We start from the raw sequence: 56,168 nt of genomic DNA on the forward strand, positions 1-56,168 counted from the left end.
CGACGCGCGACTATCTGAAGACCGCCCGCTTCAAGCTCGGCTGCGCCACGATCTCGGCCGCCGCCTCGCGGGCCGTGCAATTGCGCATCATCAATCCCTGAAGCGCGTCGCGCGTCTTTTGAGACGGGCAAAGGATGCTGTAACTTCGAATCCTCGCATCGTGCTTTCCGAAAATCGTTTCCGATTTTCGGGCCGGTGCGCCAGGTCGTCGTTTGGCGCATGTCGTTGTCGCAAAACCGCGGCACAGTTTTGCGCGACATGCTCTGCCCCCCTCATCTGAGGGGGCCCATCTGAGGGAATTTCCGATCCGGCCCGTCTGAACCATTCTGCTCTCCACGAACTTGCAAACGCTGGAGGGCAAGATGTTTGTAATCATTCAGGCTCACGAATATCAGAAATACGCTGCCGTACTTGATCAGATGTTTCGCCTGCGCAAGCAGGTTTTCGCCGATACGCTCGGCTGGGACGTTCCCGTCGTCGGCCCTTACGAGCGCGACAGCTACGATGCGCTCGCTCCCGCCTATCTCGTCTGGTGCAACGACAGCCGCACCCGTCTTTATGGCGGCATGCGCCTGATGCCGACGACCGGCCCGACCCTTCTCTACGATGTCTTCCGCGAGACTTTTCCGGATGCCGCCAATCTCATTGCGCCGGGCATCTGGGAGGGCACGCGCATGTGCATCGATGAGGAGGCGATCGCCAGGGATTTCCCGAATATCGACGCCGGCCGCGCCTTCTCGATGATGCTGCTGGCGCTTTGCGAATGCGCGCTCGATCACGGCATCCACACGATGATTTCCAACTACGAGCCCTATCTCAAGCGCGTCTACAAACGTGCCGGCGCCGAAGTGGAAGAACTCGGCCGCGCAGACGGTTACGGCAAGTATCCCGTCTGCTGCGGCGCCTTCGAGGTGTCGGACCGCGTGCTGTGCAAGATGCGCGCCGCCCTCGGCCTGACCCTACCCCTTTATATCAGACACGTGCCGGCCCGCTCGGTCGTGACCCAATTCCTGGAGATGGCAGCATGAACCGCCTCGCTGAAACCGCAATACAGAAAGATATCGGCGCCTTGGAGCGCCACGTGCTCGCCTCCCGCGACATTGCCACGCAGATAGGGGATCCCTTCCTCTCCTATCTCCTCTCGATGGCGCTGTTCACGATCTACGAAAAGAAGGCTCACCACGAGAACGAGGCGCTGAAGAGCAGCTTCAGCTGAGGGCGCGACCCCCTCCGCACGCCCGAAGACCAGCATGTCTCCCGGCGCCTCGCGCGCAGCCGCAAAACCGTCCCCGTTTTGCGGCTGCGCGCCCAGTCATGTCATGGGGAAGTCCTATCACCAAGCAATCCAGTCACGTCATCAGCGAAGCGATCGTCGAGATCAGCGCGTCGTGCATGTAGGGCTTCGGCAGGAAGGCGGTGTTGGCCGGCAGCGCCATGGGGTCCAGCCGCACCATGCCCGAGGTGATGATGATGCCGATATTCGGCCGCATCGCCCTCACCCGCTTGGCAAGCTGGATCCCGTCCATCGAACCTGCCATGTTGACGTCGGTGAACAGGATATCGACATCCTGCCTGCCCTTCAGCACCACCAACGCCTCATCGGCATTTGCCGCCTCCAGCGCCACATGGCCGACATCTTCAAGCACATCGAGGACAGTGAACCGGATCAGCGGCTCGTCCTCGACGATAAGCACCACGGCACTGTTCAACGCCACCATCTGCGACCGCCCTCTTCATCGAATCCAATCTCTGTAATTGCCGCCCGCGCGAGAAGGTTCCAGTACCGGCGCCCACGAAATATGCACCGTCCACAGATGCTTGCGCTCTGCGCTTGTGGCTCCCTGCAATTTGCGTTAGAGCGAACCGATGCTGTGGGAACCATTGCCCCGGCATCCAGGCGCCGGCCTCCGGCGCCAAGGCGCCCACCACCGGCGTCAAGGGCCTGTAGCTCAATGGTTAGAGCCGGCGGCTCATAACCGCTTGGTTGGGGGTTCGAGTCCCTCCGGGCCCACCATTTTTCCCAAAGATCGGCTGACAACTTGGTTAGCCACCCACTGTTTACGCCACGTTTCATCACCGAGGCTGGCTATCAGATTTTCCTCACGCTGCGAATGATGGGGCACGTGCCGAAAAAAGCTGTGACCAGATTTGCGACCCACTTCATGTTGCCGGTTCCGCTACAGTAATTTTCACCATCTTACGACGAGGCGAGCATGTCAGAAATTCTTACGTCCATCAGAGAATTAGGTACTTGGCTTGGAAGTGAATTCTGGTCCGCACTGGTGGGGGCAATTGTGGGCGGCCTAATCGCACTGTTCATTCAAAAGCAGGAACAAAACGCGGCGCGCAGGGAACGTAAAGATGATCGAAGGATGGAAGCAAAAAGCCATGGATATTCGCTTCTTTTTAAAGTGATCTCTATCCACTCATCGCTCACTAATATCAAAAAAACTATCGATGATCGGCTCGCGCTAGCAAAGCGCGAGAAGATAGAATTGATATCCGCTGTTCTTCTTCCGATAGCAAACCTTCCAACCCCCGTCGAATTTTCACCAGCTGAGATGGCGATGCTATTGTCCTTGAAGAACGACGATGCGTTCAACGCAGTTGTGTCGTTAGACAAGATCCACAATTCGATTATCCCAATCTGGACAATATACGACGCCAAGAGAGCGGCGATCCCGACGCAGAGTGAGAACCACGTTTTCGATAAAACTCAAGGCAGAGGGAAATTCGACATAATGCAGGGCAGCCACTTCGAAGCATCGGTATATGAGATCGAAACTTTAGCAAATGAACTCGTCAGGCGGGCGGAAGTAGACTTTTTGGACGCCGACAAAGCAATGAAGATGCTCGTCCCACTGCTGAACGATCGGCTGAAACTTGGTGTGGGCGTCACAAACAAACGATGATACGCGCATGATCAGTCCGATCGTCGAGCCACCTGCCTTTCGACAGAAGTTGTGCTACTTATTAATGGATGTCGTGGTTCTCGGGAGGGGTAGCAATTCATGGTCGTGCACAGGGATATGACTAGCGACGAATGGAAGTGGCTTGTGCGCCTCTGCCAACACGAAGCGGATAGCATTCCGAAGGAAATCGAAGCGCGGTTTACCGAGCTTGGTCTGTTCGGGCCGAATGGTCTTTCGGACAATGCCAGGAATCTGGTTCAAAATGAACTGCTGGCAGAGCGGCGGAACAGACTGCAAGGGCTTCACTGAGTGATAACCTTGGACGCCAAGCAGGCGTCCAAAGCGGTGATGTTCATTGCGGCACGGCCCAAGCCGGAAAACCGACTATCTCGGCGGCGGCGTTTCCTAGAGTGGCTATTTGGAGAGCCAATGGGCTCCCCAACAGGTTTTCCGGGTTAGGCTTAGCCCTCGGGTGAAGCTGGCGAAGGTTTGTCAACAAATAACGAAATCTTGATCGACAAGCACAGTTATCGGAATGCCTCATCGACCCTAGTTGTCAGGAATACAAGGACACTCTTTGGGCAATGCTGGATGGTCACATGTTTCAAACTCGCAAACTATTGGCAGCCATGACAGCCGTCTTCGTCATCTCCATGTCGGCATCGTCCTGCACCACGAGCTCACATGACTCGGTGCAAACGGGCTCGGTCGGGTATACCTCTCACAGCGCTGATTTTGCCCTCCGGCCCGCCTGCCGCAATGGATTCGGCAACGATCGTCCGTGCAGCTATTAGCGCTGGAAATGCGGACGCCAGTGCCGTGATAGCTCCATTGGTCGGTGCCGCATCTTTCGGCACGGCATGCTTGTCAGACGGAAAAGTGGAGCCGCCGGCTGCAGGCAGTTGGCTGTAATTGCCCAACAATCTCCGCTTGCTCGGTCCATGGGAAGCCAGTCGTGGATTGGGCCATAGGGGCGATGTGGGGCGAAACATAGGCTACCGCCACGACAGCATCAGACTGACTTCGTCCAACGACATGGTGCTCAGGACTCTTCCTAATAACTACAAGAACGCCCGTCGCTAGGTCTGAACCCGCCCCCGCAGGCCGGGTTGAGCGGGCGACTCTCGTGATAGTAACCGTCGCCGATCGAAGAGGTCTGGTCGAGGCTTCCGGACGACGTGCAGGCCGACGTGATCGTTGCAAGGCTGATCAGCGTTCCGGTCGCGATAAAGGCGAAAAATCGGTTCATCTGAGCGTCTCCTTCGGAAGGGCGTGATTTCAGCCCAAGAGGGCAATCTACCACGCGATGACGGGTGTTTGTGAGGATTTAGAGCGGTTGGCCGCCTCGGCGGCCCCGCCTAACGCCAATGTGATCGCCTTTCACCTGCCTCCGAGCCATGCACTGTCGCATAACTGTCATGTAAAATTGCCCATTGCGATGGCAGCTTGGGCAAAATATATGCTGCCGGCTAACAAAAAAAAGAATGAGTGAACTGCCATGAGTGCCCTGCATAAACTTTTCAACCGCAATCTCCTGACCCGTTTCGTGACCGGTCTCGGTGCGGTTCCCCAGCGTTTTCGCGACGCGCGCGAAGAGCGCAAGCCTGCGATCCATCCGTCGTTTATGGATGATTTCGGCGCATAAAGCGCGCCGCGAAGCCGTCTGCGGCTTCTGATCAAGAAATAGGCAATTCCTTCCGGAACTAGGACCAGTCGACAGGCCGGCCTTCGGCGCCTGCGAAACCGTGGAACTGCAGACCAAGCCGGTGAAAACCGTGCCCAGGATGGAGAGGGTGTGCCGTGGTCGGCCCCCTCTGCCCTGCCGGGCATCTCCCCCACAGGTGGGGAGATCGGCAAGTGGCTAGGCCTTCCTACCTCTCTTCCGTTGCGTCGTTCTGCGACGCCAATTGTCTGGGGAAACCCGTGCGCCCAGCCAATCTCCCCACCCGTGGGGGTCCGAAGGACGGGTCGAGACCCGCGGCTCGACCCCGGGCCCGGCAGGGCAGAGGGGGCTGACACGGCACACTCTCCGTTACTCGCCAGCACAGGACGCGTTCTCTTTCACTCCCTGTTGAGCCGAATGTTGCAGCCGACCGCTGAACGGATTTTGAGTTCCACCCACGCATCCCGCACATTTTTCTCCCGATGCGCCTCCGCCCTTCCTTTCCGCCGCAATAGCTTCACAATCAACCGACAGAAAGTGGTTCCGGGAAACGACAACTAGGGAATGAAACATGGCGCCGATTCTCTCCAAAACTATTCTGATGACTGCCCTTCTGGCTCTGCCGCTTGGCAGCGCAGCGCCCGCATTGGCGCAGGAAGCAAAGCCGCGCGAGGCGGTGATCTCGGTGACGGGCGATGGCGAATCGGCCATCGCTCCCGATATGGCTGTCGTCAATCTCGCGGTCGTCAAGCAGGCGAAAACCGCCCGCGAAGCGCTCGACGAGAACAACAAGGCGATGAACGAGGTGCTTAAGGCGCTGAAGGACGGCGGCATCGCCGAGCGCGATCTACAAACCTCAGGCTTTTCCATCCAGCCGCAATATAACTATCCGCAGCCGGTCGATGGCCAGCAACAGCAGCCGCAGCTGATCGGCTACCAGACCATCAATTCGGTCACCGTCAGGCTGCGCGATCTCGCCAAACTCGGCCAGGTGATCGACCAGTCCGTCACCCTCGGTATCAACCAGGGCGGCGACATCCAGTTCACCAACGACAAGCCGGAAGCAGCCCTCGAACAGGCGCGCAAGAATGCCGTCGCCGAGGCCGTCAAGAAGGCGAAGACGCTGAGCGAAGCCGCTGGCGTCAAGCTCGGCCGGATCATCGAGATCAACGAGAACGTCCCTCGCCCGATGCCGCAGCCCGCCTATCGCGCCACGATGATGAAGGAAGCTTCCGACGCTGCCGTTCCCGTCCAGGGCGGCGAGAACAGTTACAATGTCAGCGTCACCGTGACCTTCGCCATCGATCAGTAAGCATGACAGCGCCGCGTGTCCTTCAGACGCGCGGCGCTGTCAAAGAATTACACAAAAAGAAAACCGCCCTTGCCGATCCGGGAGACTGGCAAAGGCGGTCGGTATTCTAGTCGATATCAGCGACGCAGAGCGGGGCAGCCGCGGACGTTGCCGAAGCTTATCTGGTCGGGGCCGCGACGTGTCCAGCCCTGGACGATGACGCGGCGCGGCGTGACGTCGACGACGCGGGCGCGGCGGAAGCCGAAATCGCGGGCCATATCTTCAGCGAGACGCGGATCGCAACCGCGCGGCCGGCGATCGTAGCCCAGAGGCGGACGGTCGTAGCCGGGCGGCGGACGGCGGTAATCCCGCGGCTGATCACGATCCTGATCGCCGATAATGATATTCAACTGCGCGGCGGCAGGCGCCATCGTGCCGGCAAGGGTGCCGGCTGTCAGCATGGCGGCAAGACCCGCCTTTGCCAAAAACTGCATCATCTAAAAACCTTTCGTTTGAAAGTCGGTGCGGCCGAGCCGCCCGCCTATTACTCCGCATTCCGCCGAAGCGTCATTTGGGAATCACCCATACGGGCTAGAGAAGAGACAAGTGAAAGTGTCGCCGTCAAGGCAAAAGCGGCCGGCAAGCGCCGTGTCGGTGCTTGCCGGCTCAGTCCTCAGCGCCGGATCAGCGGGCAGCCGCGGACATTTGCGAAGGTGATCCTGTCCCAGCCGCGACGCTCACGCCCCGCAACGACGACGACGCGCGGCGACATGCGGGTGATGCGGGCATCGCGCAGGCCGAAGTCGCGCGCCTTGCGCACCGCATGCATCGGCGAGCAACCGCGGATCGGACGATGGTATTGCGCTTCGGCGACGAGGTTCGTCTGCGGCCCTGCGGCTGCCGCGGTGGAAGCCGTGACCGGAATGGAGCAGAGGGCGAGCAATGCGGCAAGCGAGGCTTTGGCGAGCAAATGCGTCATGGGGTGTCTCCGTCGATTTGTTCTTTGTCTTTACGCATGTCGTTATCGCGCGACATGCTCGAACTCTCCCTTCAGGGATTGTTTCGACAGTAGACGCCTGCAAACTGAATGGCATTCGAACCGCGCATTCAGTTCTCATTCAGAAGGATTAATCCTTTCAGGCACTGAGATGCAGGACGATTTCGCGCCGGTGCGGCCGGTCGCGATGTTCGAACAGATAAAGGCCCTGCCAGGTGCCGAGCATCAGCCGCGCCCTCGCGACGGGGATGCCGATCGAAACCTGAGTGAGCGCCGCCTTGATATGCGCCGGCATGTCGTCCGGCCCCTCGGCCCTATGAACGACCCAGCCCATCGCGGGATCGGAGGCCGACGGCACGAGGCGGCGGAAGAAGGCGAGAAGATCGGTTTGTACGTCGGGATCGGCATTTTCCTGGATCAGCAGCGAACAGGAAGTGTGCCGCACGAAGACGGTGAGAAGCCCCTCCTCCTGCCCGGCCGCTCTGACGAAAGCCTCCGCCTGGTCGGTGAATTCGTAAAGTCCCTGCCCGCGTGTGGCTAGTGTAAGGACCGTCTGCGGCAAGGCGCTCTCCCGTCTCGGAGTGATATCCCCGCGAGTTGGCGCGTCATGGCGGCCAAGTCAATGCCTCGAAAAGCGGGAGCGCCGGCATCAGAGCCTGAGCAGCGTCTCGAAGCCGCCATAGATCATCCGCTTGCCATCGAACGGCATCTGCCATTGGTCGCCTTTGAGCCTGGGATCGGCCATCACCTTGGCATTGATATCGTCGCGCTCCTGCCGCGACCGATAGACAATCCAGGAAAACACCACCACCTCGTCCTCTTTGGCTTGCACGGCGCGAGGAAAGGAGGTCAGCGTGCCATAGGGCACGTCGTCGCCGATGCATTCGACATATTCGAGCGCGCCATATTCCTTCCAGATCGACCCGGCGAAGGCCGAGAATTCCTTATAGGCTTCGATATTCTCCTTCGGCACCGCCACGATGAAACCATCGACATAGGACATTGCACGCCTCCTCCATCTATCTCACGCTGACGGGAGAAATAGGAGACCAGTCGGGTAGTTCCAGACCGACCGACCGTTCACCCGATCGAAAGCGGGCTGGCAACACGGCTGTATCGAAATTTACTGATTTATTCTCCACTTATATAATGAACGCCTAAAATTTGACAGTATTGCTCCGCGATCTAATGTTACCTGACAGCACCCGCCTACGCGGCGTGTGCCCGCGTTCAGGCGTCGACATCAATACAGCTCTTGGAGGATGTATTCATGATCAAACTTGCTTCTATCGGAACAGCCGTCGCCCTTGGTATCGGAGCATTTACCTTCGCGTCTCACGCGAATGCGCTGACGATGAACGAATGCAGCGCCAAATACAAAGCGGCACAAGCGGCCAACAGCCTGAATGGAATGAAGTGGAACGATTTCCGTAAGGCGCAGTGCGGAACCGATGCCGCGGCAGCACCTGCGGCCACAGCACCTGCTGCGGGCGATGCCAAGAACGAAGAGCCGACGATGGCCAATACGGACAATGCATCCGAACCGCCGGCAACCACGACCAAGGCTCCGAAGGGCGTGGTCTTCCCCACCAAGGTCTCGGCGAAATACGCAAGCGAGACCCCGGGTAAGGCGAGAATGCATACCTGTCTCGAGCAATACAAAACCGACAAGGCCAATGACAGCCTGGGCGGCCTCACCTGGATCAAGAAGGGCGGCGGCTATTACAGCATCTGCAACAGCAAACTCAAGTCCTGACGTCTTTTCGCTCGGCTATCACAGGCGTCGCCACGCGGCGGCGCCGATCACGATCTACACGGAGGATGCGATGAGTCTCTTTGATAATTTGGGCGGCATGCTGAGCAAGGCGATCAGCAACCATCCGGGCGGCCTCGGCGGACTGATGTCCGATGCCTTTTCCCAATTCGGCGGCCTGGACGGCGTGGTGACGAAACTGAACGACGCCGGCCTCGGGTCGCGTGTCAATTCCTGGCTCGGGCGTGGCGAAAACCAGCCGATCACCCCAGACGAAATCCGTTCCGCACTCTCGAACGAATATCTCGTCTCGCTTGCGCAGAAGCTTGGCGTGCCGACGGACCAGGTGGCGAATATCCTCGCGCAACACCTGCCGGCCGCGGTCGATCAGGCAAGCCCTGACGGCACGATCCGGACGCCCTGAGTCTCAACACGCCATAGCGGCCTTCCCTTGGCACGCTTCGGCCCGATCAGGGCCCATTGACCAGCTTGAGGATGAGCTGCTGGATATTTCCGCCGTCGCCGAGTTCGATCTTGTCGAAGTCGCGGCCGCTCTGGCGTTGCCTCATGGAAATCTCGCCGAGGCGGCGCGTCAGCTCGATCCGGATCTTCTTGCAGTCGGGATCATCGGCGACGGTGAGGCCGATGCTCATCGCCTCGATTTCCCAGACCATCGCCTTGATGGTGTCGCCATGCACCCGCTCATGGGCGTACACGCCCGTAATGAAGGCATCCCAGCTGCTTCTAACGGCAGGCGCCAGCGCTGCCGATGGCTTCGGCAGCGTATAGGTGATGATGAGCTTCGGCCGGTTGGTGATGATGACGCAGGCATTGCCCTGCGGTTCGTATTTCCGGGTCCATGTCAGCTTGAACGTCGTATGCGCGATCGCCCGGCTCGCGCCGGCTTCAGGCCCCCGCGCCCCGATCGATTCGTAGAGTTCGGCGCCGGTCGTTCCCGATATCGAATAGGGCCGCACCTCTTCCACAGCCTGCCAATCGGCCAGCGCCACGACCGGCGCCGATGCGAACACGGTCGCGAGCACACAGGATAGAAAAACTTTCGTCACGCGCGGTCCCCGCCGAATAATGTTTCGGGCGAACCTAACGGCGGCCGCCGCTGCTTTCAACGCACCAGCCATGCATCAGCCCTGCAGCGTCTTGACCTTGGTCAGGTCGGGGAAGAGCCGCACCCACAGGAGCACGACGATAACAGTGCCGAGCCCGCCGACGATGCCGGTGGCGACGGGACCGAGGGCTGCCGCCATCATGCCGGATTCGAATTCGCCGAGCTGGTTGGAGGTGCCGATGAACAGCGAGTTGACGGCGCTGACGCGGCCCCGCATCTCGTCCGGCGTCAGAAGCTGCACCAGCGAGCTGCGCACGACGACGCTGACCGTATCGGACGCGCCGACGACGAGCAGTGCGGCGACGGAAAGCGCGATATTGGTGGAGAGTGCAAAGACGATGGTGGCGACGCCGAATACCGCAACGGCGGCAAGCATTTTGCGCCCAACATTGCTTTCGAGCGGCCGGCGGGCCAGCACGATCGACATGGCGAGCGCGCCGACCGCCGGTGCGGCGCGCAAGAAGCCCAGTCCCCAGGGGCCGGCATGCAGGATATCGCTGGCAAACATCGGCAGCAGCGCGGTTGCGCCACCGAGCAGCACTGCGAAGAGATCGAGCGAGATGGTGCCGAGCATCACCGGCCGGCTGCGGATGAAGGAGACGCCGGCAAAGACCGAGGCAAGCGTCACCGGCTCGCGCTTGGCAGGCGCCCATTGCATGCGGATCGAGATGACGTTGACGCTCGCGACGGCAAAGAGCAGCGCCGACACGGCAAAGGGCGCGACCGGGTTCAGCCCGTAAAGCAGGCCGCCGAGTGACGGGCCGATGATCAGCGCCGTCTGCATCAGCGAAGTGGAGGTTGCGACCGCCTTTTGCAGCATCGAGGCCGGCACGATATTCGGCAGCAGCGCCGCCATGGTCGGCCGCTCGAAGGCGACGACGGCGCCGAGCACCGTGACCGCGACAAGAATGCCGGCTGGCGTCAGCCATTGCTGCCAGGTGGCAACCGCCAGCACCAGCGCCGTCACCGACTCGATCACCTGGCAGACGAGGCCGATGCGCCGCCGGTCGAACCGGTCGGCGACATGGCCGACGACGAAGGTCAGCAGCGCCATCGGCAGGAACTGGCAGAGGCCGACGAGGCCGAGCGCAAACGCGCTATGCGTCTGGTCATAGATCATCCAGCCCATGGCAATGCCGATGGACTGGAATGCAAGCGAGGAAAACACGCGGGAGGCAGCGAAGTTCAGATAGCCTGGGTGGCGAAGAACGCTCCGCGGGCCTTGGGATATGTCCATTGCGATGTCACCGGCCGGCCGCGGCTGCGCCAGCCTTCTTGGGAGTTCTGGGAAGGTCGGAACGGTGTTCTGCCCCGATACGCTGTTTGTCAATCGGAATGCGCTGGCGCGACCCGGTTACGCCATACGGGGCGTCGCATGACGCAAGCTTGATCCCGGGCGCTCTAGCGCGGCTCCCTGTGGATGCTGAGATAGGCGGGATCGAATTCGGCGATTTCCTGCAGGCGCTCCCAATCGACGATGGTGATCGTCCGGTTTTCCCAGGTAAACACCCCCTCGCGCCGCAGCGCCTGCAGCGTCTTGTTCAGATGGACGACGGAAATGCCGAGCACGTCGGCCATCTCGATCTGCGTCAACGGAAACTGGAAGCTGGCGCCCCGCGTCCGCTCGACGACCTGCAAGCGCACGAAAAGCTCGCAGACGAGGTGGGCGATCTGAGCCCGTTTCGAGCGCCGGCCCATGGCGACGATCCATTCCCGGTGAATGGCGCCATCGATCAGCGTATCGAGCCAGAGCAGCCGGGTCAGATGCGGCATGCGCTCGGTGATCGCCCGGAGATCGCCATGATCGGCGAAGGCGACATGACAGGCCGAGAGCGCAACGATGCCGTGATCCATTTTCTTGAGGGGAAAGGCGTGCAGGTCGACGAAGTCGCCGGCGACATGCAGCGCGGTGATCTGGCGGCTGCCATCGGCCATCACCTTGTAGCGCGCGGCGAAACCATCGAGCAGCAGCGTGCTGTAGGGCGGCCGGCTGCCTTCGGCGACAATATCCTCTCCGGCAGCAAAGTGCCGGTCCTTGACCAGGATCGACCTGAGACGGTTTTCCTCCTCGGTCGACAGCACATCGCGGCTTCCAAGGTTGAGCAGCAGGGCTTCAATCACGAGCTCGTCCGTCGAGTTCGAAAGAGGGGATCATGACGATGCGACCTGTATTTTCTATAGGAATCAATGCCTGGCCTCGGGAACAATTGTCTTCATCTGTAATTTCCCCCTGTGACGCACAGGAAAGAACATGGCTCGCTATTTTTTCGATCTGCATAATGGCGAAGGTCCCACACGCGACGAGCACGGCACCGAGCTCAGATCGCGCGAGGACATTTCGAAAGAGGTGACCCGCATCCTGCTGGATGTGGCCCGTGACGAACTGCCTGCGGGTGATCGCGCCGTCATCGCCGTCACCGTTCGCAACGAAAGCGGCGACCCGGTGACGGTTGCCAGTCTCGTCTTCAACAATGAATGGCTCGACGTCTTGCGGTAGCGGCAACGGTTTCAGGGTTGCCGCAGGTCTCCCGCACCAATCCCACTCGGTCGCCGCGACGCTTAGGCTCTTTTTTTATGCATGTCGTTCGCCCGGAACCGCTGCACACCTCCGGGCGACATGCATTAAGACCCGCCTCCACCGCTGGCAATTAAATTTGACATAGTCGCGCCATTGCTCTGACAAACATCGCAAGCAGCATTCCGGCCTCGGCTATTTCGCGATTTCCTCGAGAATCAACCGGATTTCCGCTAGCGGCCGCCGGCTTTCGTCGAAGAGTTCCACCGACAGCATGTTCAGAGGTTCCGACGGCAGGCCTTCGGCGGCCATTTCGGCGAGCACGCGCCGCGCCTCCGCTTTGGCGGCCTCGATGGAGGCGAATTCATATCCGGTCTCAGTCGCCCCGACACCATCACGATCGAGGAGCTCAAAGTAGAATTTAGGCACGACACATCCCCTGCTAGAACAAGCTAACGATCCCGCGGGCAACATGTTCCGACTGCCGTGATCAGAAGGTGCCGGCTTCCGGTGAAGCCATTTCCTCGATGCCGTCGACCCGGTCGGGATAGAAGGCGAGATGGCCCTTGATATTGCTGACCGCGGCATTCGGCGCCTCGTACGTCCAGACGGCATTCTTCGACCGATCGCCGCCCGCAATGATACTGTAATAGGCGGCATCGCCCTTATAGGGGCAATGGCTGGTATGGTCGGTGCGCTGCAGCAGCGCCATGTCCACATCCTTGCGCGGAATATACTGCACCGGCGGATAGGAGGCTTCGCGAAGCGTCAGCGCATCGTGGCTATCGGCAATCACCTTGCCGTCAAGCGTGACGACGACGCGGGAGGGATTGTGTTCTACGGTGATCGGATGATCCGGCCCCGGGATCTTGATCGATTTGTCTGACATAGGGTTCGCCTCCAGGAAATGTCGATGCCGTGGAGATAGGGTGGGCATGCGGTTCGTCCAAGGCCTGAAACGCCGGCATCTAGAATTCGAAAAGCGGTGATCTCAGGCTCAGCATCACCGTTTTCGGCGCCGCCGGCCAGTGACGTGTCAGTGCATCCGCGAGCGTTTCGATCAGCGTGCCGATATCCTCGGCCGCGGAGGCATGCAGGGCCTCGGCAACGATCAGCACCGAGTGCGTCGTCTGCCGCACCGCCGAAAGCCCGCTCTGCCGGTTCGTCCAGCGCCGAGCATGCGCCCTCTCCGCACTGTCTGCGAAAATCACTTCGTTCGGTTCCGGATGTTCGATTTCGCCGCCGAAGGTAAGATAGGTCTCGTGGCCCCCGGCTCGCCGGACCTCGAGATCATCAGTGATCTTCTCGGTGTCGAAGACGGCAATCGGAATGGCGAAGGCGAGCGAAATCGCATTGCAGAGATCGATCAGCGGATGCAGGCGCGGCAGGCCATGCTCCTGGCGGAAGCGGCGCAGCAGCGCTTCGGAGGCCGAGCGATATTGCGTCGGCTTCAGCCCCATTCGGGAAAAACCGCGCCGCCACGCCTGAATTTCAGGAAACTCGCCTTCCGGCGCTGCGGCCAGCCGGGCCTCGGCAATCGCGCCGAAGCTGGCGATCGCCGCCTCGACATCAGCATCCGCATGGATACTTTCCACATGAAGCGCACCGGCGCGAAGCTCCGGAAAGTCCTGCCAGATGGAATCGGAATGACGGAATTGCATGGCCTATCTCCCTCCGGATATTTTCAGCGCCACCCGGCTGTCGGCAAGGGCAAGCCCGAGCACGGCCGCCAGCACGCAGGCGATGCCGGCGATCTGGTTGAGCCCGATCGGCTCGCCGAGGAAGAGGAAAGCCAGCATGACGGCGGAAACCGGCGCGAGCGCCGTGAAGAGCGCGGCTTCCGTGCCGCTTACCCTTGCCGCACCGGCATACCAGAGCAGGAAGCCGCCGACGGTCGGCACCAGCGCATAATAAACGACGGCAACGACAGCGCCTGCGGAAATCCCCGGCGCGAAAGGCGCTTCGAACATCGCGGGTATGGCGGCGATGATGAGGCCGATACCGGCCATCAGCGTCGACTGGACAAGCGGCGCGATCTCCGCCCTCAGCCTTTTGTTCAGCAGGATGAACAGCCCCTCGCAGACGACGGCGCAGAAGATCAGCGCATTGCCGGAGAATGATCCGCCTGAAGCATCCGGGCTGAAGGCGATCGAACACACGCCTGCCGTCGCCAGCGCCACGGCAACAAGCAGAGCAGGCTTCGGCCGCTCGCCAAGCAGCAGGATGGAAATACCAGCCGACACCACCGGCAGCGTGCCGATGATCACGCCGGCATCGGCCGCCGAGGTCAGGCTGAGGCCGGAAATCAGCAGCGTCGTATAACCGACGCTGCCGGCGCCAGCCTGAATGGCGAGGATCAGACAATCTTCCTTAGAGAGTTTCGGCAGCCGCGCGCCGGTCAGGCGCATTGCCGCCAGCAAGATGGGAAAAGCCAGCGCGAAGCGCAACGCCGTGGCGCTGAACGGCGCCACGCCGGACGCAATCAGCTTGCTGGCGATCACCGTGCTTCCCACCGTCAGCATGGCCAGCCCCAGATAGAGATACCCTTGAACCTGTCTCGACATTCAGCGCCTCCTGTTGGAAGCGCCGAGAAAACAGCAAGGACGTGTCCGGGTCTTGAACGAAATTGCAGGCGGGGGATCTTTAGAGAAAGCCGCCGGCATAAAGGCTGGGCGACAGGCCGTATTTGCGCACGAAAACCCGCGTCATGTGGCTCTGATCGGCAAAGCCGCTGGCAAAGGCGGCTTCCGCAAGCGGCGTTCCCTGAGCGATCAGCCGCCGGGCGATATGAATGCGGGCCTGGACGAGATAGGCATGCGGCGTCAATCCCGTCGCCTTGGCAAAACCGCGCAGCACCTGGAAACGGCTGAGCCCGCTTTCCTCGGCGAGATCGGTCAGCGAGACCGCAGCAAGAGGATCGTCATCGATCAGCTCCCGCGCCGCACGGATCGACGCCGGCACCGGCGGCCGCTCTGCGCTACAGCCGCGCTCGCACATGACATCGGCGACGAGCTGCAGAAGCAATTGCTCTGTGAGCAGCCCATCCGCCGCCCTAGCCCCGGTCACCACGCCAAACAAAGCTTCGAAGCGGGCGGCGATCGCCGCATTGCGGATGACCGGGTAAGGGATTTCCTGCCGCCCTGCCCCACCCTCGTCGATCTCGCGCGACAGGCCGGCAACGATCTCGGGATCGAAATAGAGGATGCGCCACGATCGCCCTTCGCCGATCGGCGCGCCATCATGCACCTCGTTCGGATTGACCGTGATGATATCACCGGCCTCGGCCTCCACCACGCCACGGCCGCTGAGCGATTTCTGCGCCCCTGATGAGACGAGGCCGATGCCGAACTGCTCATGCGTGTGCCGGGAGAAACTGTGATGCGTTTCCGCTTCCACCGCTTCGACGCCCGCCAGCGCCGAGCGCAGCATCCTGAATTGGGTTTTTGCCATCATCTGCCCGCAGGTCCGATCGCAGGCCACTCTGCCAGCCGCAGAGCATTGACGCAATCGACCTAGAAGAACTCGTCGAGCAGCTGATAATAATCGAGCCTGGCCGGATCTGTGGCCGGTATGCCGTATCGATCGAGGAAGGGCTGCACCAGCGCCTCGCCGAAATTATAGGCGATGCTGCGGCAGGCGAGCGCGATATCCTGATAGCGGTCGGCGACACCAAGCCGGCTGCAGTCGATATAGCCGGAAAAACCCTCTGCCGAAGCGATGAAATTCGGCAGGCAGGCATCGCCATGGGTGACGACGAGATCCTCGCGGTCCGGCCTTCTGCTCTCAAGCTCGGCAAACAGCGCCTGGGCACTTTTTCCAAGCCGCGCCTCGCCGAAATCGGTCTCGTCGACGATGCCGGCCTGCATCCGCGCTTTCGCCACCGCAATGCGGCTCTCCAGCCGGTGATCGAAGGGGCAGAATGCGATCGGCAGGCGATGCAGGTCGAGAAGGGCCGCCGCCAGCAGTTCGACCCGTGCCAACGGCGTCAGTGTCGATGCGCTGGCAAGATCACTCCCCGCCAGCGCGCTGATCAGCAGCCGGTTGCGCTCGCCATCGCTCTCATGGGCGATCACCGCAGGGCATGGCAGACCGCAGCCCCTGAGCCAGCTGAGCCGCGTTGCTTCATCGGCAAGCTCGCCGAATGGCCCCATCGCCTCGCCCTTAAGGTAGAGGACCGGCAAGCCCTCACCTTCCAATCGGAAGACGCTTGCTGCGGAACGACCAAGCGCATCCCGCTCCATCCGGTAGCCGGACAGCCGTGCCCCAAGCGATCCAGCCGGCAATCTTTCAGAAAATGTCAATGAATGGTGCCGGCAGGCGCGGCTTCCAGAAGGATTTCGAACGCCTCTTCCAGAGCCGCCACCAGAATATCGGTCAGCTCGTCGCCCTTGTTCTCCAGGAACAGTGCGCTCACGGCTTCATCCTGACGCTCAAGAAAATTCTCGATCTCGTTCGACATATCATTGTCCTCTTCTGCACCGTATCATCACGGCCAGAGGAGAGGCTAGATGCGGTTGCTTGCGTGTAGCTTGTTGCAGTGGCCGAACTCCTCCTGCTAGTCTTCAGGAAAGCGACGGCTTTTCCACTCGCTGCGCGGAACCGAATTTCCGACATCAAACTCGAAGGCTATGACCTTTGTCGCATCATCATCCAATTCACACCTGAATCTGACCTCAAACCATTCATTGCGGCTCTTGAAGGCCCCGCGCCGTGCGTCAAGTACGCTTCCACTTAAGAGCGAGTAGGAAGGTAGCCAACGCGGTTGATATTGCGCAGCCGAATGGATCAGTTGCTGCCTGAGTTCGGTTTGGCAAAGCTGATTGATACGCTCGCCTCGCGGAAGATTGCTGATCGCGGTCTTGATCGTCGGACTGGCGTTGACCTTTTCGGAAAACAGCGTCTTCGCCTTGATCATTTTGTCCGCCTCCTTGGCCTCGACTTTCGGCGGCGTCGAAGGTGCCGGCACCGTTGTGTTCTCGGGCGGCTTCGACTGCTCGAAATTGGTTTTTGCCTGGTCCTGTCCTGTGGCAGCCGGCCCGTTCTTTTCCGGATTAGCCTCAGCAGTCTCGACCTGTGGAAGTTCAATATCTTGAGGCACCGGCGTCGTCGCAGGCATTGTCTCCGAAACTTGCGGCTGTTCGGGCTGCGGCGACTCGACTGGTGCCTCCTCCGGTTTTACATCAGAAATTGGTGGCTTTGATGCTTCCGCCTGCTGCGGCTCTCCCTGTTCCTTTTCCTTTGGCGCAGAATCCTTGTCGGCAAATTCGAGCACCGGACGAAAGGCGCGCGACCTTGGAGGTTCTGCCTGAGGCTTTGCAGTTTCCGACGGAGGGGTCGCTGGTGGTGGTGGCGGAGGTGGTGGTTGCTTCTTCGCCTGTTCCGGCGGCTTCGGCTCCGGTGGCTTTTCCTCGGGTTTGGGCTCCGGCTTTTTCTCCTCCGGCGGCGGAACGAGCTCGACCTTCACGCTCTCGTCTTCGGCAGGCTTCGGCTCGATCTTCGGCAATCCGAAAATGAGGAGCGCGACAAGGGGGACATGCAGAAGCACGGACGCGACGACACCCCAGCGGATTTCAGGCCGCTGTTTTCTCGTTTCGTGCTGCGTTTCCGCCGGTACAACGTCTTCTTCTGTCACAGCAGCGATGTGGCCCCTAAAACCGGCAGCATCAAGCCACAAAAGAAAAAAACCGCGTGATCGCCAGAGCGATTGACGTCATTGGTCGGCCGCCCCGTCATCGGCCACCAGATTGTGCGCCTGCCATTCGCCGTGCGGAATGGCATCGCCGACGAGAAAGGCGAAGGATACGATCTTGCCGGAGGCGGCATCGAACCCGCATTTGAACTGGATGTTGTACCATGCCCTTTTGCTGCGGAAGGCGCCGCCCCTCACCTCGACGCTGTTGGCGCTGACCTTCTCCGGCGTCATCGCATAGGGGGCGAGCGTATCCGGCCGCATCTCCGGCCGCGCGCGGCGTACCTGCTCCAGCGCCTCGAGATCGCAGAGCTGCAGATTGCGCTCGCTGCCGGCAAGGCCACGCAGTGCCTCGTGGGCGCCCCGGCTGCGCGGATCGGCAAGCACTTTGTCGGAAAAAAGCCGGCTTGCCGCGACGAATTCAGCCGGCTTTGGCACCAGTGGAGCGATTGGTGTCACAGAAGGCATTGCCGCAGCAGCCGGATTATTCGCAACCGGCGCATCCCGCTCGGCCTGGGGCTTTGCCTGTTCCGGCGAAGGCGCCTTGACGAGCTCGGGCGTTTTCAGCGATTCCACGGGCTGCGGAACGATCTCCACCGAGAAACCGTCATCGGGCAATGGTGGCGGCTCGGCCTTCGGCAACAACAGCAGAAGAAGCAGGAGCGCAGCGGCATGCAACGCAAACGACGCAGCCGCGCCCCGCTGGATTCCGCCATCCCATTTGCCCGCCGCCAGTTCCATCGGTCAGCAAGCGGCAATCGGACGATCGATGACGATCATGAAACTGAGGAGCGCGTTCATCATGAAGTTTGCCGAAAAATCGGGCCGGTAGCCCTGCCGCGGAATTTGAAGCACGACCTGACACTGCCAGCACAGCCGAAGCCATGCAACAGGCAAAATACACAATCATTAATTGCATTCAGCCGAGCGAGCCGATAAGATCCCGATAGGCCGCTTCCGGGAATGCCTTCAGCGTCTCGGTCCGCACATTGCCGCCCATGGCGAGCGAGAGCGTAAAATGCGCCATCACCGCGTCATCGGGCGCCTCGCAGACGGCAACCATGTCATGCCCGCCCATCGTCAGGAAGAACTGGTTGAAGGAGCCGCCGACGCCGGCGAGCAATTTCTTCGCCGCGTCCAGCCGCTTTGTCGAGTCGCGAACGTTGCGAATGCCCTGATCCGTCCAATCGATCAAAAGAATGTAAGTGGTCACGTCGCACCTCCCAACGGAGGATTGGCCTACGCAAGCCTACGTCGACCTCGTTCGCGCGTCGCGATCGATCCTTCCCCCGTGGGTCGGGATTATAGCCTTGTCACCACTAAGGGACAAGAAAGCCATCGCGATCATTGGTGTTAATCACAAAAGCAAAAGCCGGACATGAAGCCCGGCTTTTCCAATCATAACGGTGTCGTCGAAGTCTTAGCTGTCGAGGAACGAGCGCAGCTTTCTCGAGCGGCTCGGATGCTTGAGTTTGCGCAGCGCCTTCGCTTCGATCTGGCGGATACGTTCGCGGGTGACCGAGAATTGCTGGCCGACTTCTTCGAGCGTGTGGTCGGTGTTCATGCCGATGCCGAAGCGCATGCGCAGAACACGTTCTTCGCGCGGCGTCAGCGAGGCGAGGACACGGGTCGTCGTCTCGCGCAGGTTCGCCTGGATGGCGGCGTCGATCGGCAGCAGTGCGTTCTTGTCCTCGATGAAATCGCCGAGATGCGAATCCTCTTCATCGCCCACCGGGGTTTCGAGCGAGATCGGCTCCTTGGCGATCTTCAGGACCTTGCGGACCTTTTCGAGCGGCATGGCGAGCTTTTCGGCCAGTTCTTCCGGCGTCGGTTCGCGGCCGATTTCATGCAGCATCTGGCGCGAAGTGCGGACGATCTTGTTGATCGTCTCGATCATGTGCACCGGAATGCGGATCGTGCGGGCCTGGTCGGCGATCGAACGGGTGATCGCCTGCCGGATCCACCATGTCGCATAGGTCGAGAACTTGTAACCGCGGCGGTATTCGAACTTGTCGACCGCCTTCATCAGGCCGATATTGCCTTCCTGAATGAGGTCGAGGAACTGCAGGCCGCGGTTCGTATATTTCTTGGCGATGGAGATGACGAGGCGAAGGTTTGCTTCGACCATTTCCTTCTTGGCGATGCGCGCTTCGCGCTCGCCCTTCTGCACCATATGCACGATGCGGCGGAATTCCGAGATCGAAATACCGGTTTCCGTCGCCAGGTTCTGGATCTCCTGGCGGATGTCGCGGATCGTCGTGTTTTCGCCCCTGGCGAATTCCTTCCAGCCGCGGGCGGCCAGATTGCCGATCGACTTCATCCAGTTCGGATCGAGCTCGGCGCCCTGATACTGCTCAAGGAAGGAGTCGCGCTTGACGCCGTAGGATTCGGCCAGACGCAGCAGGCGGCCCTCGTTGGAAACAAGGCGCTTGTTGATATCGTAAAGCTGCTCGACCAAGGCGTCGATGCGGTTCTGGTTCAACGACAGCGACTTGACGGCCTTTATCAGCTCGTCCTTGAGCTCCTTGTAGCGGCGCTCCTGGGCGGTCGACAGCGTGCCGGATGCCGACAGGCGCTGCTCGACCTGCTGGTCCTGCAGCTTGCGCAGCTTCTTGTAGGTCTCGGCGATCGTATCCAGCGTCTCCATCACCTGCGGGCGAAGCTCGGCTTCCATCGCCGCCAGCGAAAGGTTGGATTCGTCCTCGTCCTCTTCCTCCTCCTCGGGGGGCAGGCCCTCGCCGCCGACATCGGTAATGTCGTCGTCGCCGGAGCGGGCGCGGCGGGTCTTTTCCTTCTCTTCAGCGGCCTTGCGGTCGGCCTCGATCTTCTCGGGGCTCTGGAACTGCGGCGCAGCCTTGGCTTCAGGACCGGAATAGGTCGTTTCGAGATCAATGATCTCGCGCAGCAGCGTCGTGCCTTCGTTGAGTTCGTCGCGCCAGATGATGATCGCCTGGAAGGTCAGCGGGCTTTCGCAGAGGCCTGCGATCATCGTTTCGCGGCCGGCCTCGATGCGCTTGGCGATGGCGATTTCGCCCTCGCGGGAAAGAAGCTCCACCGAGCCCATCTCGCGCAGGTACATGCGCACCGGATCATCGGTACGGTCAGTCGGTTCTTTCTTCTTGGCGGTAGCAAGCGCCGTGCCGCTCGAAGGCGCGAGTTCGCCGCCTTCGCTCTCCTCGTCGGAACTGGCGTCGTCATCATCGCCGCCGCTGGAAGCACCGGCTTCCTCGGCTTCTTCGTCCTCGATGACGTTGATGCCCATATCCGAAAGCATCGACATCGTGTCTTCGATCTGCTCGGAAGTGACTTCCTCGGACGGCAGGACAGCATTGAGCTCGTCCATCGTCACATAGCCGCGCTTCTTGGCGGCCTTGATCATCTTCTTGACCGCGTCGTCGGAAAGATCGAGAAGAGGGCCGTCGGTTGCGCTGTCGCGTTCGACTTCCGCGTCTTCGTTCTCTTTGACCTTGGTTGCCATTTATATCGTCGCCTTCCTGACGCTATCCAATCTCGCTGCGGTAATGGGCCGTCTCAGGGCCGGACGCGTCGCTCGCGCCGCCCTCGAATCACCATTGCCCACCTAACGGGATGACATTTAAAGCCTGATTAACCACGATCGCCGGCACCGGACAGCAAAGCTTTCTTGCCTTTGGATTTCCGGCAATGGTTGCGCGATCCGCCTTGACCCAGTTCACCGTTTCAACAAGTCGAACGGTGATTCCCACATTTTTTGCTCTCGTCAAGCTTTTCCACAAAAAAAGCTCACGAAAAATCGGAAAAAGCCTTATCCACAGGCTTTGAACCGCGGCAGCGATTGCGAACCCCTTATTTAAGACGCGGCGAACAAAAGACAAGGGCAGCAAAGATTTTGCGCGCCGCGCCAGTTATTCGCGCTATTTTTGCAGTCCTATCGTTGATCTATTCGCCTCTGTCCGGACGAATCTTTGTTACTTTGCCTCGCCATCATAGGCCGTCACCTTCAGCGCGCCGAGATCGACCGCGGGAATACAGCGCAGATTGATCGAAGCCATCGCCGCACCGTCCGGGGCCACGCCTTCGCCGAACGGCGCGATGCCGCAATTGGCGCAGAAGTGATGCCGGATGACATGCCTGTTGAATGTATAGGTCGAAAGATCGGCTTCGGGTGTCTTCAGCACCAGCTTGTCACGCGGCACGAAGGCCAGAAGCCCGCCCCGCCGCCGGCAGAGCGAACAGTTGCAATCGATAGCCTCGGTGAATTCACCTTCGACCTCGAAAGCGACCTTGCCGCAATGGCAGCTTCCTTCATAGAGCATTTTGTCCTCCTCACATCCAATCCATAACGACTTTGCCGGAGTTGCCCGACCGCATCGCCTCGAAACCGTCGCGAAATTCGCCGATCTTGATACGGTGGGTGATGATCGGCGCAAGGTCGAGACCACCTTGGACGAAGGCGATCATCTTGTACCAGGTCTCGAACATTTCGCGGCCATAGATGCCCTTGAGATTGAGCATCTTGAAGATCACTTTGTTCCAGTCGATCTCGAAGCCCGCCGGCGCAATGCCGAGAATGGCGATTTTGCCGCCATTGTTCATCTTGTCGATCATGTCGCGGAAGGCGGGTGCGGCGCCCGACATTTCAAGCCCGACGTCGAAACCTTCGGTCATGCCGATCGCCTTCATCACATCGGCGAGATTTTCGTTCGATGCGTCGACAACGTGGTCGATCCCGAGCTTGCGCGCCAGCGCCAGCCGGTGCGGATTGATATCGGTGATGACAACCTTGCGGGCGCCGGACCGTTTGGCGACGAGCGCGCCCATGATGCCGATCGGCCCGGCGCCGGTGACGAGCACGTCCTCGCCGACCAGATCGAAGGAAAGCGCGGTATGCACCGCATTGCCGAACGGATCGAAGATCGCGGCGATCTCGTCGGATATATCCTCCGGGATCGCCACGACATTGCTTTCGGGAATGCAGACGAACTCGCCGAACGAACCCGGCCGGTTGACGCCGACGCCGAGCGTGTTGCGGCAGAGATGGCCACGGCCGGCCCGGCAGTTGCGGCACTTGCCGCAGACGATATGGCCCTCGCCGGAAACCCGCTCGCCGACATGATAGCGGGTGACCGCCGAACCGATCTCGGCGATCTCGCCTGAGAATTCATGGCCGACGACCATCGGCACCGGAATGGTCTTCTGCGCCCACTGATCCCAGTTCCAGATATGCACGTCAGTACCGCAGATCGCCGATTTTTTCACCCGGATCAGCACGTCGTTCGGCCCGACCTCCGGCACCGGCACATTCTCCATCCAGAGCCCGACTTCCGCTTTCGACTTGACCAGCGCCTTCATCATGTTCGACATCGACAATATCCCGCCCTTGTTCTGGTTCCGGACCTTGCGACTCCCTCTTCTCCCACCGGGGAGAAGGTGCCCGTAGGGCGGATGAGGGGGCCACACGGCACGCCATGACTTTACTTTGTTTCTCGCTTGCCGCTCGAAACGTCGCTTTGCTCCTCCCCCTCATCTGTCCTGTCGGACATCTTCTCCCCGCTGGGGAGAAGAGGAAGATGGCAGCCCCATTCTCAAATCACGCCCAGTTCCCGCCCTGCCTCGGCAAAGGCCGCAATCGCCCGCTCGACATCTTGACGCGAATGCGCTGCCGACATCTGCGTGCGGATGCGGGCCTGGCCCTTCGGCACGACCGGGAAGGAGAATCCGATCACATAGATGCCCCTCTTCAGCATCAGGCTCGCCATGTCCTGGGCAAGCTTCGCATCTCCCAGCATGACCGGGATGATCGGATGGCCTTTGCCGGCGAGCGTGAAGCCGAGCTTGGTCATTTCGGTGCGGAAGAGATCGGCATTGTCGGACAGGCGCTTGCGCAAGGCATCACCGTTTTCGATCAGGTCGAACACCCTGAGCGAGGCAGCGGCGATGACCGGCGCCAGCGTATTCGAGAACAGATAGGGCCGCGAACGTTGCCGCAGCCATTCGACGACCTCGGCCTTGGCCGAGGTATAACCGCCGGAGGCGCCACCGAGCGCTTTGCCGAGCGTGCCGGTGATGATGTCGATCCTGCCCTCGACACCGCAATGTTCGGGCGAGCCGCGGCCGTTCTTGCCGACGAAGCCCACGGCGTGGCTGTCATCGACCATGACCATCGCGCCGTATTTCTCGGCGAGATCGCAGACGCCGCCCAAATTGGCGATGATGCCGTCCATCGAGAAGACGCCGTCGGTGGCGATCAGCTTGAAGCGGCTGCCTTCGGCCTTCTTCAATTCCTCTTCGAGTGCCGCCATGTCGTTGTTGGCGTAGCGGAAGCGCTTGGCCTTCGAAAGCCTGACGCCGTCGATGATCGAGGCATGGTTCAGTGCGTCCGAGATGATCGCGTCTTCCTCGGAGAGCAGCGTTTCGAAAAGGCCGCCATTGGCGTCGAAGCAGGAGGAATAGAGGATCGTGTCTTCCATGCCCAGGAAGGTGGAGATGCGCGCTTCGAGCTGCTTGTGCTCCTCCTGCGTGCCGCAGATGAAGCGCACCGAAGCCATGCCGTAGCCGCAGCGATCGAGTGCCTGCTTGCCGGCCTCGGCCAGTTCCTCGTTGTCGGCAAGGCCGAGATAGTTGTTGGCGCAGAAATTCAGCACCCGTTCGCCGGTCGAAATCACGATCTCGCCCGCCTGCTTGGAGCTGATGATGCGCTCGGATTTGTAGAGGCCGGCATCCTTCAGCGCCGAAATCTCGGCTTGGAGATGGGAGAGGAATTGCGAGGTCATGGGCGGCCCTTCGTAGCGATTTCCGTGCCAGCCGGGTTAGCATATCGCCGCCGGCTTGTCTTCTTCAGCGCTGGACCGAGATCAGCAGGAACATCGGCCGGTCCAATTCCTGGACCCAATCGGGATTGTCCTGCAATTCCCGATCGTTCGGGCTCCACTCCTCGACATGGCGGATGGCGAAACCAGCCGCGATCAAGGTGTTGAGCGTCGTTCCAAGCTTGCGATGCTGTTTGACGACATCCTTGGCGAGCCAGTCGGTCGTGCGCGGACCCTCGACAGCATAGCGGTCGAGCGGCCAGACACGCCGACCTTCGACATCGGTAGACCAGTCCGGGTTGCTCGGCGCCATGAAGATCGGATGCTCGATGGTGAAGACGAATCGCGATCCCGGAATAAGCGCGTCATGCACGGTGGCAACGACACCGGCAAAGTCATCGACATAGTGCAGCGCCAGCGAGCTATAGGCGAAATCGAAGGAGGCTCCGGCAAGCTGGAGATGCTCGAGATCGGCGATCTCGTAGGTGATCGCGGCTTCCGATGTATCGGTCCGTGCTCGGGCGATCATCTTTTCCGAAATATCAAGCGCGAGAACGCTTGCAGCACCTTGGCCCACGGCAAATCGCGAAAACCAGCCGAAGCCGCAACCGAGGTCAATAACGCGTTTGCCGGTAAGGTCAGGCAGAAGTGCTCGAACCGCCGGCCATTCGGACGCTCCGTCCAGCCCGCGGACGGAGCGGCTGAGTTCGCTGTATCCGGCGAAGAATTCCACTCGATCGTAGATATTTCGGGTCATCAGCGTTCCTCCTGCGAGGCAGCATCTACCATGCCTCCTGTGCCGATCTCAACAATTGGCCGCCGGCTCAGCCTCTGGTTCAAGCACTGTCGTGCGAGAGAATGATCTCCAGAAACGCGTCGCCGTAACGCTCGAGCTTCGCCTGCCCGACGCCGGATATGGCGAGCAGTTCCTTGCGGCTCCGCGGCTTCTCGGTGGCAAAGGCGATCAGCGTCGTATCGGGAAAGACGACATAGGGTGGCACGCCGAGCGATTTTGCGATCGCCATGCGCTCAGCTCGCAGCGCCTCGAACAGCGTGCCGTCGGCACCCGACAGTCCCGATTTGCGTTCACTGCGTTCCGCCTTCTTCGTCCGCCGCTCGGAGGCCGGCCGGTCCTTGCGGAAGAACACGGGCCGCTCATGTTTGAAGACGGTGCGTGCCTCCGGCTCCAGTTTCAGCGCTCCGTAAGCCTCGTGATCGACGCGGACCAGCCCCATGGCGAGCATCTGACGGAAGACCGATTGCCAGACGCGCGCCGGAATATCCTTGCCGGCGCCGAAGACCGGCATCTCTGAGTGGCCGAAGCGCTCGGTCTTCTCGTTGACGTTGCCGACGAGCACGTCGACGACATGGCCGGCGCCGAAGCGCTCGCCGGTGCGGTAGATCGCGGCCAGCGCCTTGATCGCCGCTTCCGTGCCCTCCCAGGTTTCGACCGGCTTCAGGCAGGTGTCGCAATTGCCGCATTGTCCGGCATGCGCCTCGCCGAAATGCGCAAGGATCGCTTGGCGGCGGCAGGAGGCGGTCTCGCAGATCGCCAGCAATGCATTGAGCTTGGCGCGCTCGACCCGCTTGATCTCCGCGCCAGCACTGCCCTCGTCGATCATCCGGCCGCGCTGGATGACGTCGGCCATGCCATAGGCCATCCACACTTCGGACGGCAGGCCGTCACGGCCCGCACGCCCGGTCTCCTGATAGTAGGCTTCCACCGAGCCCGGCAGGTCGAGATGAGCGACATAACGCACATTCGGCTTGTCGATACCCATGCCGAAGGCGACGGTGGCGACCAGGCAGAGGTTTTCTTCTTTCAGGAAGGCATCCTGATTGGCGTCGCGAACCGCCCTGTCCATGCCGGCATGGTAGGCAAGCGCGCGCACACCCTGCCCGTTCAGCCACTCGGCCGTATCCTCGACCTTGGCGCGGGACAGGCAATAGACGATGCCGCTGTTTCCCTTGTGGCCGGACAGGAACCGCAAGAGCTGTTGCCGCGGCTGGTCGCGCTCGACGATCTCATAGGCGATGTTCGGACGGTCGAAGCTGGTGGTGAAGATCTCGGCAGCGTCGAGCCCCAGCCGCTCGATGATGTCGTCGCGCGTATGCGGATCGGCCGTCGCCGTCAGCGCCACCCTGGGCACGCCGGGATATTGTTCGCCGAGCCGGCCGAGCGCGCGATATTCCGGCCGGAAATCATGGCCCCATTGCGAGACGCAATGGGCCTCGTCAATCGCGAACAGTGCAATCTTCTCGTTGGCGATCAGCTCGCGGAAGCCGTCGGTGAGGATGCGCTCCGGTGTGACGTAGAGAAGGTTGAGCTGACCTGCCGAAAGCGCGCGGCGGACTGCGATAAACTCCTCGCGCGACAGCGACGAGTTGAGCGCGGCGGCGCGGATGCCGAGCTGCTTCATCGCCTCCACCTGATCGCGCATCAGCGCAATCAGCGGCGAAACGACGATGCCGACGCCGTCACGGCAGAGCGCCGGAATCTGGAAGCACAGCGATTTGCCCGCGCCTGTGGGGAAGAGCACAACGGCATCGCCGCCGGCAACCACATGCTCGACCACCTGCTGCTGCTTGCCGCGGAAGGAGGAGTAGCCGTAGATCTGCTTGAGGATTTCGAGCGGCGCGCGGCCAGCGGAAAACAGCGCATCGGCGGCGGAAAAGCCCGGTTCGTTCCGTTCGGTCAGCGGCATCAGTGGTTCGCCGCCCCTTTGACGCGGCCGGAAAGCACGCCGAAGCCGTCGATGATCGCCTCCTGGTTCTCAAGGCGCACCCCTTCGAAATGCACTTCCTGCTGGGCTCGGATCAGATGAACGATCGCCTCGCCGTCGCCGGCTTCGGTCGCCAGCGCAATCTCGCGTTCGAGCTCCATCTTCTGCCGGCGCAACGCTTTTGCCCGTTTGTGGAAGGCGAGCGCCTGGCGATAACCCTCACGCGCATCCTCCATCGCCGCCTCCTCGGTCGCCGTCCAGAGCCTGGCATTGCGCACCTGCTGGTCGAGGCTCTTGATGAGAGGGCCGAACCCTTCGAATTCTAGCCGCTCGGTCAGATAGTCGCGCGTCAGATGCGGGCCGGCGACCGCAGCCGCTGCCCCAAGCATGGCCGACCAGAGCCGCTGCAGCTCGCGGCTGTCGTAGTCGATCGCGGCGATCTCGTCATAATCGTCGATCATCAGGGCCGGATGATTGACGATGGTCAGCGCCAGCACGCTTTCGCGCAACGCCGTATTGTCCCGGTGGCCACGCACCGGCCCCGAGCGGGCGAGCCGGTCGGAAATGACGCTGGGGCTTTTCGGCCCTGCCTTGCCCGCATTATCGCGGCCCGTCCGGGAATTGCCGTTGCCGTTGAAGCCGCGGCGTTCGCCATTGTTGCGGTTCTGGAACTGCGGCTGGAAGAAGGTGTTCAGCCGATCGCGGATATCCTGCTGGTAATGGCGGCGCACATTCTCGTCGGCGATGACGGCAACCAGCTGTTTCAGCCGCGCCTCGAGTTCGGCGCGCGCCTCGGGCGTGTCGAACTTGCCGGTGTTGATCTCCCGGCTCCACAGCATCTCCGAAAGCGGCTTCGCCTGGCTCATCACCTTGTCGAAGGGTGTGCGCCCATCGTCGCGCACGAGATCGTCCGGGTCCTTGCCATCCGGCAGAAGCGCGAAACGGACCGAACGGCCGGGCTTCAAATGCGGCAGCGCCAGTTCGGCGGCGCGATTGGCGGCGCGAACGCCGGCGCCGTCGCCGTCAAAGCAGAGCACCGGCTGCGGCACCATCTTCCAGAGGAGCTCGAGCTGGTTTTCGGTGAGCGCCGTGCCGAGCGGCGCGACGGCGTTCTCGATGCCGGCCTGATGCAGCGCGATCACGTCCATATAGCCTTCGACGGCGATGATGGTGCCGGTCACATTATCGTCCTGAGGATCGCTGCGGCCCGGACCCTGGATCGCGCGGCGCGCGCGGGCGAAATTGTAAAGTACATTGCCCTTGTGGAAGAGCTCCGTCTCGTTGGAATTTAGATATTTCGCCGGCGCATCGGCCGACATGGCGCGGCCGCCGAAAGCGATCACCTTTTCCCGCGACGAGAGGATCGGGAACATGATGCGGTCGCGGAAGCGATCGTAGGAAACCGGCACGTTTTCGTGAACGACCAGGCCGCAAGCCTCGATCTGCTCTTTGGTGACGCCCTTGCCGGCGAGAAATTCCTTGAGCGCATTGCGGCTATCCGGCGCATAGCCGAGACGGAAGGTCTCGATGGTGCGCCCAGTCAGCCCACGGTCGCGCAGATAGGCGCGCGCCCTCGCCCCATTCGCCGTCTGCAATTGATCCTGGAAAAATTGTGTCGCCATTTCCATGACGTCGATCAGCGAGCCACGCTCCTTCTCGCGCTTCTCCATCACGGGATCGGCAAGCGGCATCGGAACGCCGGCCATATCGGCGATCTGCTGCACCGCCTCGGGGAAACTCAGACCCTCCAGCTCGGTGAGGAAGCGAAAATGGTCGCCGGTGAGGCCGCAGCCGAAGCAGTGATAGCGGCCCTTCCGGTCCTCGCAGTGGAAGCTCGGCGACTTCTCGCCGTGGAACGGGCAGCAGGCCCAGTAATCGCCGCGCGACACGTTGGTCTTGCGCTTGTCCCAGCTCACGCGGCGCGCGATCACGTTCGAAATCGGAACGCGGTCGCGGATATCATCGAGAAAGGTGTTGGAAAAGCGCATTTATACCTCTTGGCCAACCTCCATATAAGCTGCTTTGCCGCTCCATGCCACGAAACTTGTCATCAAAACCCGCTATTCACAGGCAAGTGCACCCATGGCCATCAGCGCTGTTTATCCCATCAACAACGCGTTATCGCCCCCTGCGACAGGGTGCGACATTATTGTCTTTCAAGCACCGAAATTCCACCGTTGCAAATGTCTCGGCTAGAGCGTCGACCCTTAGCAGAATTGAATTAAAACGTTCTAAAACAGACACTTATCTCGCGCATCGATTGTGCAACTCTATTCCGCCGGCGCCTGCCGAGCCTTTGCTGCGGCGCCTCCAAAATCGATGTTTTCGGCAATTATTATTTTTTTGTAATTTGAACAAGCCGCCGCACCGCAATAGGTTCGATCTCAACAAAGCGATCCCCGAGCGAAGCACCATCCCTACCCCCGGCGCCGCTTCGCAAGGGTGCCTTTGCAAATACCCTCCGGCTTGGGCCTCGGCCCTGCGTTTGCCGGCGGAAGCAAAGAGCAAGAAGGCAGGAGCGCCCCCAGCTCCTGCCTTCTTAAATTTTGGCTCCCTTTGCGACAACTCTCCTTTGAAATTAACCGCTTATTGACAAAACCGTTGACAGGCAGCGCTTGCATGAAAGATGTATGCGCCGAACTCCTGGACCCCTCCAAATGGCTTTTACCGCGGAAAACCTCGCAGCCGACGATCGCTTTCTCGCTGCGATCCTGCATTGCGCCGATCAGATGCTCTCGATCTATCGCGAGAGCCCGCGCATCGCCTCGATTTTCGCCGCGCAGCAGCGCTGGCTGATGGCCCATGCCGGCTTCGCGCTTCATTACGGTTATCCCGACGACGGCAAGAGCGGCCTCTATTCCGGCCGCTTCATCGATTTCGCGGTCAGGAACGACATCGCCAGCCGCAATACAGCCGCGGCCTTCATGCAGGAAATGTTGGCCTATCGTTTCCTGCGGCCGGTTCCCGGCCCCGACAAGCGCACGCGCTATCTGGAGCCCACGGAAACCGCTGAGCAGCATTTCACCCGATGGCTCGTTGCCCATCTGATGATCCTCGACAACCTCGATGGCGGTGAACGCGCCGGCAAGGTCACCGCCGATCCCTCGGCGTTGATGGCAGCGATCCAGCCGCGGATCGCCAGGGCGATCATTGGCAGCGAGGCGGTGCGCAATCCAGGCCCCACCTTCAACCTCTTCAACTGGGCAAATACCGGCGGGCTGGTGATGGACTACCTGATCTCGCGCCTTCCGGAATTTCCTCGGACGGCCGAACGTGTCGTGCTCGGCCCTCTGTCTCTCAGGGAAATCCGCGAACAGTTCATGATCTCCAACACCCACCTGAAGCGGCTTCTGACACAGGCAGCGGCGATGGAGAGTGTCGGGTGGACAGCACCCTCCCGCAAGGGCGACTTCTGGCTGTCGCGCCGCTTCATCCTCGAATATTGGAACTATCAGGCGGCGAAATTCGCCATCATCGATGCCGCAGCCGAAGCGGTGCTCGGGCCTGCGGTCCGCGACGAACCGCAAGCAAGACGTGTCAGCTGAGCAATTCCAGGAAAAGTGTGAAGCGGTTTTCCCAGGCAAAGCGCGAAGTGCTTTTGCCGGGAATTGCGTAAAACAAAATTGGAGCGGTTCAGCTTCCATGAATGCAGGACCGCTCCAAAGACGGATCAGCTCAACAATTCCTTGACGGTCGCCGACGCCTTGGCGAAATCCATCTGGCCGGCATAACGCTCCTTCAGCGCCGCCATCACCTTGCCCATGTCCTTGGCACCCGCGGCGCCCGTCTCGGCGATAATTGCCGAGACATTGGCGCGCACCTCACCGTCCGAAAGTTGCTTCGGCATGAAATCCTGGATGACGATGATTTCGGCGCGCTCCTTGGCGGCAAGCTCCGGCCGGGAATTCTCCTCGTAGATCTTTGCCGATTCGTCGCGCTGCTTTACCATCTTGGCGAGAATCTGCAGAATCTCGTCGTCGCTCGCCTGCTCCTTGCCGGTGCCGCGATTGGCGATATCGCGGTCCTTGACCGCGGCCTGAATCAGCCGGACGGTGGAAAGCCGCTCCGCATTCTTGGCCTTCATCGCCTCTTTCAGCTGGGTGGCGAGTTGATCGCGCAGCATGGTCTTTACTCCTGTTTTGATGCCGCTTCATAAACCACGCTGATGCGGCGGATCAAATAAATTGCGCGGTCGACGCGATAAACCGCAGGAAAACGGCGGCAATCTCGGCTAGAAAGATTGACCGCAGACGAATGCATGGCTATCTACCGCCACCTGCACCAAAATTCGTGATCAGGCCTGAAGCGCGCGGCATAGCCGTGTCCACACGCCTGCGAGATCAAATGGCGACGAGCGCCGCAACGCGCGCACCGGCCGCCGGAAACGGGATGAAGATGACCGCGACAGCACCCTGGACAATCGAAAAGCCGACCGCCCTGCTCGTTCTTGCCGACGGCACGGTCATCGAAGGCAAGGGCATCGGCGCCACCGGCAAGGTGCCGGCCGAAGTGGTCTTCAATACGGCGCTGACCGGTTATGAGGAGATCCTGACCGACCCCTCCTATCTCGGCCAGATCGTCACCTTCACCTTTCCGCATATCGGCAATATCGGCACCAACGATGAAGACATCGAGGACCTGACGCCTGCCGCCCGCCACGGCGCCGTCGGCGTCATCTTCAAGGCCGACATCACCGACCCTTCGAACTATCGCGCCGCCAAGCATCTCGACCAATGGCTGAAGGCGCGCGGCGTCGTCGGCCTCTGCGGCATCGACACGCGCGCACTGACCGCCTGGATCCGCGAGAACGGCGCCCCGAACGCGGTGATCGCCCACGATCCGAACGGCGTCTTCGACATCGAGGCGTTGAAGGCCGAAGCCAAGGCCTGGAGCGGCCTCGAAGGCCTCGACCTTGCCAAGATCGCCTCGTCGGGCCAGTCCTCGCAATGGACGGAAACGCCGTGGGTCTGGAACGAAGGTTACGGCCAGCTCAGTGCAACGGACGCGAAATACCACGTTGTCTGCCTCGACTACGGCGTCAAGCGCAACATCCTGCGCCTGTTTGCCGGTCTCGACTGCAAGGTGACCGTCGTGCCGGCCGCAACGAGCGCCGAAGACGTGCTCGCCATGCAGCCGGACGGCATCTTCCTGTCGAACGGCCCGGGCGATCCGGCGGCAACCGGCGAATATGCCGTGCCTGTGATCAAGACGCTAGTTAAGACCGATATCCCGGTCTTCGGCATCTGCCTCGGCCATCAGATGCTGGGTCTTGCCCTCGGCGCCAAGACCGAGAAGATGCATCAGGGTCATCACGGCGCCAATCATCCCGTCAAGGATCATACCACCGGCAAGGTCGAGATCGTCTCGATGAACCATGGCTTCGCGGTCGACTCGAAATCACTGCCCGATGGCGTTGAAGAGACTCATATTTCGCTTTTCGACGGCACCAATTGCGGCCTGCGCGTCCTCGGCAAACAGGTCTTCTCCGTCCAGCACCATCCGGAAGCCTCTCCCGGGCCCCAGGACAGCCACTATCTCTTCCGCCGCTTCATCAACATGGTGCGCGAGAAGAAGGGCGAGCCGGCCCTCGCCGAACGCTGATTTCAATGCCGCCCCCATTTCAGATGAAGGCTCGCCTATAGGCGAGCCTTTAACATATTGACAAACCTCACTCTTCGTCATCCTCGGCCTTGTGCCGAGGATCTGCTGCCATATCGACTGGAGGCAGATGCTCGGGACAAGCCGGAGCATGACGAAAGTTGTGTTGGCGCGCTTGTCAGCAGTCTAAGGGTTCGCACCGCGAGCCTTTTTCTTTGCCTTGCATGTTGACCTCGACTTAACTTGAGGAATTACAAACTCCCCGCAGACATCTAATGCAGGAGAAAATAGATGAGCGGAGCCTACTTTCGTGTCGACAAATTCGTCGTGCCGCCGCGGCGCGTGAGGAATTTCTCGTCAAAGTGATGATGACCCACAAGCTGCTGGAGGCCCAGGAGGGTTTCATCGACCACAGAGTGCTGGAACAGGTCGCTGGTCCCGGCGAGTTCAACTTCGTGACCATCGCCCAATGGGAAAGCGCCGAGGTCGTCGAGCGTGCGCGGGCAGCCGTCGCCGCCGCGTACGAGGCGGCGAATTTCGATCCGCAGGAACTGTTCGCGCGCCTCGGCATCCGCGCCGATATCGCCAGCTACAAGCCTGTCGCGGCGTGAGCTACGCGGCCGGCTCAGGCGCCGGCCGTCGCTCCCTCCCGGCGAAGGAGAAGGTAGAACCGCCAGCAGAGCATGACGGCCGCCGCCGCCAGCCCGACGAGGAACCCGAACCAGATACCGATGCCGCCGAAGCCGAGCGGGAAGGCAAAGGCCCAGGCAAGGAAGAAGCCAATCGGCCAATAGGCAATCAACGCCATGATCATCGGCACACGTGCGTCCTTGAGGCCGCGCAGCAATCCGTTGGCGATCACCTGCAGGCCATCGACCAACTGGAAAAGCCCGGCGACGACAATCAACGGTCCGGCATAGGCAAGCACCTGGGGCGCCTCCGGCGAGTGAACGTCGAGGAACCAGCTGCCGAGGAATTGCGGCATAGTGGCAAACAGCACCGAGCCCACCGCTGAAATGGCGCAGGCAAGGATGAGCACCATGATCGAAGCGCGTACCACCCCCCGGTAATCACCCTGCCCGTGGGCGACGCCGACGCGCACCGTCGCCGCTTGGCTGAGGCCGAGCGGGATCATGAAGGCGATCGAGGCCCATTGCAGGGCGATGCCGTGGGCGGCGAGCTCGATGGTGCCGATATACCCCATCAACAGCGACGCCACGGTGAACAGGCTGACCTCGGCAAGGATGGTCACGCTGATCGGCAGACCAAGCCGGATGACCTCCAGCAAAGCATGCCAGTCGGGCTTCCAGAACCGCACGAAGATCTCGTAGCGCCGCGTCTCTTCCCGCCGCTGCACAAAAGCCAGGATGAAGAGGAAACCAGCTGTCTGGACGACGACCGAAACGATCGCCGCTCCCTCGAGCCCCATCGCCGGAAAGCCGAAATGGCCAAGCACGAGGGCATAGGCGAAGATCGCGTTCATCACCAGCGTGACGACGGTGACGTTGAGGATGATGCCCGCCTTGCCGATGGCGCTGACCAGCGCGCGCATGACGTTGAAGAGCAGCGCCGGCAGCAGGCCGAACTGGCCGATCATGATGTAGCCATGAGCGAGCTTGGCCACTTCGGGCTTTTGCTGTGCGAAGAGAAGGATCCGCTCCGAATTGAAGAAGGCCGGCTGCATGATGACCCAGTATGCGATCACTACCCACAGACCCATGCGCAACGCCCGGCGCACAGAGACGACGTCGCCGCGGCCATAGGCCTGCGCCACCATCGGAATGACAGCGATGGCAAAGCCCGAGCCGAAGATCAGGATCGTGAACAGGAATTGCGCCGAAAGCACCATCGCCGCCAGATGTTCGGCGCCGAGACGACCGACGATCATCACGTCGGTGGTGTTGATGCCGAGTTGGGCAAGCTGCGCGCCGATCAGCGGAATGCCGAGCGCCAGCGTTGCACGGAAATGTGCGCCCCAACGATTATCGGTTGCCGGCGCAAGCCTGCGCGCGTCGATCGGCGTGTCCATGACACCAGTCCTGTGATTGAAATATGTGTCACCGCAACTTGCGGCGAAATATCCTTCGGGCTTAGATCAAAGTCCCGCAAAGAACTACCCCAAAGCAGGCAGATGATGAAAAATTCATCATCGCATCATCATTTCTGATCGATCAACCCGCCGCTTCCAGCGCCTCGTCCGGCTCACGGACCCGGACCCGTACGAGAAACACGCCTGAAGCCAGCAGGATGAACAGGGCGGCGGTCAGATAGGGTGCGCCGGCAAAGGTGACGGGCGCCTCCGGCCGGGTGAAATAGCTGAACAATTGCGTGAAGATCAGCGGCCCGAGGATGGTGGTGATGCTGCTGAGGCTGGTTAGCGCACCCTGCAGTTCCCCCTGCGCCGAGGGCGGCACCTTGCCGGCGGCGATACTGCGCAGCGGCGGATCGGCGACGTTCTCCATGACGGTCGCGACGATGACGACATAGACCACCCAGCCTTCCCAGGCAAAAGCATAGCCGGTGAGTCCGACGGCCGAGAAACAGAGGCCGAGCAGAGCCGTCTTCCACTCGCCGAGAACCGGCACGATACGCGGCAGAACCAGCCCCATGATGAGCGCCGCGCCGATGCCGTAAATACCGAGCGACAGGCCGATCTGTCCCTCGCTCCAGCCGTAGCGATAGGTCGAGACGAACGACCAGACCGAGGGATAGACGGCATGCGCCAGGAAGAACAAGAACATCACGAGGCTGACCCAGCCGATGCCGGGATAGTGGCGCATCTGTCGCAACGCGCCGAGCGGATTGGCACGTTTCCACTCGAACCGGCGGCGGTTTTTCGCCTCCAGGGTTTCCGGCAACAGGAAGCAGGCGGCGATGAAATTGACGAGAGACAGCGCAGCCGCGCCGAGGAACGGCACACGCGGGCCGAATTCGCCGAGCACACCGCCGATGACCGGGCCGATCGTGAAACCGACGCCGAAGGCGATGCCGATCAATCCGAAATTCTTTGCCCGGTTCTCCTCCGTGCTGATGTCGGCGATATAGGCCGAGCAGGTGGCAAAACTGCCGCCGCTGATGCCGGCAAGCACGCGGCCGACGAACAGCATCCAGAAGCTGGTGGCGATGCCGCAGATGAAATTGTCGATCGCAAAAGTCAGCACCGAAAGCAACAGGATCGGCCGGCGGCCGAACCGGTCGGAGAGATTTCCGAGCAGTGGCGCGAACAGGAATTGCATGCCGGCATAGACGAGCATCAGCCAGCCCCCGTCGATCGCCGCATCGCTGACGCCGCCGCCGGTCAGTTGCTCCAGATAGGCGGGCAGCACCGGCATGATGATGGCAATGCCGATAATGTCGAGGAAAAGGATGATGAAGACCAGAAAAAGGCCGCGGCGAACGAATTTAGGATCAAGCATGAGGCATCTCTACGGCGGTTGGTCCTGAAAAGACGATCTCGTCGCCGAGAAAGTGACATAGCTCAGAACATAAACCGAAACAATCCGTGAACATTTCAAAGTTTTTGATAGTGCTGAACGGGCAATTTATAATTTGCCTCAACCGCAGAGCGCGGCAACGTGATCATTGCCTCCCTTGCAATCGCGATAACGGCATCCAGATCATTCTAAAAAAGATCGTTCATTGTGCATTCCGCCGCACGGCCCGTTCGACGCCATCCGGATTATCGCGCAGGAGCGAAGGCTGTAAAACAGCACCCGACAGCACTGCTCGGCGCTGATGAGGAGAAGACAATGCAGACCTATCGTCTGGGAAAGACCGGACCCGAAGTCTCGGCCATCGGCCTCGGCTGCATGGGCATGTCGGGCATGTACGGCCCCTCCGACAGAGCAGAAAGCATCGCGACGATCCATGCCGCGCTCGATGCCGGCATCAACCTGCTCGACACCGGCGATTTCTACGGCATGGGCCATAACGAGATGCTGATCGGCGAAGCACTGAAGGGCCGCAGGCGCGAGGATGCCGTCATCAGTGTCAAGTTCGGGGCCTTGCGCGATCCTGCCGGCGGCTGGAACGGCGTCGACGCCCGGCCGGTCGCGGTGAAGAACTTCCTCACTTATACACTGCAGCGCCTCGGCGTCGACTATATCGACATCTACCGCCCGGCCCGGCTCGATCCGAACGTGCCGATCGAGGACACGGTCGGCGCCATCGCCGATATGGTTAAAGCGGGTTATGTCAGGCACATCGGCCTGTCGGAAGTCGGCGCCGACACCATCCGCTGCGCCGCCACCGTTGCCCCGATCGTCGACCTGCAGATCGAATATTCGCTGATCTCGCGCGGCATTGAAGAGAAGATCCTGCCGACGACACGCGAACTCGGCATCTCGATCACCGCCTATGGCGTACTCTCGCGCGGCCTGATCAGCGGCCACTGGCAAAAGGGCCAGGGTGCGACGGCCGGCGATTTCCGTGCCTACAGCCCACGCTTCCAGGAAGGCAATATCGAGCAGAACCTCGCTTTGGTGGAAAAGCTGCGTGAGATTGCAGAGGTAAAAAGCGTCTCGGTCGCCCAGATCGCCATCGCCTGGGTCGCCGCCAAGGGCAAGGATATCGTCCCGCTCATCGGCGCCCGCCGCCGCGACCGGCTGACCGAGGCTCTCGGCTCGCGCGCGGTCGACCTATCGAAAGAAGATTTCGTCGCCATCGAACGCGCCGTGCCGAAGGATGCGGCTGCCGGTAGGCGCTATCCCGAGCATATGCTGCAGCATATGGACAGTGAGAGGTGAGCGGGTGGAAGGGCAATCACCACTCTTCCAACACAGCGTTATTCCCTCACCCTCAAACCGGCCCTGAGAACGTGTCGCAAGCCGACAGCTGGCCGCTGTCGAAGCCGCGCTTGAACCATCTGACGCGCTGTTGTGATGTGCCGTGGTTGAAACTCTCAGGCACGACATAACCCTGCGACCGTTTCTGCAGGGTATCGTCGCCGATCTGCTGAGCGGCGTTCAGCGCTTCCTCCAGATCGCCTGACTCCAGCAGGCCTTTCTGCTGGGTATATTTGCCCCAGATGCCGGCGAAGCAATCGGCCTGCAGCTCGACGCGCACCGACATCTTGTTGGCCTCCTCCTCGCTCATGCGCTGGCGGGCCTGGTTGAACTTCGGCAGGATGCCGAGCAGGTTCTGCACGTGATGGCCGACCTCGTGAGCGACGACATAGGCCTCGGCGAAATCGCCCGACGCGCCGAACCGGTCGGAGAGCTCCCGGAAGAAATCCGTGTCGAGATAGAGCTTATGGTCACCGGGGCAGTAGAACGGCCCGGTTGCAGCCGATGCTGAGCCGCAGGCCGATGCCGTCGAGCCCGAAAACAGCACGAGACGCGGCTCCTCGTACGTCTGGCCTTGCGCCTGGAAGATGCCCGTCCAGGTATCCTCGGTTTCGGCAAGCACGGTACGCATGAAGGCGGTCATCTCATCATTGGCAGGCGTGCGTGCTCCTCCAGACTGGCTCTGCTCGTAGCCGGGGCCGCTCGTCGTGCCGCCGTTATCAAGCACCTGCATCAGATCGATGCCCATTGCCTTGAAGATAAAATAGATGACGACGAGGAAGATGATCGTGCCGATGCTCAGGCCACCGCCGGCACGGCGAACGCCGCCGCCGGAGGGAAAATTGAAGCCACCGCCGCGGCCAAAACCGCCGCTGCTCGGGTCGCCGCGGCGATCTTCGATATTGTCGGACTGACGCCGGCCTCTCCATTCCATCTTCGTTCTCCCCGGCAATGCCGTGCTTGCACCTTAAGGAATCTATATATCCGTCGACGGCCGGAATTCCAGCGGCTTCATCGGGCAATCAGACCATGCCTGGGGCAAGATCGTGGACCGCTGCAGCGCTTCCACCCAAGGGCATTGCACCGAGGTAGTGACCAGCCGCGGGCGAGAACCGAAACGCTCTGAAGCAAGCCGCCGCGACGACGCGGGCGCCGATCTCTCTGCTTCTGGCCGGATCAGGGTCGTGCCGCTGCATCCAAGCGGATCGGGCTTCACGAAGCCGCGGTCGACCTCGCCCGTCCGGCGCGTCATGGCGAAATCTGGGTGCTCGTCCTGCCTGAGGGGAAACAGCCTGCCGCGCGGCGTTGGATTCCTGTCGATTCCGCGATTTATGGGGTTCCGTTTGCAAGTACATTTGCCTATAAGCCGCTTCTAGCCTGAAAAGACCCTCAATGCGCGACCCGACCCGGTGATCTCCCACCCTGGCCGGCTTTTTGCGCAGCCAGACAATGGATATCGCCCATGCCGAAGCGCCAAGACATCAAATCGATCCTCATCATCGGCGCGGGACCGATCGTTATTGGCCAGGCTTGCGAGTTCGACTATTCCGGCACCCAGGCCTGCAAGGCGCTGAAGGAGGAGGGCTACCGCGTCATCCTCGTCAATTCCAACCCGGCGACGATCATGACCGATCCGGGCCTTGCCGACGCCACCTATGTCGAGCCGATCACCCCAGAGGTCGTCGCCAAGATTATCGCCAAGGAGCGCCCGGATGCGCTGCTGCCGACCATGGGCGGCCAGACGGCGCTGAACACCGCGCTTTCACTGAAGCGCATGGGCGTGCTCGACCGTTACAATGTCGAAATGATCGGCGCCAAGCCCGCCGCCATCGACATGGCCGAGGACCGCGCGCTGTTTCGCGAAGCGATGGCCCGGATCGGGCTGGAAACGCCGCGCTCGATGCTGGCGAACGCCACCGACATCAAGGACCTCGACCGCAAGACGCACGAGGCCGAGCGCAACAAGCTGCGCGACAGCCTCTCCGGATCCGACCTCGACAAGGCACTGGACGAGCTGGAAAACCAGTGGAACCTCGGCGAGAGCGATCGTAAGCAGCGATACATCAGCCACGCCATGGCGATCGCCGCCCAGGCGATCGACCATGTCGGCCTGCCCGCCATCATCCGCCCCTCCTTCACCATGGGCGGCACCGGCGGCGGCATCGCCTATAACCGGTCGGAATTCTTCGAGATCGTCGGCGGTGGCCTCGACGCCTCGCCGACCACCGAAGTGCTGGTCGAGGAATCGGTGCTCGGATGGAAGGAATATGAAATGGAGGTCGTCCGCGACAAGGCGGACAACTGCATCATCATCTGCTCCATCGAAAACATCGACCCGATGGGCGTCCATACCGGCGATTCGATCACCGTCGCGCCGGCGCTGACGCTGACCGACAAGGAATACCAGATCATGCGCAACGCCTCGATCGCGGTGCTGCGCGAGATCGGCGTTGAGACCGGCGGCTCGAACGTCCAGTTCGCCGTCAATCCGAAAGACGGCCGCCTCGTCGTCATCGAGATGAACCCGCGCGTCTCGCGTTCGTCGGCGCTGGCATCCAAGGCCACCGGCTTCCCGATCGCCAAGATCGCCGCCAAGCTCGCCATCGGTTATACGCTCGACGAATTGGACAACGACATCACCGGCGGCGCAACGCCCGCCTCGTTCGAACCGTCGATCGACTACGTCGTCACCAAGATCCCGCGTTTCGCCTTCGAGAAATTCCCCGGCGCCTCGCCGGTGCTGACGACCGCGATGAAGTCGGTCGGCGAAGTCATGGCGATCGGCCGCACCTTCGCCGAATCTCTGCAGAAGGCGCTGCGCGGCCTCGAAACCGGCCTGACCGGCCTCGACGAAATCGAGATCCCCGACTCCGAGGAAGGCGAATCCAGCCACAACGCCATCCGCGCCGCCATCGGCACGCCGACGCCGGATCGCCTGCGCATGGTCGCCCAGGCATTGCGCATGGGTCTCAGCATCGAAGAGGTGCATGAAGGCTGCAAGATCGATCCCTGGTTCATCGCCGAGCTTAAGAACATCATCGACACGGAAGCCCGTATCCGCGAGCATGGCCTGCCCGAAGATGCCGATAACCTCCGCATGCTGAAGGCGATGGGCTTTTCCGACGCCCGTCTGGCGACGCTGACCGGCAAGCGCCCCAAGCAGGTCGCCGAATTTCGCAACAGCCTGAACGTCCGCCCTGTGTTCAAGCGCATCGATACCTGTGCGGCCGAATTCGCCTCGCCGACTGCCTACATGTATTCGACCTATGAGACGCCCTTCGTCGGCGCCGCCCGCTCCGAGGCGGACGTGTCCGACCGCAAGAAGGTCGTCATCCTCGGCGGCGGCCCGAACCGCATCGGCCAGGGCATCGAGTTCGACTATTGCTGCTGCCATGCCGCCTTCGCGCTGAAGGATGCGGGTTATGAAGCGATCATGATCAACTGCAACCCTGAAACCGTCTCGACCGACTACGACACCTCGGACCGCCTCTATTTCGAGCCGCTGACGGCCGAGGACGTGATCGAGATCCTGCGCGCCGAGCAGGAAAAGGGCGAAGTCGTCGGCGTCATCGTCCAGTTCGGCGGCCAGACACCGCTGAAGCTTGCCGAAGCGCTTGAGAAGAACGGCATCCCGATCCTCGGCACTGCGCCTGATATGATCGACCTCGCCGAGGACCGCGACCGCTTCCAGAAGCTGCTGATGAAGCTCGATCTCAACCAGCCGAACAACGGTATCGCCTATTCGGTCGAGCAGGCCCGCATGGTCGCTACCGAAATCGGCTTCCCGCTGGTCGTGCGCCCCTCCTACGTGCTCGGCGGCCGCGCCATGCAGATCCTGCATTCGGAAGGCCAGCTGCAGAGCTACCTGCTCGACACGGTTCCCGAACTGGTGCCGGAGGACATCAAGCAGCGCTATCCCAACGACAAGACGGGCCAGATCAACACCCTGCTCGGCAAGAACCCGCTGCTCTTCGACAGCTATCTCTCTCATGCCATCGAAGTCGATGTCGACTGCCTGTCCGACGGCACCGACGTCTATGTCGCCGGCATCATGGAGCATATCGAGGAAGCCGGCATTCATTCCGGCGACAGCGCCTGCTCGCTGCCACCGCGCACGCTCTCCCCCGAAATGCTAGACGAGTTGGAACGCCAGGCGAAGGCGATGGCCAAGGCGCTCAACGTCGGCGGCCTGATGAACGTCCAGTTCGCCATCAAGGACGGCACCGTCTACGTTCTCGAAGTCAATCCGCGCGCCTCGCGCACCGTGCCCTTCGTCGCCAAGACCATCGGCGCGCCGATCGCCAAGATCGCCGCCCGCGTCATGGCTGGCGAGAAACTCGATGCAGCCTTTGCCGCCTATGGCGAAAAGCCCGATCCACGCAAGCTGAAGCACATCGCCGTCAAGGAAGCCGTCTTCCCCTTCGCCCGTTTCCCCGGTGTCGACACGCTACTCGGCCCGGAAATGCGCTCGACCGGCGAAGTCATCGGCCTCGACACCGATTTCGCTCTCGCCTTTGCCAAGTCGCAGCTCGGCGCCAGCGTCGAGCTGCCGCGTGACGGGACGGTCTTCGTCTCCGTGCGCGACGCGGACAAGCTGCGCGTACTCCCGGCGATCCGCATCCTCGTCGAACAGGGCTTCAAGGTGCTGGCGACCGGCGGCACGGCCCGCTTCCTCGGCGAAAACGGCATCACCGCCACCAAGATCAACAAGGTGCTGGAAGGCCGCCCGCACATCGAGGACGCTATCCGCAACCGTCAGGTCCAGCTCGTCATCAACACCACCGACGGCAACAAGGCGATCTCCGACTCCAAGTCGCTGCGCCGCGCGACGCTGATGCAGAAGGTGCCTTATTACACGACGATGGCAGGTGCTGAGGCCGCCGCCCAGGCGATCAAGGCGCTGAAGGCCGGCAATCTCGAAGTGCGGCCGCTGCAGAGCTACTTCGCCTGAGATTAATGCATGTCGCCCGGAAGTGTGCAGCGGTTCCGGGACAACGACATGCATAAAACAAAGGGCTAAAGCGCGTCGCATGAATCAAATTTGATGCGTCGCGCTTTAGAGCAATTCCAGCAAAAGAGTGCCGCGGTTTTGCGTCCGGAATTGCCTAAGAACAAAGAGACAGCGCCATCGCTCGGTGAGCGGTGGCGGCAGCTCAAGCGGAATCAATTTATTCGGCGGCTGTCATAAGCCGCTGAATTTTCATCATGTCCTCGCGAAATCGCGCGAGCTCCTCCGCCTTCAGCCGCTCGTCGGGGATACGCAGCAGATAGGATGGATGCACCGTCACGAAGAGCGTGCGTCCTCCATCGATCGCCATTGCTTTCCCCCTGACATCTTGCAGGCGCTGTTTGACATCGGTCAGCGCCGCGAGCGCCGTTGCCCCCATGGCAACGATGAGCTTCGGCTCGACCAGCCCCATCTCCAGATTGAGCCACCAGCGGCAGTGCTTTACCTCGCCCATATTAGGCTTCTGGTGGATACGGCGTTTGCCGCGCGGCTCATATTTGAAATGCTTGACGGCATTGGTAACGTAAAGCGTCGAGCGGTCGATGCCCGCCTCGGCGATCACCTGGTCGAGGAGCCGGCCGGCCGGCCCGACGAAGGGGCGTCCTGCTATATCCTCCTGGTCGCCCGGCTGCTCGCCGACGAACATCACCTCTGCATCGCGCGGTCCCTCCCCGAAGACGGTCTGCGTCGCCTTGGCATGAAGCGGGCAGCGGGTGCAGACGTCAGCTTCCGCGCGCAACGCTTCCAGCGTGCCGGCCGGCGCCTCGGGTTCGGCAGGGATATTGCGCGCCACGTCCTGCAGGCGGTCGTGAAAGGGCAGCGATTGCGTCGCCTCGCGCGCGGCCATGGCCCGCACCTTGCTCTCCGCCGATGCGATCAGCCCGGGGATGAGGTCGGCCTCCGGCAGGTTCTTCCAATATTTTTTTGGCATTTCCGCTTGCATCGCCTTCAGCTTCAATCGCGCCGGGTTGAAGATGCTGGCATAGTAGGTGCGCCAGAGTTCATCGGTGGCATCGGTGAGATTGGGCTTCTCGCATGGCGCGTTGCTCATCGTCAGCCGCTCGCCGTCCCAGGCGGCCGACCCCTTGGGCGTGACGATCAGCCAATCCATGTCGGTGAAACGGCGCTGGAAGAAGGGCGCCGTGCGCCGGACGATATGGTGGTCCGGCTCAAACCAGGCGAGGAATTTTCGACGATCTGCCGTTGCGGCACCAACCTCCTTGAAGCGGACGAAAGCGGTCATCTTGTGCGCGTCACGCCGAACGTTTTTCGCCATCAGCCGGGCCCGCACGACGTCCTCGTCGGAGGCCACTTCCAGCAATTGCCGGTCCAGTTGCAGTCGCCAGAGCAGTCGGTAAAGCAACGAGAACCGTGCCGGATCGGAATGGCAGAGAACCGTTTCCGCCAGCTCGATGAAGGCCGGCGGCACCGTCATTGGCTTGCGTGTTATCGCAGGCGTCGGCGGCATGGCGTCGCGTTGAAATGCAAGATCCGGCTCCGCGGCTTTTTCGCGCCAATCGATTTCATCAGGCAATATGCCGGCGGCGGCAAAAGCGCGCGCGGCATCGCGCCATTCGGCAAGCTCGCCCCGTCCTGCAAGCACGACCCGGCGCATCACAGCAACGACAATTGTTCGGGTTTCGGCTCGAACATGGCGCGAAGGTCCGGCCGGTCGATCAGCCGGCGCGGCGACCAGCCTTCCGCCGAGATGAAAGATTGGACCTTCTTGATCGACACGCCGAGCCGCGAGAGATCGTCGAGCCGCAGGCGACGAAACCGGCGTGCCGAAACGATCGCTTTGACGGTCTTGGTCCCGAGACCCGGCACACGCAGCAACCGCTCGCGCTCGGCCCTGTTGATATCGACGGGAAAATCGGCGCGGTTGGCGAGCGCCCAGGCAAGTTTGGGGTCGAGGTTAAGATCGAGCATGCCGCCCACCTGGTTGGCGGTGATCTCATCGATGCCGAAACCATAGAATCGATAGAGCCAGTCGGCCTGATAGAGCCGGTGTTCGCGCATCAGCGGCGGTTTGATCAGCGGCAGGTTTTTGGACGAATCCGGGATCGGGCTGAAGGCGGAATAATAGACACGCTTCAGGCCGTAGCTGCTGTAAAGCCTGCCGCTGGTCGCCAGGATCGTCGCATCGTTCGCTCCGTCGGCGCCAACGATCATCTGCGTGCTCTGGCCGGCCGGCACGAAACGCTGACGCTTCTTTGTCTGCAGCGTCGGTTCGCCGGCGGCTTCGATCTTCAGCCTGAGATCGCCCATTGATCGGCGGATATTGGCGGGTTTCTTTTCCGGCGCAAAGCGGCTGATGCCGTTATCCGTCGGCAACTCGATATTGAGCGACAGCCGGTCGGCATAGAGTCCCGCCTCCTCGATAAGACGCGGCGATGCTTCGGGGATTGATTTCAAATGGATATAGCCGCTAAAATTATGCGTCACACGCAGTTCGCGGACGATGCGGACCATCTCTTCCATCGTGTAGTCGGACGAACGAATAATGCCCGAGGAAAGAAACAGGCCTTCGATATAGTTGCGGCGGTAGAATTCCAGCGTCAGCCAGATGACCTCCTCGGGCGTGAAGCGCGCCCGTTCGACATTGCTCGACGAACGATTGACGCAATAGGCGCAGTCGTAGACGCAGAAATTGGTCAGCAATATTTTGAGAAGCGAAATGCATCGCCCATCCGGGGCATAGGCATGGCAGATGCCGGACCCCTCGGTCGAGCCGAGCCCGCCGCTTGCCGCCGAATCGCGTTTCACCGTGCCGCTGGACGCGCAGGAAGCATCATATTTCGCTGCGTCGGAAAGGATGGCCAAGCGTTCTGTTAGCGACTTCTTCATTAGAATGTTCACTATATGTTCCTTAGAACAAAGTCAACCGCGGTGGTCCGATCTTTTGCTGGTTTTTGCGACGGACGACCCGCTGTCGCGGCGGCTCGCATTTCGTTTATCCGAATTTTCTGGAAATCGGCCTTGGCGATCTGCTATAAGCACTTAACTAGGATTGTGGCACGGTTCCGAAGCTCCCCTTCGGGACCTGTTTTCTTTTGTGTTTGCGCCTAACTGCGTGGATACAAGGAGTGAAGGACAGAAAAATGGTTGAAAAGGTACCAATGACACCGGGTGGCTTCGTCAAGCTGCAGGAAGAACTGCGCTGGCGTCAGCAGGAGGAGCGCCCTCGAATCATCGAGGCGATCGCCGAAGCCCGTGCCCATGGCGACCTTTCCGAAAACGCCGAATATCACGCCGCCAAGGAAGCCCAGAGCCACAATGAAGGCCGCATCAGCGAACTGGAAGACCTGACGGCGCGCGCCGAGGTCATCGACCTGACGAAGATGTCGGGCGACAAGATCAAGTTCGGCGCCAAGGTGAAGCTCGTCGACGAGGACACCGAGGAAGAAAAGACCTACCAGATCGTCGGTGACCAGGAAGCCGACGTCAAGGCCGGCCGCATCTCCATCTCCTCCCCGATCGCCCGTGCGCTGATCGGCAAGGAGGTCGGCGATTCCATCGAGGTCAATGCGCCCGGCGGCGCCAAGGCCTACGAAATCCTCCAGGTTTCCTGGGGCTGATTGGCCGCCAGATACGAGACCCCTCCCGTGCCGGACATTCGTGACGTCGAGATCATCGCGCCCAATTTCAAGCGCCGGCTCTCCGGCGTCACCTCGACCATCGTCCAGCTCATCCCCTGCCAGATCCGGCTCGGCATCAGGATCGCAACTCTCGGTCCCGGCCTGCCGGAGGGCCTGCCGAAACTGAGATGGTCACAGCTCCTCGGCCTCTGGCGCCAGCCGGCGCGCCGGCGCCAGCGCGTCTGGCACGCCCGCCGCAACAACGAGATGGCCGTCGGCATAATGCTTCGCCATCTCCTGCGCATGCAGCTGAAGCTGCTTTTCACCTCGGCCGCCCAACGCCGCCATACCGCCTATACGAAATGGCTGATCCGCCGCATGGACGCTGTTATCGCGACCAGCGACCGTTCCGGCTCGTTCCTCGAGGTGCCGCACACGGTCATCCAGCACGGCGTCGACCTTGCCCTGTTCCATCCGCCGGAAACGACAGACGACGGCATCGCCGCTGCCGGTCTGCCCGGCCGCCATCTCGTCGGCTGCTTCGGCCGCGTGCGCCATCAGAAGGGCACCGATCTTTTCGTGCAGGCGATGATCGAACTCTTGCCGCAGCATCCCGAGTGGACGGCGGTCGTCTCCGGCCGGGTAACGGCGGAGCACACGGCATTCGCAGACAGGCTCAAGGCCGATGTCGCCGCCGCCGGGCTTAGCGACCGTATCCTCTTCCTCGGCGAAGTGCCTGATATCAAGGTCTGGTATCGCCGCCTGACGCTTTACGTCGCCCCCTCCAGAAACGAGGGCTTCGGCCTGACGCCACTCGAAGCCATGGCCTCGCGCACTGCCGTCGTGGCATCGGACGCGGGCGCCTATTCCGAACTCGTCGTCACGGGCGAGACAGGGGCGGTGATCGCCGCCGGCGATGGCAAGGCGCTGACTCGGGCCATCGCCCCCTATATCGCAGATCCCGGTCTGGCGATCGCGCATGGCGAGAATGCACTGCGTCATGTCAGGGCGCACTTCGCGCTGGAGAAGGAAGCGAGTGCGATCGGCGCCGTTTACGACCGGCTTCTTGGCGACAATAACCGCTGATGCAGAAAGAGAAACGGCCCGTCGAATAACGGGCCGCTCCGTAGATGCGATGAAGTGACTGGTTATTCGGCGGGCTGGAAACCTGCGGCCGAAATATCCTCACCGGTCTGGCCGCCCAACGCTCTGGCAAGCTGCGCGGTATCCAACTCGTTTTCCCAACGCGCCACGACGATCGTCGCCACGGCATTGCCGACGAGGTTGGTCAGCGCCCGGCATTCCGACATGAAGCGGTCGATGCCGAGGATGAGCGCCATGCCGGCGACCGGCACGGAGGGCACGACGGAAAGTGTGGCGGCAAGCGTGATGAAGCCGGCGCCGGTGATACCAGCCGCACCCTTCGAGCTCAGCATCGCGACCAGCAACAGCAGGATCTGGTCACCCCAGGAGAGATTGATGCCGGTTGCCTGGGCAATGAACAGGGCCGCCAGCGTCATATAGATGTTGGTGCCATCGAGATTGAAGGAATAGCCGGTCGGGATCACGAGACCGACGACCGAGCGCTTACAGCCGGCCTTTTCCATCTTGTTCATCAGCCCCGGAAGTGCGGCCTCCGAAGACGAGGTGCCGAGAACCAGCAGCAGCTCTTCCTTGATATAGCGCAGCAGCGCCAAGATCGAGAAGCCGTTATAGCGGGCGACGGCGCCGAGAACGACGAGGACGAAGAGCAGCGAGGTGAGGTAGAAGGTGCCGATCAGCATGGCGAGGTTGGCGATCGATCCGATGCCATACTTGCCGATGGTGAAGGCCATGGCGCCGAAAGCGCCGATCGGGGCGGCCTTCATGAGGATGGCGACGAGCTTGAAGACCGGAGCCGTCAGGGCATTGAGGAAATTGACGACCTGCTCGCCCTTTTCGCCGACCATAGCCAGCGCGATGCCGAACAGCACCGAGAAGAACAGCACCTGCAGAATGTCGCCATCGGCAAAAGCGCCGACGATCGTCGTCGGAATGATGTTGGTCAGAAAGCCGACGATGCTCTGCTCGTGCGCCTTCGAGGCAAAGGTGGCGACGGCGGCGGGATCCAGCGAAGCCGGATCGATGTTCATGCCGGCGCCGGGCTGGACGACATTGGCGACGATCATGCCGATGACCAGCGCCAACGTCGAGAAGGTTAGGAAGTACAACATCGCCTTGCCGGCAACGCGGCCGACCTTCTTAAGGTCGCTTATGCCGGCAATGCCGGTCGCTACCGTCAGGAAGATGACCGGCGCGATGATCATCTTGACGAGCTTGATGAAGGCATCACCAAGCGGTTTCAGCTGGGCGCCGAGTTCGGGGTAGAAATGGCCGAGAACGATACCGGCGGCGATGGCCGCAAGAACCTGAACGTAAAGATGGGTGTAAAAGGGCTTCTTTTTGCCCTTGCTGTCTGCGACTGCATCGAATGGTGCTGCGATCATGATATCCTCCTATGGCTCGTCCGGAACGAACTCCGGCCTCCCGAGCCTTCGCTTCAATCCAACAGCTCAGCCGTTGTTGCCATTTCCTTCGCAATCACCGTGCCAGTTTCGAGTGTTTTTATAACCTTTTGATTTTTTTAAATAAAAATTTCAGAAGGCCCGGCGCACTCATGGACAAATGCGGAAATCCGCACAAATCCATTTGCATCCAGTGCAGAAAAATGCACAAATCCGCCATGTCCTTGTCTGTCTCGCAAAGGCTGTGGCCTGCCCTGTCTCTGCACCACCGCATCCGCCGGATGTGGTGGGCCTATGCGGTGATCGCACTGCTTGCCGTCGTCGCAAGTCTCTGGGCCGGCGGCGAGATCGGCCGGCACCGGGCGGAGGCTGCCCTTGAGGAACAGGCCCGCATGGATGCGAGGCTGAATGCGGCTTTGCTGCGCACCGTTCTTGAGAAATACCGGGCCCTGCCCTTCGTGCTGTCGCAGGACGCTGCACTCGCCGCGGCACTGGCGGGAAACGATGCCGGCACGTTCGAGCGGCTCAGTCAGAAGCTGGAAAAGCTGGCGGCGGGCACGAAGGCTGCCGTCATCTATGTCATCGACAAGGACGGCATGGCTGTTTCGGCCAGCAACTGGCGCGAACCGACGAGTTTCGTCGGCAATGATTACCGCTTCCGGGAGTATTTTCGAGGCGCGGCCGAAAGAGGACAGGCCGAGCACTTCGCGCTCGGCACGGTCAGCAAAAAACCGGGTCTCTATATCTCCCAGCGGATTTCGAGCAGCAATGGCCTGCTGGGTGTCGTTGTGGTCAAGGTCGAATTCGACGACGTCGAGGCGGATTGGAATGCCTCGAACACCCCGTCCTACGTCGTTGACGAGCGCGGCATTGTTCTGATCACCAGTATTCCATCATGGCGGTTCATGACGATCGGTCGGATCGCCGAAGACCGGTTGACCGCGATCCGCGAAAGCCTTCAATTCGGCGCTGCACCGCTTCAGCCCCTGCCGCTGGATTTCGTCCGGAACCTCGGCGACGGCCTTGATGTCGCTGAGATCGTCATGCCCGGCGATGCCGGAAAAACCAGGTTTCTCGATGTCGGGATGCCGGTTCCTGCAACCGGCTGGCAGCTGCAGCATCTCGTGGCGCTTGGGCCATCCATCGATGCGGGAATTCGCGAAGCCCGTATGCTGGCCTTGCTCATACTCTTGCCGCTGCTGGCGGGAGCAGCGTTTCTGCTGCGCCGGCGCCATGCGATCACCTTGCGGATTTTCGGAGAACAGCAGGCGCGAGAGGAGTTGGAACGGCGCGTCGCCGAGCGGACCCTGGATCTCAGCCAGGCGCGCGATCGGCTGCAGGCTGAAATCATCGGCCATAAGAGCACCGAACAGCGGCTGCAGGCCGTGCAGCAGGATCTGGTGCAGGCCAACCGGCTGGCAATTCTCGGTCAGGTGGCCGCCGGCGTCGCTCATGAGATCAACCAGCCGGTGGCGACCATCCGTGCCTATGCGGACAACGCCCGCACCTTCCTCGCTCGCGGGCAGGCCGCACCTGCCGGTGAAAATCTCGAAAGCATCGCGGCTTTGACGGAGCGCATAGGTTCGATCACCGAGGAGCTGAAGAGTTTTGCCCGAAAGGGTCGCGGCAGCGCCGAGCCCACAGGATTGAAGGATGTGATCGAGGGCGCGGTGATGCTGTTGCGCAGCCGGTTTGCCGGTCGCATGGATACGCTCGACATCGACCTGCCGCCGGCCGAACTGCGGGTCATGGGAAACCGCATCCGTCTCGAGCAGGTGCTCATCAATCTGCTTCAGAACGCCCTGGAGGCGGTGGCGCCGAAGGCCGGAGAGGGTCGTGTCGAGGTCAGGACATCAGCCGATGCAGACATGGTAACGGTGACGGTCGCCGACAACGGCCCCGGTATTCCGCCGGATATCCGCAAGGGCCTGTTCACGCCGTTCAATACCTCGAAGGAAAGCGGTCTCGGCCTGGGGCTGGTCATCTCCAAGGATATTGTCGGCGATTACGGCGGCCGGATGGAGGTCGCCAGCGACAGCAGTGGAACCCGGTTCATCGTTCATCTGAGGAAGGCTTGAGGTCATGGCCACAATGATGCCCGTTGCCCTGATCGACGACGACAAGGATCTGCGCCGCGCCACCGCCCAGACGCTCGAACTCGCCGGATTCTCCGTTTTCGCCTATGAGGGAGCGAAGGCCGCGCTGGCCGACCTGTCAGCCGACTTTGCCGGCTCCATCGTCACCGATATCCGCATGCCGGAGATCGACGGGCTGCAACTCTTCGCCACGCTGCAGACCATGGATGTTGACCTGCCGGTGATCCTGATGACAGGACACGGCGATATTCCGATGGCGGTTCAGGCAATCCAAGACGGTGCTTATGACTTCATCGCCAAGCCCTTCGCAGCCGATCGGCTCGTCCAAAGCGTTCGTCGCGCCAGCGAGAAGCGGCGGCTTATCCTGGAAAACCGCATGCTGCGCAAAGCTGCCGAGGATGCGCAGGAGAATTCGCCGCTGATCGGCCAGACGCCTGTCATGGAAAATTTGAGAAGAATTCTTCGCCACATCGCCGATACCGATGTCGACGTGCTTGTTGCCGGCGAGACGGGCAGCGGCAAGGAAGTGGTTGCTCAGATCCTGCATCAGTGGAGCCACCGCCGGAAGGGCAATTTCGTGGCGCTGAACTGCGGCGCCCTGCCCGAAACCGTCATCGAAAGCGAGTTGTTCGGCCACGAGGCCGGCGCCTTTACCGGCGCCCAAAAGCGCCGCACCGGCCGCATCGAACATGCAGGCGGCGGCACGCTTTTCCTCGACGAGATCGAGAGCATGCCTGTTGCCACGCAGGTCAAGATGTTGAGGGTGCTGGAGATGCGCGAGATCACGCCGCTCGGCACCAATGAGGTACGCCCGGTCGATCTGCGCGTCGTCGCGGCTGCCAAGATCGACCTCGGGGATCCCGCTGTGCGGGGGGAATTTCGCGAGGATCTCTATTACAGGCTGAATGTCGTGACGATCTCCATTCCGCCGCTGCGAGAACGCCGCGACGACATTCCGCTGCTGTTTTCCCACTTCGCCGCCCGCGCCGCAGAACGCTTTCGCCGTGATGTCCCGCCACTTTCAGAGGGAGTGCGGCGACATCTCGCCTCGCATTCGTGGCCGGGCAATGTCCGCGAACTTTCGCATTATGCCGAACGCGTCGTGCTTGGCGTCGAAGGTGGAGCGCCGGCGGCCACTCCGCAGCCGACGGACGCCACGCTTCCCGAACGGCTGGAACGGTACGAGGCGGAGATCATCCGCGACGCGCTGTCGGCCAATGATGGCGACGTGCGTCGCACCATCGAGGCACTCGGCATTCCGAGAAAGACGTTCTACGACAAGCTTCAGCGCCACGGTATCAACCGGGGTGGCTATGCCGCTCGCAAATAAGCGGGAATAAAGTCCGACGTCGCGTCAGACTTCCACCAGCCCGAGCTTCTTCACCTGCCGGATCGTCAGCATGGTGCGCACGGTGTCGACGTGTTCGTTCGCGGTCAGAACCTCGATGACGAAATCTTGGAAGCGGGTGAGGTTCTCGGCCACGCAATGCAGCAGGAAATCGCTGTCGCCCGAGACCATCCAGGCCTGGCGCACCAGCGGCCATTCGGTGGTGGCGGCGGCGAAGGCCTTGAGATTGCCTTCCGACTGGTGCTTGAGGCCGACCATGCAAAAAGCGACGAGGTCGAAGCCGAGCCGCGGGCTGTTCAGCATCGCGTGGTAACCCTCGATGATGCCCGCTTCCTCGAGCTTGCGCACCCGGCGCAGGCATGGCGGCGCCGAGATGCCGACGCGATCGGCAAGCTCCACATTGGTCATGCGGCCGTCGGCCTGCAGCTCCCGGAGGATCTTTATGTCGATGACGTCGAGTTCGGCGCGACCCACATCATTGCCTTTCTTTAATTCTCCGCGGGGAGCTTCTATATAAAGCGGCGGAATACGCAAGAATGTTTCACGCCGATGACGGATTCTTGCACATCCGGGCGATTTGCCTTGTTGGTAACGCAAGGCTGCCCTTGAATAAAAGCATTGGACGTTCATAAATGGCCCATGGACCGCGAAACGGCCGCAATCGCCACTTAGCCGCCGCCATCCTGCCAGTCGAAAGGAAATGACATGCCCGCCCGCCACACCAAGGTGCTCATCATCGGTTCCGGACCCGCAGGCTATACCGCCGCGGTCTATGCCGCGCGCGCCATGCTGAAACCGGTTCTGATCGCCGGTCTCGAACAGGGCGGCCAGCTGATGATCACCACCGATGTGGAGAATTATCCGGGCTTTGCCGATCCGATCCAGGGTCCCTGGCTGATGGAACAGATGCTGCAGCAGGCAAAACATGTCGGCGCCGAGATCGTCAACGACGTCGTGACCGAAGTCGACATGAACCAGCGTCCCTTCGTCGCCCGCACCGACAGCGGCCAGGTCTGGACCGCTGATACGCTGATCATCGCCACCGGCGCCAAGGCCAAGTGGCTCGGCATCGAGAGCGAGCAGCATTTCCAGGGCTTCGGCGTTTCGGCTTGCGCCACCTGCGACGGTTTCTTCTATCGCAACAAGGATGTGATCGTGGTCGGCGGCGGCAACAGCGCGGTCGAGGAGGCGCTTTATCTCTCCAACATCGCCAAGTCGGTGACATTGGTTCACCGCCGCGACTTTTTCCGGGCCGAGAAGATCCTACAGGAACGCCTGTTCTCCAAGGATAATATCAAGGTGCTGTGGAACACCGAAGTGGCCGAAATCACCGGCACGCCGGCCAAGCCGCCGATGCCGCAATCCGTCTCCGGCGCGCGCCTGCGTGACGTCAGGACCGGCGCGATCACCGAGATGGTAATCGACGGCGTCTTCGTTGCCATCGGCCATGCGCCGGCAACCGAGCTCTTCAAGGACAAACTGAAGCTGAAGGACAATGGTTATCTCTGGACCGCGCCGGATTCGACCGCGACCAGCCTGGAGGGGGTCTATGCCGCCGGCGACGTGACCGACGATACGTTCCGCCAGGCGATCACTGCCGCCGGCCTGGGGTGCATGGCAGCGCTTGAAGCCGAGCGATACCTGACGGGCCACATGCCCGTCGCTGTGGCCGCGGAGTAAGATCGGCATGAGGGGTGGGGGAATGCCATTGGATTGGGACAAGCTGCGTATTTTTCACGCAGCTGCCGAGGCGGGTTCGTTCACGCACGCGGCGGACAAACTGCATCTGTCCCAATCCGCCATCAGCCGCCAGGTCAGCGCGCTGGAGCAGGATGTCGGCACCAAGCTGTTTCATCGCCATGCGCGCGGTCTGATCCTGACGGAACAGGGTGAGCTGCTGTACCGCACTGCCCATGACGTGCTGCTGAAGCTTGAAACGGTGAAGATGCAGCTCACCGAGACCAATGAGACGCCGTCCGGCAAGCTGCGCGTCACCACGACGGTCGGCCTCGGGCAAGGCTGGCTGACCGACAAGATCCAGGAATTCCTGCAGCTCTATCCCGATGTACAGATCCAGCTGATCCTCGACAATGAGGAAGTAGACGTGAACATGCGCCATGCCGACTGCGCAATCCGCCTGCGCCAGCCGCAGCAATCCGACCTCATCCAGCGCAAACTGTTCACCGTGCACATGCACGTCTATGCGGCCCCCTCCTACATCAATCGCCATGGCGAGCCGCAGAAGATCGAGGATCTCGACAATCACCGCATCATCACTTTCGGCGAGCCGGCACCGAGTTACCTGCTCGACGTCAACTGGCTGGAGGTCGCCGGCCGTTCGTCAGACAACAAGCGAATCCCGCATTTGCAGATCAACAGCCAGACCTCGATCAAGCGTGCCGCCCTGCTCGGCATCGGCGTCGCCTGCCTGCCGGATTACATCGTCGGCCGCGACCCGGGCCTGATTCAGCTGGCGATCAATGCCGACGTTCCCTCCTTCGACACCTATTTCTGCTATCCCGACGAGATCAAGAACGCCGCCAAGCTGAAAGCTTTTCGCGATTTCATCGTCAGCAAGGCCAGAAACTGGAACTTTTGAGCCAGATTTATAGAATGATTTCCATACTATGCGGAATGCGCATAACTGGCATGCACAAATAAGGGTTGCCGTTTGCACATTAAACCACCATATCGCTTATAGCTGATGCACACGGTGGCTTTTCCTCCCAGTTCCACCGCATTAGCTGTTCCCCTCTGGAGGTTTTTGACCTTCACACTTATAAAGGGCCCTGGTTTTCCAGTGGCCCTCTTTTTTTGCCTTGCCTCCTCGGGAAATGCCGCACCGCAAAAAATTTGTGCGGCGCATAGCAGATATGCACAAAAAAGCATTGAAACCTGCCCAAGGAAGCACCATATCCCTCTCAGCTGATGCATCTTGTGGTTTCTCTCCCAGTACCACCGCATTAGCTGTTCCCCTCTGGAGGTTTTTGACCTTCACAATTATAAGGGCCCTGGTTTTCCGGTGGCCCTCTTTTTTTGCCCAAAATTTACCCAATCCATAAAACTCGCCGCCTCACGCCTCCGTGATTTGCATATCGACGTCCAACGATCGATATATCGATAGAACACGATTTATAGTTCGGTGAATAACGATGGAAAAAGACGAGATCATCAAGGCACTCGCCCATCCGACCCGGATGGAAATTCTGAACTGGCTGAAAAATCCAGAGCAACATTTCCCCTCGCAGGAGCATCCTTTCGAAATGGGCGTCTGCGCCAGCCAATTCGAGCGCTGCGGCCTGTCGCAGTCGACGGTCTCGGCCCATTTGGGAACGCTGCACCGCGCCGGCCTCGTAAGCACCAAACGCGTCGGTCAGTGGATTTTCTACAAACGCAACGAAGAAACGATCGCCGCCTTCCTGAAGCAACTGACGCAGGACCTTTAGAATGCCCCTCGCCCTCCTCGTTCTCGCCTTGAGCTCGTTTGCGATAGGCACCACCGAATTCGTCATCATGGGTCTGTTGCCCGAGGTCGCCGCCGATCTCTCGGTCAGTATCCCGCAGGCCGGATGGCTGGTGACCGGTTATGCGCTAGCGGTGGCCATCGGCGCCCCGGTAATGGCTGTTTCGACTGCGAAGCTGAAGCGCCGCACCGCCCTGATCGCGCTGATGGCCTTCTTCATCGCTGGCAACCTGCTCTGCGCGCTGGCGAGCGACTACTGGGTGCTGATGATCGCCCGCGTCGTGACCGCGCTTTGCCACGGCGCCTTCTTCGGCATCGGTTCGGTCGTTGCC

General features: G+C 61.1%; 58 protein-coding genes, 1 tRNA gene and 1 pseudogene (2 of these 60 running past the window's edge). 25 read left to right on the forward strand and 35 right to left on the reverse strand.

What is annotated here, in order from left to right:
* From HJB84_RS09800 to HJB84_RS09810, 3 genes are all read left to right on the forward strand, one after another.
* Positions 1–101, forward strand: the end of a protein-coding gene (locus HJB84_RS09800; protein WP_207581196.1) for a LuxR family transcriptional regulator. The gene continues 625 nt to the left of window position 1, outside the view; the window shows 101 of its 726 coding nt (coding positions 626–726); its start codon lies beyond the left edge, outside the window; it ends in the stop codon at positions 99–101.
* Between the two features lie 261 nt (positions 102–362).
* A complete protein-coding gene (locus tag HJB84_RS09805) occupies positions 363–1,028 on the forward strand; it encodes an acyl-homoserine-lactone synthase (protein WP_207581197.1) in 666 nt (221 codons plus the stop codon).
* Complete coding sequence (locus tag HJB84_RS09810) at positions 1,025–1,216, forward strand: hypothetical protein (protein WP_003593249.1); 192 nt, start codon at positions 1,025–1,027, stop codon at positions 1,214–1,216. Before HJB84_RS09805 ends, HJB84_RS09810 begins: the two co-directional genes overlap by 4 nt.
* Before the next feature lie 133 nt (positions 1,217–1,349).
* Here the strand turns inward: HJB84_RS09810 and HJB84_RS09815 are convergent, their stop codons facing one another.
* On the reverse strand, positions 1,350–1,718 hold the full coding sequence (locus HJB84_RS09815; protein ID WP_207581198.1) for a response regulator: 369 nt from the start codon (positions 1,716–1,718) through the stop codon (positions 1,350–1,352).
* 220 nt (positions 1,719–1,938) lie between these two features.
* Between HJB84_RS09815 and HJB84_RS09820 the strand changes: the two genes are divergently transcribed.
* From HJB84_RS09820 to HJB84_RS33515, 4 genes are all read left to right on the forward strand, one after another.
* Positions 1,939–2,014, forward strand: a tRNA-Ile gene (locus HJB84_RS09820).
* Between the two features lie 199 nt (positions 2,015–2,213).
* Positions 2,214–2,912, forward strand: coding sequence for a hypothetical protein (locus HJB84_RS09825; protein ID WP_207581199.1), 699 nt, complete (start codon positions 2,214–2,216; stop codon positions 2,910–2,912).
* A 99-nt stretch (positions 2,913–3,011) separates the two neighbouring features.
* Complete coding sequence (locus HJB84_RS09830; protein ID WP_207581200.1) at positions 3,012–3,221, forward strand: hypothetical protein; 210 nt, start codon at positions 3,012–3,014, stop codon at positions 3,219–3,221.
* 290 nt (positions 3,222–3,511) lie between these two features.
* A complete protein-coding gene (locus HJB84_RS33515) occupies positions 3,512–3,706 on the forward strand; it encodes a hypothetical protein (protein WP_246762677.1) in 195 nt (64 codons plus the stop codon).
* 260 nt (positions 3,707–3,966) lie between these two features.
* Here the strand turns inward: HJB84_RS33515 and HJB84_RS09835 are convergent, their stop codons facing one another.
* A complete protein-coding gene (locus HJB84_RS09835) occupies positions 3,967–4,161 on the reverse strand; it encodes a hypothetical protein (protein ID WP_207581201.1) in 195 nt (64 codons plus the stop codon).
* 249 nt (positions 4,162–4,410) lie between these two features.
* Between HJB84_RS09835 and HJB84_RS09840 the strand changes: the two genes are divergently transcribed.
* The gene (locus HJB84_RS09840; protein ID WP_003593213.1) at positions 4,411–4,557 is read left to right on the forward strand and encodes a hypothetical protein; all 147 of its coding nucleotides are present in this window, start codon (positions 4,411–4,413) and stop codon (positions 4,555–4,557) included.
* A gap of 589 nt (positions 4,558–5,146) precedes the next feature.
* Complete coding sequence (locus tag HJB84_RS09845) at positions 5,147–5,887, forward strand: SIMPL domain-containing protein (RefSeq protein WP_221115826.1); 741 nt, start codon at positions 5,147–5,149, stop codon at positions 5,885–5,887.
* Positions 5,888–6,003: 116 nt separating this feature from the next.
* On the opposite strand, the gene HJB84_RS09850 is transcribed toward HJB84_RS09845, so the two are convergent.
* From HJB84_RS09850 to HJB84_RS09865, 4 genes are all read right to left on the reverse strand, one after another.
* Positions 6,004–6,363 carry a hypothetical protein gene (locus HJB84_RS09850; protein ID WP_221115827.1) on the reverse strand — a complete coding sequence of 120 codons (360 nt, stop codon included), beginning with the start codon at positions 6,361–6,363 and terminating at the stop codon, positions 6,004–6,006.
* A 176-nt stretch (positions 6,364–6,539) separates the two neighbouring features.
* Entirely contained in the window at positions 6,540–6,845 is a 306-nt protein-coding gene (locus HJB84_RS09855) for a hypothetical protein (RefSeq protein WP_207581204.1), read from the reverse strand.
* Positions 6,846–7,002: 157 nt separating this feature from the next.
* Complete coding sequence (locus HJB84_RS09860) at positions 7,003–7,425, reverse strand: secondary thiamine-phosphate synthase enzyme YjbQ (protein ID WP_207581205.1); 423 nt, start codon at positions 7,423–7,425, stop codon at positions 7,003–7,005.
* An 87-nt stretch (positions 7,426–7,512) separates the two neighbouring features.
* Positions 7,513–7,866 (reverse strand): DUF1428 domain-containing protein, encoded by a 354-nt coding sequence (locus tag HJB84_RS09865; protein ID WP_207581206.1) that lies wholly within the window; start codon positions 7,864–7,866, stop codon positions 7,513–7,515.
* A 267-nt stretch (positions 7,867–8,133) separates the two neighbouring features.
* Between HJB84_RS09865 and HJB84_RS09870 the strand changes: the two genes are divergently transcribed.
* Both HJB84_RS09870 and HJB84_RS09875 read left to right on the forward strand, forming a co-directional pair.
* A complete protein-coding gene (locus tag HJB84_RS09870; RefSeq protein ID WP_221115828.1) occupies positions 8,134–8,619 on the forward strand; it encodes a hypothetical protein in 486 nt (161 codons plus the stop codon).
* A 70-nt stretch (positions 8,620–8,689) separates the two neighbouring features.
* Entirely contained in the window at positions 8,690–9,040 is a 351-nt protein-coding gene (locus HJB84_RS09875) for a YidB family protein (protein ID WP_207581208.1), read from the forward strand.
* Positions 9,041–9,086: 46 nt separating this feature from the next.
* Here the strand turns inward: HJB84_RS09875 and HJB84_RS09880 are convergent, their stop codons facing one another.
* The 3 genes from HJB84_RS09880 to HJB84_RS09890 all read right to left on the reverse strand — a co-directional run bounded on the left by HJB84_RS09880 (position 9,087) and on the right by HJB84_RS09890 (position 11,863).
* Complete coding sequence (locus tag HJB84_RS09880; RefSeq protein ID WP_221115829.1) at positions 9,087–9,755, reverse strand: DUF922 domain-containing Zn-dependent protease; 669 nt, start codon at positions 9,753–9,755, stop codon at positions 9,087–9,089.
* Positions 9,756–9,758: 3 nt separating this feature from the next.
* A complete protein-coding gene (locus tag HJB84_RS09885) occupies positions 9,759–10,979 on the reverse strand; it encodes an MFS transporter (RefSeq protein ID WP_207581210.1) in 1,221 nt (406 codons plus the stop codon).
* A gap of 164 nt (positions 10,980–11,143) precedes the next feature.
* Complete coding sequence (locus tag HJB84_RS09890; protein WP_221115830.1) at positions 11,144–11,863, reverse strand: Crp/Fnr family transcriptional regulator; 720 nt, start codon at positions 11,861–11,863, stop codon at positions 11,144–11,146.
* 130 nt (positions 11,864–11,993) lie between these two features.
* On the opposite strand from HJB84_RS09890, the gene HJB84_RS09895 reads away from it, so the two are divergent.
* The gene (locus tag HJB84_RS09895; protein WP_207581212.1) at positions 11,994–12,239 is read left to right on the forward strand and encodes a DUF6894 family protein; all 246 of its coding nucleotides are present in this window, start codon (positions 11,994–11,996) and stop codon (positions 12,237–12,239) included.
* A gap of 213 nt (positions 12,240–12,452) precedes the next feature.
* Here HJB84_RS09895 and HJB84_RS09900 read toward each other — a convergent pair whose 3' ends face one another.
* The 18 genes from HJB84_RS09900 to dnaG all read right to left on the reverse strand — a co-directional run bounded on the left by HJB84_RS09900 (position 12,453) and on the right by dnaG (position 29,445).
* A complete protein-coding gene (locus tag HJB84_RS09900) occupies positions 12,453–12,686 on the reverse strand; it encodes a DUF6894 family protein (RefSeq protein WP_221115831.1) in 234 nt (77 codons plus the stop codon).
* Positions 12,687–12,747: 61 nt separating this feature from the next.
* On the reverse strand, positions 12,748–13,146 hold the full coding sequence (locus HJB84_RS09905; RefSeq protein WP_221115832.1) for a DUF427 domain-containing protein: 399 nt from the start codon (positions 13,144–13,146) through the stop codon (positions 12,748–12,750).
* A gap of 79 nt (positions 13,147–13,225) precedes the next feature.
* Positions 13,226–13,918 carry a B3/4 domain-containing protein gene (locus tag HJB84_RS09910; RefSeq protein WP_221115833.1) on the reverse strand — a complete coding sequence of 231 codons (693 nt, stop codon included), beginning with the start codon at positions 13,916–13,918 and terminating at the stop codon, positions 13,226–13,228.
* A 3-nt stretch (positions 13,919–13,921) separates the two neighbouring features.
* Positions 13,922–14,821, reverse strand: coding sequence for a DMT family transporter (locus tag HJB84_RS09915; protein WP_221115834.1), 900 nt, complete (start codon positions 14,819–14,821; stop codon positions 13,922–13,924).
* Between the two features lie 79 nt (positions 14,822–14,900).
* Entirely contained in the window at positions 14,901–15,707 is an 807-nt protein-coding gene (locus tag HJB84_RS09920) for an AraC family transcriptional regulator (protein WP_207581217.1), read from the reverse strand.
* A gap of 62 nt (positions 15,708–15,769) precedes the next feature.
* A complete protein-coding gene (locus tag HJB84_RS09925; RefSeq protein ID WP_207581218.1) occupies positions 15,770–16,558 on the reverse strand; it encodes an APH(3') family aminoglycoside O-phosphotransferase in 789 nt (262 codons plus the stop codon).
* Complete coding sequence (locus tag HJB84_RS09930) at positions 16,555–16,716, reverse strand: hypothetical protein (RefSeq protein WP_207581219.1); 162 nt, start codon at positions 16,714–16,716, stop codon at positions 16,555–16,557. Before HJB84_RS09930 ends, HJB84_RS09925 begins: the two co-directional genes overlap by 4 nt.
* Before the next feature lie 96 nt (positions 16,717–16,812).
* Positions 16,813–17,931, reverse strand: a complete 1,119-nt coding sequence (locus HJB84_RS09935; RefSeq protein WP_221115835.1) for a DUF930 domain-containing protein — start codon at positions 17,929–17,931, stop codon at positions 16,813–16,815.
* A gap of 36 nt (positions 17,932–17,967) precedes the next feature.
* Positions 17,968–18,687: a DUF930 domain-containing protein gene (locus HJB84_RS09940; protein ID WP_221115836.1), complete on the reverse strand. Its 720-nt coding sequence runs from the start codon at positions 18,685–18,687 to the stop codon at positions 17,968–17,970.
* Positions 18,688–18,865: 178 nt separating this feature from the next.
* The gene (locus HJB84_RS09945) at positions 18,866–19,159 is read right to left on the reverse strand and encodes a GYD domain-containing protein (protein ID WP_064839863.1); all 294 of its coding nucleotides are present in this window, start codon (positions 19,157–19,159) and stop codon (positions 18,866–18,868) included.
* 207 nt (positions 19,160–19,366) lie between these two features.
* Positions 19,367–21,424, reverse strand: a complete 2,058-nt coding sequence (gene rpoD / locus HJB84_RS09950; protein WP_207581222.1) for an RNA polymerase sigma factor RpoD — start codon at positions 21,422–21,424, stop codon at positions 19,367–19,369.
* A gap of 88 nt (positions 21,425–21,512) precedes the next feature.
* A complete protein-coding gene (locus HJB84_RS09955) occupies positions 21,513–21,809 on the reverse strand; it encodes a hypothetical protein (RefSeq protein ID WP_221115837.1) in 297 nt (98 codons plus the stop codon).
* An 84-nt stretch (positions 21,810–21,893) separates the two neighbouring features.
* A complete protein-coding gene (locus HJB84_RS09960) occupies positions 21,894–22,241 on the reverse strand; it encodes a GFA family protein (RefSeq protein ID WP_221115838.1) in 348 nt (115 codons plus the stop codon).
* 10 nt (positions 22,242–22,251) lie between these two features.
* A complete protein-coding gene (tdh, locus tag HJB84_RS09965) occupies positions 22,252–23,289 on the reverse strand; it encodes an L-threonine 3-dehydrogenase (protein ID WP_207581225.1) in 1,038 nt (345 codons plus the stop codon).
* Between the two features lie 221 nt (positions 23,290–23,510).
* Positions 23,511–24,698, reverse strand: a complete 1,188-nt coding sequence (locus tag HJB84_RS09970; RefSeq protein WP_207581226.1) for a glycine C-acetyltransferase — start codon at positions 24,696–24,698, stop codon at positions 23,511–23,513.
* A gap of 64 nt (positions 24,699–24,762) precedes the next feature.
* Positions 24,763–25,491 carry a bifunctional 2-polyprenyl-6-hydroxyphenol methylase/3-demethylubiquinol 3-O-methyltransferase UbiG gene (locus tag HJB84_RS09975; protein WP_207581227.1) on the reverse strand — a complete coding sequence of 243 codons (729 nt, stop codon included), beginning with the start codon at positions 25,489–25,491 and terminating at the stop codon, positions 24,763–24,765.
* A 79-nt stretch (positions 25,492–25,570) separates the two neighbouring features.
* Positions 25,571–27,439: a DNA helicase RecQ gene (gene recQ / locus HJB84_RS09980; protein WP_207581228.1), complete on the reverse strand. Its 1,869-nt coding sequence runs from the start codon at positions 27,437–27,439 to the stop codon at positions 25,571–25,573.
* Positions 27,439–29,445: a DNA primase gene (dnaG, locus tag HJB84_RS09985; protein WP_207581229.1), complete on the reverse strand. Its 2,007-nt coding sequence runs from the start codon at positions 29,443–29,445 to the stop codon at positions 27,439–27,441. Before dnaG ends, recQ begins: the two co-directional genes overlap by 1 nt.
* 669 nt (positions 29,446–30,114) lie before the next feature.
* Here dnaG and HJB84_RS09990 point away from each other — a divergent pair.
* Positions 30,115–31,002: a hypothetical protein gene (locus HJB84_RS09990; RefSeq protein WP_207581230.1), complete on the forward strand. Its 888-nt coding sequence runs from the start codon at positions 30,115–30,117 to the stop codon at positions 31,000–31,002.
* A 125-nt stretch (positions 31,003–31,127) separates the two neighbouring features.
* Here HJB84_RS09990 and HJB84_RS09995 read toward each other — a convergent pair whose 3' ends face one another.
* The gene (locus HJB84_RS09995) at positions 31,128–31,580 is read right to left on the reverse strand and encodes a GatB/YqeY domain-containing protein (protein WP_207581231.1); all 453 of its coding nucleotides are present in this window, start codon (positions 31,578–31,580) and stop codon (positions 31,128–31,130) included.
* Between the two features lie 272 nt (positions 31,581–31,852).
* Here HJB84_RS09995 and carA point away from each other — a divergent pair, with 272 nt between their 5' ends.
* Complete coding sequence (gene carA / locus HJB84_RS10000) at positions 31,853–33,058, forward strand: glutamine-hydrolyzing carbamoyl-phosphate synthase small subunit (RefSeq protein ID WP_207584346.1); 1,206 nt, start codon at positions 31,853–31,855, stop codon at positions 33,056–33,058.
* A gap of 288 nt (positions 33,059–33,346) precedes the next feature.
* Positions 33,347–33,666: pseudogene (locus tag HJB84_RS10005) on the forward strand (antibiotic biosynthesis monooxygenase family protein).
* Positions 33,667–33,680: 14 nt separating this feature from the next.
* On the opposite strand, the gene HJB84_RS10010 reads toward HJB84_RS10005, so the two are convergent.
* Complete coding sequence (locus HJB84_RS10010) at positions 33,681–35,084, reverse strand: MATE family efflux transporter (protein ID WP_221115839.1); 1,404 nt, start codon at positions 35,082–35,084, stop codon at positions 33,681–33,683.
* Positions 35,085–35,226: 142 nt separating this feature from the next.
* Positions 35,227–36,471 carry a TCR/Tet family MFS transporter gene (locus HJB84_RS10015; protein ID WP_207581234.1) on the reverse strand — a complete coding sequence of 415 codons (1,245 nt, stop codon included), beginning with the start codon at positions 36,469–36,471 and terminating at the stop codon, positions 35,227–35,229.
* Positions 36,472–36,804: 333 nt separating this feature from the next.
* On the opposite strand from HJB84_RS10015, the gene HJB84_RS10020 reads away from it, so the two are divergent.
* A complete protein-coding gene (locus HJB84_RS10020; protein ID WP_207581235.1) occupies positions 36,805–37,800 on the forward strand; it encodes an aldo/keto reductase in 996 nt (331 codons plus the stop codon).
* Between the two features lie 52 nt (positions 37,801–37,852).
* Here HJB84_RS10020 and HJB84_RS10025 read toward each other — a convergent pair whose 3' ends face one another.
* On the reverse strand, positions 37,853–38,773 hold the full coding sequence (locus HJB84_RS10025) for a neutral zinc metallopeptidase (protein ID WP_221115840.1): 921 nt from the start codon (positions 38,771–38,773) through the stop codon (positions 37,853–37,855).
* A 528-nt stretch (positions 38,774–39,301) separates the two neighbouring features.
* Between HJB84_RS10025 and carB the strand changes: the two genes are divergently transcribed.
* Positions 39,302–42,790, forward strand: coding sequence for a carbamoyl-phosphate synthase large subunit (gene carB, locus HJB84_RS10030; RefSeq protein WP_207581237.1), 3,489 nt, complete (start codon positions 39,302–39,304; stop codon positions 42,788–42,790).
* Between the two features lie 217 nt (positions 42,791–43,007).
* Here the strand turns inward: carB and HJB84_RS10035 are convergent, their stop codons facing one another.
* A complete protein-coding gene (locus tag HJB84_RS10035; protein ID WP_221115841.1) occupies positions 43,008–44,462 on the reverse strand; it encodes a UdgX family uracil-DNA binding protein in 1,455 nt (484 codons plus the stop codon).
* Positions 44,462–45,694 (reverse strand): putative DNA modification/repair radical SAM protein, encoded by a 1,233-nt coding sequence (locus HJB84_RS10040; RefSeq protein ID WP_207584347.1) that lies wholly within the window; start codon positions 45,692–45,694, stop codon positions 44,462–44,464. Before HJB84_RS10040 ends, HJB84_RS10035 begins: the two co-directional genes overlap by 1 nt.
* 254 nt (positions 45,695–45,948) lie before the next feature.
* Between HJB84_RS10040 and greA the strand changes: the two genes are divergently transcribed.
* Together greA and HJB84_RS10050 are read left to right on the forward strand one after the other, a co-directional pair.
* Positions 45,949–46,425: a transcription elongation factor GreA gene (greA, locus tag HJB84_RS10045; protein WP_164013475.1), complete on the forward strand. Its 477-nt coding sequence runs from the start codon at positions 45,949–45,951 to the stop codon at positions 46,423–46,425.
* A 27-nt stretch (positions 46,426–46,452) separates the two neighbouring features.
* Positions 46,453–47,511, forward strand: a complete 1,059-nt coding sequence (locus HJB84_RS10050; RefSeq protein ID WP_221115842.1) for a glycosyltransferase family 4 protein — start codon at positions 46,453–46,455, stop codon at positions 47,509–47,511.
* Between the two features lie 62 nt (positions 47,512–47,573).
* On the opposite strand, the gene HJB84_RS10055 is transcribed toward HJB84_RS10050, so the two are convergent.
* Entirely contained in the window at positions 47,574–48,911 is a 1,338-nt protein-coding gene (locus tag HJB84_RS10055; protein ID WP_221115843.1) for a dicarboxylate/amino acid:cation symporter, read from the reverse strand.
* A gap of 221 nt (positions 48,912–49,132) precedes the next feature.
* Here HJB84_RS10055 and HJB84_RS10060 point away from each other — a divergent pair, with 221 nt between their 5' ends.
* Together HJB84_RS10060 and HJB84_RS10065 are read left to right on the forward strand one after the other, a co-directional pair.
* A complete protein-coding gene (locus HJB84_RS10060) occupies positions 49,133–51,007 on the forward strand; it encodes an ATP-binding protein (protein ID WP_221115844.1) in 1,875 nt (624 codons plus the stop codon).
* A 4-nt stretch (positions 51,008–51,011) separates the two neighbouring features.
* Positions 51,012–52,355 (forward strand): sigma-54 dependent transcriptional regulator, encoded by a 1,344-nt coding sequence (locus HJB84_RS10065; protein WP_207581242.1) that lies wholly within the window; start codon positions 51,012–51,014, stop codon positions 52,353–52,355.
* Between the two features lie 24 nt (positions 52,356–52,379).
* Here HJB84_RS10065 and HJB84_RS10070 read toward each other — a convergent pair whose 3' ends face one another.
* The gene (locus tag HJB84_RS10070) at positions 52,380–52,847 is read right to left on the reverse strand and encodes an Lrp/AsnC family transcriptional regulator (protein ID WP_164013485.1); all 468 of its coding nucleotides are present in this window, start codon (positions 52,845–52,847) and stop codon (positions 52,380–52,382) included.
* Between the two features lie 231 nt (positions 52,848–53,078).
* Between HJB84_RS10070 and trxB the strand changes: the two genes are divergently transcribed.
* The 4 genes from trxB to HJB84_RS10090 all read left to right on the forward strand — a co-directional run.
* Positions 53,079–54,053, forward strand: a complete 975-nt coding sequence (gene trxB / locus HJB84_RS10075; RefSeq protein ID WP_221115845.1) for a thioredoxin-disulfide reductase — start codon at positions 53,079–53,081, stop codon at positions 54,051–54,053.
* Positions 54,054–54,075: 22 nt separating this feature from the next.
* On the forward strand, positions 54,076–54,972 hold the full coding sequence (locus HJB84_RS10080; RefSeq protein WP_003593139.1) for a LysR family transcriptional regulator VtlR: 897 nt from the start codon (positions 54,076–54,078) through the stop codon (positions 54,970–54,972).
* A gap of 553 nt (positions 54,973–55,525) precedes the next feature.
* On the forward strand, positions 55,526–55,819 hold the full coding sequence (locus tag HJB84_RS10085) for a helix-turn-helix transcriptional regulator (RefSeq protein ID WP_207581244.1): 294 nt from the start codon (positions 55,526–55,528) through the stop codon (positions 55,817–55,819).
* Position 55,820: 1 nt separating this feature from the next.
* Positions 55,821–56,168 carry the beginning of an MFS transporter gene (locus HJB84_RS10090; RefSeq protein ID WP_221115846.1) on the forward strand. Its footprint extends 819 nt past the window's final position, so 348 of the gene's 1,167 nt are visible here — the first part of the coding sequence; it begins with the start codon at positions 55,821–55,823; the stop codon falls past the right edge of the window.

Origin of the sequence: Rhizobium sp. NZLR1b, from assembly GCF_019685155.1 — a bacterium.
GTDB lineage: Bacteria > Pseudomonadota > Alphaproteobacteria > Rhizobiales > Rhizobiaceae > Rhizobium.

Excerpts from the sequence above, each read along its gene's own strand:
- HJB84_RS09805 (WP_207581197.1), top strand. The coding sequence starts at position 363 with ATGTTTGTAATCATTCAGGCTCACGAATATCAGAAATACGCTGCCGTA.
- HJB84_RS09810 (WP_003593249.1), top strand. The coding sequence starts at position 1,025 with ATGAACCGCCTCGCTGAAACCGCAATACAGAAAGATATCGGCGCCTTG.
- HJB84_RS09815 (WP_207581198.1), bottom strand. The coding sequence starts at position 1,718 with ATGGTGGCGTTGAACAGTGCCGTGGTGCTTATCGTCGAGGACGAGCCG.
- HJB84_RS09825 (WP_207581199.1), top strand. The coding sequence starts at position 2,214 with ATGTCAGAAATTCTTACGTCCATCAGAGAATTAGGTACTTGGCTTGGA.
- HJB84_RS09830 (WP_207581200.1), top strand. The coding sequence starts at position 3,012 with ATGGTCGTGCACAGGGATATGACTAGCGACGAATGGAAGTGGCTTGTG.
- HJB84_RS33515 (WP_246762677.1), top strand. The coding sequence starts at position 3,512 with ATGTTTCAAACTCGCAAACTATTGGCAGCCATGACAGCCGTCTTCGTC.
- HJB84_RS09835 (WP_207581201.1), bottom strand. The coding sequence starts at position 4,161 with ATGAACCGATTTTTCGCCTTTATCGCGACCGGAACGCTGATCAGCCTT.
- HJB84_RS09840 (WP_003593213.1), top strand. The coding sequence starts at position 4,411 with ATGAGTGCCCTGCATAAACTTTTCAACCGCAATCTCCTGACCCGTTTC.
- HJB84_RS09845 (WP_221115826.1), top strand. The coding sequence starts at position 5,147 with ATGGCGCCGATTCTCTCCAAAACTATTCTGATGACTGCCCTTCTGGCT.
- HJB84_RS09850 (WP_221115827.1), bottom strand. The coding sequence starts at position 6,363 with ATGATGCAGTTTTTGGCAAAGGCGGGTCTTGCCGCCATGCTGACAGCC.
- HJB84_RS09855 (WP_207581204.1), bottom strand. The coding sequence starts at position 6,845 with ATGACGCATTTGCTCGCCAAAGCCTCGCTTGCCGCATTGCTCGCCCTC.
- HJB84_RS09865 (WP_207581206.1), bottom strand. The coding sequence starts at position 7,866 with ATGTCCTATGTCGATGGTTTCATCGTGGCGGTGCCGAAGGAGAATATC.
- HJB84_RS09870 (WP_221115828.1), top strand. The coding sequence starts at position 8,134 with ATGATCAAACTTGCTTCTATCGGAACAGCCGTCGCCCTTGGTATCGGA.
- HJB84_RS09875 (WP_207581208.1), top strand. The coding sequence starts at position 8,690 with ATGAGTCTCTTTGATAATTTGGGCGGCATGCTGAGCAAGGCGATCAGC.
- HJB84_RS09880 (WP_221115829.1), bottom strand. The coding sequence starts at position 9,755 with ATGGCTGGTGCGTTGAAAGCAGCGGCGGCCGCCGTTAGGTTCGCCCGA.
- HJB84_RS09885 (WP_207581210.1), bottom strand. The coding sequence starts at position 10,979 with ATGGACATATCCCAAGGCCCGCGGAGCGTTCTTCGCCACCCAGGCTAT.
- HJB84_RS09895 (WP_207581212.1), top strand. The coding sequence starts at position 11,994 with ATGGCTCGCTATTTTTTCGATCTGCATAATGGCGAAGGTCCCACACGC.
- HJB84_RS09905 (WP_221115832.1), bottom strand. The coding sequence starts at position 13,146 with ATGTCAGACAAATCGATCAAGATCCCGGGGCCGGATCATCCGATCACC.
- HJB84_RS09910 (WP_221115833.1), bottom strand. The coding sequence starts at position 13,918 with ATGCAATTCCGTCATTCCGATTCCATCTGGCAGGACTTTCCGGAGCTT.
- HJB84_RS09915 (WP_221115834.1), bottom strand. The coding sequence starts at position 14,821 with ATGTCGAGACAGGTTCAAGGGTATCTCTATCTGGGGCTGGCCATGCTG.
- HJB84_RS09920 (WP_207581217.1), bottom strand. The coding sequence starts at position 15,707 with ATGGCAAAAACCCAATTCAGGATGCTGCGCTCGGCGCTGGCGGGCGTC.
- HJB84_RS09930 (WP_207581219.1), bottom strand. The coding sequence starts at position 16,716 with ATGTCGAACGAGATCGAGAATTTTCTTGAGCGTCAGGATGAAGCCGTG.
- HJB84_RS09940 (WP_221115836.1), bottom strand. The coding sequence starts at position 18,687 with ATGGAACTGGCGGCGGGCAAATGGGATGGCGGAATCCAGCGGGGCGCG.
- rpoD (WP_207581222.1), bottom strand. The coding sequence starts at position 21,424 with ATGGCAACCAAGGTCAAAGAGAACGAAGACGCGGAAGTCGAACGCGAC.
- HJB84_RS09960 (WP_221115838.1), bottom strand. The coding sequence starts at position 22,241 with ATGCTCTATGAAGGAAGCTGCCATTGCGGCAAGGTCGCTTTCGAGGTC.
- tdh (WP_207581225.1), bottom strand. The coding sequence starts at position 23,289 with ATGTCGAACATGATGAAGGCGCTGGTCAAGTCGAAAGCGGAAGTCGGG.
- HJB84_RS09970 (WP_207581226.1), bottom strand. The coding sequence starts at position 24,698 with ATGACCTCGCAATTCCTCTCCCATCTCCAAGCCGAGATTTCGGCGCTG.
- HJB84_RS09975 (WP_207581227.1), bottom strand. The coding sequence starts at position 25,491 with ATGACCCGAAATATCTACGATCGAGTGGAATTCTTCGCCGGATACAGC.
- recQ (WP_207581228.1), bottom strand. The coding sequence starts at position 27,439 with ATGCCGCTGACCGAACGGAACGAACCGGGCTTTTCCGCCGCCGATGCG.
- dnaG (WP_207581229.1), bottom strand. The coding sequence starts at position 29,445 with ATGCGCTTTTCCAACACCTTTCTCGATGATATCCGCGACCGCGTTCCG.
- HJB84_RS09990 (WP_207581230.1), top strand. The coding sequence starts at position 30,115 with ATGGCTTTTACCGCGGAAAACCTCGCAGCCGACGATCGCTTTCTCGCT.
- HJB84_RS09995 (WP_207581231.1), bottom strand. The coding sequence starts at position 31,580 with ATGCTGCGCGATCAACTCGCCACCCAGCTGAAAGAGGCGATGAAGGCC.
- carA (WP_207584346.1), top strand. The coding sequence starts at position 31,853 with ATGACCGCGACAGCACCCTGGACAATCGAAAAGCCGACCGCCCTGCTC.
- HJB84_RS10010 (WP_221115839.1), bottom strand. The coding sequence starts at position 35,084 with ATGGACACGCCGATCGACGCGCGCAGGCTTGCGCCGGCAACCGATAAT.
- HJB84_RS10015 (WP_207581234.1), bottom strand. The coding sequence starts at position 36,471 with ATGCTTGATCCTAAATTCGTTCGCCGCGGCCTTTTTCTGGTCTTCATC.
- HJB84_RS10020 (WP_207581235.1), top strand. The coding sequence starts at position 36,805 with ATGCAGACCTATCGTCTGGGAAAGACCGGACCCGAAGTCTCGGCCATC.
- HJB84_RS10025 (WP_221115840.1), bottom strand. The coding sequence starts at position 38,773 with ATGGAATGGAGAGGCCGGCGTCAGTCCGACAATATCGAAGATCGCCGC.
- carB (WP_207581237.1), top strand. The coding sequence starts at position 39,302 with ATGCCGAAGCGCCAAGACATCAAATCGATCCTCATCATCGGCGCGGGA.
- HJB84_RS10035 (WP_221115841.1), bottom strand. The coding sequence starts at position 44,462 with ATGCGCCGGGTCGTGCTTGCAGGACGGGGCGAGCTTGCCGAATGGCGC.
- HJB84_RS10040 (WP_207584347.1), bottom strand. The coding sequence starts at position 45,694 with ATGAAGAAGTCGCTAACAGAACGCTTGGCCATCCTTTCCGACGCAGCG.
- greA (WP_164013475.1), top strand. The coding sequence starts at position 45,949 with ATGGTTGAAAAGGTACCAATGACACCGGGTGGCTTCGTCAAGCTGCAG.
- HJB84_RS10055 (WP_221115843.1), bottom strand. The coding sequence starts at position 48,911 with ATGATCGCAGCACCATTCGATGCAGTCGCAGACAGCAAGGGCAAAAAG.
- HJB84_RS10060 (WP_221115844.1), top strand. The coding sequence starts at position 49,133 with ATGCACAAATCCGCCATGTCCTTGTCTGTCTCGCAAAGGCTGTGGCCT.
- HJB84_RS10065 (WP_207581242.1), top strand. The coding sequence starts at position 51,012 with ATGGCCACAATGATGCCCGTTGCCCTGATCGACGACGACAAGGATCTG.
- trxB (WP_221115845.1), top strand. The coding sequence starts at position 53,079 with ATGCCCGCCCGCCACACCAAGGTGCTCATCATCGGTTCCGGACCCGCA.
- HJB84_RS10080 (WP_003593139.1), top strand. The coding sequence starts at position 54,076 with ATGCCATTGGATTGGGACAAGCTGCGTATTTTTCACGCAGCTGCCGAG.
- HJB84_RS10085 (WP_207581244.1), top strand. The coding sequence starts at position 55,526 with ATGGAAAAAGACGAGATCATCAAGGCACTCGCCCATCCGACCCGGATG.